General features: G+C 64.7%; 44 protein-coding genes, 1 tRNA gene and 1 pseudogene (2 of these 46 running past the window's edge). 21 read left to right on the top strand and 25 right to left on the bottom strand.

Annotated elements, in window-relative coordinates; translation table 11 throughout:
• Both MPSD_RS30785 and MPSD_RS12305 read left to right on the top strand, forming a co-directional pair.
• On the top strand, positions 1-380 hold the 3' portion of the coding sequence (locus MPSD_RS30785; RefSeq protein WP_420811849.1) for a transposase family protein. 127 nt of this gene lie to the left of the window's left edge; the window shows 380 of its 507 coding nt (coding positions 128-507); its start codon lies beyond the left edge, outside the window; the stop codon is at positions 378-380.
• Between the two features lie 61 nt (positions 381-441).
• On the top strand, positions 442-1,644 hold the full coding sequence (locus MPSD_RS12305) for an ISAs1-like element IS2404/ISMul1 family transposase (protein ID WP_420811905.1): 1,203 nt from the start codon (positions 442-444) through the stop codon (positions 1,642-1,644).
• 266 nt (positions 1,645-1,910) lie between these two features.
• Here MPSD_RS12305 and MPSD_RS12300 read toward each other — a convergent pair whose 3' ends face one another.
• The 7 genes from MPSD_RS12300 to MPSD_RS12270 all read right to left on the bottom strand — a co-directional run bounded on the left by MPSD_RS12300 (position 1,911) and on the right by MPSD_RS12270 (position 12,569).
• Positions 1,911-3,581: a PE family protein gene (locus tag MPSD_RS12300; RefSeq protein ID WP_086085867.1), complete on the bottom strand. Its 1,671-nt coding sequence runs from the start codon at positions 3,579-3,581 to the stop codon at positions 1,911-1,913.
• Between the two features lie 293 nt (positions 3,582-3,874).
• The gene (locus MPSD_RS12295; RefSeq protein WP_020787658.1) at positions 3,875-5,788 is read right to left on the bottom strand and encodes a PE family protein; all 1,914 of its coding nucleotides are present in this window, start codon (positions 5,786-5,788) and stop codon (positions 3,875-3,877) included.
• Between the two features lie 235 nt (positions 5,789-6,023).
• On the bottom strand, positions 6,024-8,513 hold the full coding sequence (pheT, locus tag MPSD_RS12290; protein ID WP_086085868.1) for a phenylalanine--tRNA ligase subunit beta: 2,490 nt from the start codon (positions 8,511-8,513) through the stop codon (positions 6,024-6,026).
• Complete coding sequence (gene pheS, locus MPSD_RS12285; RefSeq protein WP_086085869.1) at positions 8,513-9,556, bottom strand: phenylalanine--tRNA ligase subunit alpha; 1,044 nt, start codon at positions 9,554-9,556, stop codon at positions 8,513-8,515. Before pheS ends, pheT begins: the two co-directional genes overlap by 1 nt.
• Positions 9,557-9,813: 257 nt before the next feature.
• Positions 9,814-10,596: a rhomboid-like protein gene (locus MPSD_RS12280; RefSeq protein WP_015355968.1), complete on the bottom strand. Its 783-nt coding sequence runs from the start codon at positions 10,594-10,596 to the stop codon at positions 9,814-9,816.
• Between the two features lie 9 nt (positions 10,597-10,605).
• Positions 10,606-11,517, bottom strand: coding sequence for an adenylate/guanylate cyclase domain-containing protein (locus MPSD_RS12275; RefSeq protein ID WP_197716255.1), 912 nt, complete (start codon positions 11,515-11,517; stop codon positions 10,606-10,608).
• Positions 11,518-11,627: 110 nt separating this feature from the next.
• Entirely contained in the window at positions 11,628-12,569 is a 942-nt protein-coding gene (locus MPSD_RS12270; RefSeq protein WP_086085311.1) for a PE family protein, read from the bottom strand.
• 353 nt (positions 12,570-12,922) lie between these two features.
• On the opposite strand from MPSD_RS12270, the gene MPSD_RS12265 reads away from it, so the two are divergent.
• Positions 12,923-13,963 carry an oxygenase MpaB family protein gene (locus MPSD_RS12265; RefSeq protein ID WP_086085313.1) on the top strand — a complete coding sequence of 347 codons (1,041 nt, stop codon included), beginning with the start codon at positions 12,923-12,925 and terminating at the stop codon, positions 13,961-13,963.
• Between the two features lie 3 nt (positions 13,964-13,966).
• On the opposite strand, the gene MPSD_RS12260 is transcribed toward MPSD_RS12265, so the two are convergent.
• The 4 genes from MPSD_RS12260 to infC all read right to left on the bottom strand — a co-directional run bounded on the left by MPSD_RS12260 (position 13,967) and on the right by infC (position 16,144).
• Positions 13,967-14,752 carry a TrmH family RNA methyltransferase gene (locus tag MPSD_RS12260; protein ID WP_036427376.1) on the bottom strand — a complete coding sequence of 262 codons (786 nt, stop codon included), beginning with the start codon at positions 14,750-14,752 and terminating at the stop codon, positions 13,967-13,969.
• Positions 14,753-14,871: 119 nt separating this feature from the next.
• Positions 14,872-15,261, bottom strand: coding sequence for a 50S ribosomal protein L20 (gene rplT / locus MPSD_RS12255; RefSeq protein WP_012394192.1), 390 nt, complete (start codon positions 15,259-15,261; stop codon positions 14,872-14,874).
• A gap of 70 nt (positions 15,262-15,331) precedes the next feature.
• Positions 15,332-15,526 (bottom strand): 50S ribosomal protein L35, encoded by a 195-nt coding sequence (rpmI, locus tag MPSD_RS12250; RefSeq protein ID WP_011739748.1) that lies wholly within the window; start codon positions 15,524-15,526, stop codon positions 15,332-15,334.
• Between the two features lie 30 nt (positions 15,527-15,556).
• Entirely contained in the window at positions 15,557-16,144 is a 588-nt protein-coding gene (infC, locus tag MPSD_RS12245) for a translation initiation factor IF-3 (protein WP_084472603.1), read from the bottom strand.
• Between the two features lie 428 nt (positions 16,145-16,572).
• Here infC and lysX point away from each other — a divergent pair, with 428 nt between their 5' ends.
• The 4 genes and pseudogenes from lysX to MPSD_RS12225 all read left to right on the top strand — a co-directional run bounded on the left by lysX (position 16,573) and on the right by MPSD_RS12225 (position 23,445).
• A complete protein-coding gene (lysX, locus tag MPSD_RS12240) occupies positions 16,573-19,890 on the top strand; it encodes a bifunctional lysylphosphatidylglycerol synthetase/lysine--tRNA ligase LysX (protein WP_086085310.1) in 3,318 nt (1,105 codons plus the stop codon).
• Between the two features lie 43 nt (positions 19,891-19,933).
• Complete coding sequence (locus MPSD_RS12235; RefSeq protein WP_020787666.1) at positions 19,934-21,379, top strand: alpha/beta hydrolase; 1,446 nt, start codon at positions 19,934-19,936, stop codon at positions 21,377-21,379.
• 136 nt (positions 21,380-21,515) lie between these two features.
• On the top strand, positions 21,516-21,770 hold the full coding sequence (locus MPSD_RS12230; protein ID WP_012394188.1) for a hypothetical protein: 255 nt from the start codon (positions 21,516-21,518) through the stop codon (positions 21,768-21,770).
• A pseudogene (locus tag MPSD_RS12225) lies at positions 21,763-23,445 on the top strand (serine/threonine-protein kinase PknH/PknJ). The gene MPSD_RS12230 and the pseudogene MPSD_RS12225 overlap by 8 nt, the downstream one beginning before the upstream one ends.
• A gap of 48 nt (positions 23,446-23,493) precedes the next feature.
• Here the strand turns inward: MPSD_RS12225 and uvrA are convergent.
• Entirely contained in the window at positions 23,494-26,409 is a 2,916-nt protein-coding gene (gene uvrA, locus MPSD_RS12220) for an excinuclease ABC subunit UvrA (RefSeq protein WP_086085309.1), read from the bottom strand.
• A 195-nt stretch (positions 26,410-26,604) separates the two neighbouring features.
• On the opposite strand from uvrA, the gene MPSD_RS12215 reads away from it, so the two are divergent.
• Positions 26,605-27,282, top strand: a complete 678-nt coding sequence (locus tag MPSD_RS12215; RefSeq protein ID WP_020787670.1) for an MBL fold metallo-hydrolase — start codon at positions 26,605-26,607, stop codon at positions 27,280-27,282.
• A 119-nt stretch (positions 27,283-27,401) separates the two neighbouring features.
• Here MPSD_RS12215 and MPSD_RS12210 read toward each other — a convergent pair whose 3' ends face one another.
• Together MPSD_RS12210 and MPSD_RS12205 are read right to left on the bottom strand one after the other, a co-directional pair.
• Complete coding sequence (locus MPSD_RS12210) at positions 27,402-27,794, bottom strand: nuclear transport factor 2 family protein (protein ID WP_012394184.1); 393 nt, start codon at positions 27,792-27,794, stop codon at positions 27,402-27,404.
• Positions 27,795-28,162: 368 nt separating this feature from the next.
• Positions 28,163-28,603, bottom strand: coding sequence for a universal stress protein (locus MPSD_RS12205; protein WP_012394183.1), 441 nt, complete (start codon positions 28,601-28,603; stop codon positions 28,163-28,165).
• A 273-nt stretch (positions 28,604-28,876) separates the two neighbouring features.
• On the opposite strand from MPSD_RS12205, the gene MPSD_RS12200 reads away from it, so the two are divergent.
• Positions 28,877-30,493 (top strand): mannosyltransferase, encoded by a 1,617-nt coding sequence (locus MPSD_RS12200; RefSeq protein ID WP_086085308.1) that lies wholly within the window; start codon positions 28,877-28,879, stop codon positions 30,491-30,493.
• Here the strand turns inward: MPSD_RS12200 and MPSD_RS12195 are convergent.
• Positions 30,482-31,894: an MFS transporter gene (locus MPSD_RS12195; protein WP_020787672.1), complete on the bottom strand. Its 1,413-nt coding sequence runs from the start codon at positions 31,892-31,894 to the stop codon at positions 30,482-30,484. The genes MPSD_RS12200 and MPSD_RS12195 overlap by 12 nt on opposite strands.
• A 36-nt stretch (positions 31,895-31,930) precedes the next feature.
• On the bottom strand, positions 31,931-34,111 hold the full coding sequence (uvrB, locus tag MPSD_RS12190) for an excinuclease ABC subunit UvrB (protein WP_012394180.1): 2,181 nt from the start codon (positions 34,109-34,111) through the stop codon (positions 31,931-31,933).
• A gap of 185 nt (positions 34,112-34,296) precedes the next feature.
• Here uvrB and MPSD_RS12185 point away from each other — a divergent pair, with 185 nt between their 5' ends.
• A complete protein-coding gene (locus MPSD_RS12185) occupies positions 34,297-34,737 on the top strand; it encodes a ribonuclease FAU-1 family protein (protein WP_161628264.1) in 441 nt (146 codons plus the stop codon).
• 62 nt (positions 34,738-34,799) lie between these two features.
• Entirely contained in the window at positions 34,800-35,336 is a 537-nt protein-coding gene (locus tag MPSD_RS12180) for a DNA polymerase ligase N-terminal domain-containing protein (RefSeq protein WP_020787675.1), read from the top strand.
• Positions 35,337-35,453: 117 nt separating this feature from the next.
• On the opposite strand, the gene coaE is transcribed toward MPSD_RS12180, so the two are convergent.
• The 3 genes from coaE to polA all read right to left on the bottom strand — a co-directional run bounded on the left by coaE (position 35,454) and on the right by polA (position 41,182).
• On the bottom strand, positions 35,454-36,680 hold the full coding sequence (gene coaE, locus MPSD_RS12175) for a dephospho-CoA kinase (RefSeq protein ID WP_020787676.1): 1,227 nt from the start codon (positions 36,678-36,680) through the stop codon (positions 35,454-35,456).
• Positions 36,681-36,692: 12 nt separating this feature from the next.
• Positions 36,693-38,138, bottom strand: coding sequence for a 30S ribosomal protein S1 (gene rpsA, locus MPSD_RS12170; protein ID WP_011739733.1), 1,446 nt, complete (start codon positions 38,136-38,138; stop codon positions 36,693-36,695).
• A gap of 380 nt (positions 38,139-38,518) precedes the next feature.
• Entirely contained in the window at positions 38,519-41,182 is a 2,664-nt protein-coding gene (polA, locus tag MPSD_RS12165; RefSeq protein ID WP_086085312.1) for a DNA polymerase I, read from the bottom strand.
• Positions 41,183-41,324: 142 nt separating this feature from the next.
• On the opposite strand from polA, the gene MPSD_RS12160 reads away from it, so the two are divergent.
• Positions 41,325-41,765 (top strand): Zn-ribbon domain-containing OB-fold protein, encoded by a 441-nt coding sequence (locus MPSD_RS12160; protein ID WP_011739731.1) that lies wholly within the window; start codon positions 41,325-41,327, stop codon positions 41,763-41,765.
• Positions 41,765-42,967 carry a lipid-transfer protein gene (locus MPSD_RS12155; RefSeq protein WP_020787678.1) on the top strand — a complete coding sequence of 401 codons (1,203 nt, stop codon included), beginning with the start codon at positions 41,765-41,767 and terminating at the stop codon, positions 42,965-42,967. Before MPSD_RS12160 ends, MPSD_RS12155 begins: the two co-directional genes overlap by 1 nt.
• 44 nt (positions 42,968-43,011) lie before the next feature.
• On the opposite strand, the gene MPSD_RS12150 is transcribed toward MPSD_RS12155, so the two are convergent.
• Complete coding sequence (locus tag MPSD_RS12150) at positions 43,012-43,629, bottom strand: ANTAR domain-containing response regulator (RefSeq protein WP_012394174.1); 618 nt, start codon at positions 43,627-43,629, stop codon at positions 43,012-43,014.
• 126 nt (positions 43,630-43,755) lie between these two features.
• Here MPSD_RS12150 and MPSD_RS12145 point away from each other — a divergent pair.
• The 7 genes from MPSD_RS12145 to cydC all read left to right on the top strand — a co-directional run bounded on the left by MPSD_RS12145 (position 43,756) and on the right by cydC (position 51,927).
• Positions 43,756-43,832 (top strand) — tRNA-Leu (locus tag MPSD_RS12145).
• Positions 43,833-43,930: 98 nt separating this feature from the next.
• Positions 43,931-45,271: an adenylate/guanylate cyclase domain-containing protein gene (locus MPSD_RS12140; protein ID WP_020787679.1), complete on the top strand. Its 1,341-nt coding sequence runs from the start codon at positions 43,931-43,933 to the stop codon at positions 45,269-45,271.
• 62 nt (positions 45,272-45,333) lie between these two features.
• Positions 45,334-45,912, top strand: a complete 579-nt coding sequence (locus tag MPSD_RS12135) for an HdeD family acid-resistance protein (RefSeq protein ID WP_011739729.1) — start codon at positions 45,334-45,336, stop codon at positions 45,910-45,912.
• 103 nt (positions 45,913-46,015) lie between these two features.
• Positions 46,016-47,473: a cytochrome ubiquinol oxidase subunit I gene (locus MPSD_RS12130; protein WP_086085307.1), complete on the top strand. Its 1,458-nt coding sequence runs from the start codon at positions 46,016-46,018 to the stop codon at positions 47,471-47,473.
• A gap of 47 nt (positions 47,474-47,520) precedes the next feature.
• A complete protein-coding gene (cydB, locus tag MPSD_RS12125) occupies positions 47,521-48,561 on the top strand; it encodes a cytochrome d ubiquinol oxidase subunit II (protein WP_020787680.1) in 1,041 nt (346 codons plus the stop codon).
• An 86-nt stretch (positions 48,562-48,647) separates the two neighbouring features.
• Entirely contained in the window at positions 48,648-50,246 is a 1,599-nt protein-coding gene (gene cydD, locus MPSD_RS12120; protein ID WP_051153797.1) for a thiol reductant ABC exporter subunit CydD, read from the top strand.
• Positions 50,233-51,927: a thiol reductant ABC exporter subunit CydC gene (cydC, locus tag MPSD_RS12115; protein WP_086085306.1), complete on the top strand. Its 1,695-nt coding sequence runs from the start codon at positions 50,233-50,235 to the stop codon at positions 51,925-51,927. The genes cydD and cydC overlap by 14 nt, the downstream gene beginning before the upstream one ends.
• Here cydC and MPSD_RS12110 read toward each other — a convergent pair.
• From MPSD_RS12110 to pyk, 3 genes are all read right to left on the bottom strand, one after another.
• Complete coding sequence (locus MPSD_RS12110; protein WP_015355986.1) at positions 51,889-53,289, bottom strand: bifunctional lysylphosphatidylglycerol flippase/synthetase MprF; 1,401 nt, start codon at positions 53,287-53,289, stop codon at positions 51,889-51,891. The two genes, cydC and MPSD_RS12110, sit on opposite strands and share 39 nt — an antisense overlap.
• A 131-nt stretch (positions 53,290-53,420) precedes the next feature.
• Positions 53,421-54,326, bottom strand: coding sequence for an acyl-CoA thioesterase II (locus MPSD_RS12105; protein ID WP_020787683.1), 906 nt, complete (start codon positions 54,324-54,326; stop codon positions 53,421-53,423).
• A 99-nt stretch (positions 54,327-54,425) separates the two neighbouring features.
• Positions 54,426-55,844 (bottom strand): pyruvate kinase, encoded by a 1,419-nt coding sequence (gene pyk / locus MPSD_RS12100; RefSeq protein WP_011739723.1) that lies wholly within the window; start codon positions 55,842-55,844, stop codon positions 54,426-54,428.
• 406 nt (positions 55,845-56,250) lie between these two features.
• Here pyk and MPSD_RS12095 point away from each other — a divergent pair, with 406 nt between their 5' ends.
• Positions 56,251-57,006, top strand: coding sequence for a cutinase family protein (locus tag MPSD_RS12095; RefSeq protein WP_086085305.1), 756 nt, complete (start codon positions 56,251-56,253; stop codon positions 57,004-57,006).
• Positions 57,007-57,027: 21 nt separating this feature from the next.
• Here MPSD_RS12095 and MPSD_RS12090 read toward each other — a convergent pair whose 3' ends face one another.
• Both MPSD_RS12090 and MPSD_RS12085 read right to left on the bottom strand, forming a co-directional pair.
• Positions 57,028-57,468 carry a DUF2752 domain-containing protein gene (locus MPSD_RS12090; protein ID WP_015355989.1) on the bottom strand — a complete coding sequence of 147 codons (441 nt, stop codon included), beginning with the start codon at positions 57,466-57,468 and terminating at the stop codon, positions 57,028-57,030.
• Positions 57,458-57,671, bottom strand: the 3' portion of a protein-coding gene (locus MPSD_RS12085) for an NINE protein (RefSeq protein WP_012394163.1). It continues 182 nt past the right edge of the window; the window shows 214 of its 396 coding nt (coding positions 183-396); the start codon falls outside the window, past its right edge; its stop codon occupies positions 57,458-57,460. The genes MPSD_RS12090 and MPSD_RS12085 overlap by 11 nt, the downstream gene beginning before the upstream one ends.

The raw sequence follows: 57,671 nt of genomic DNA, 5'->3' as shown, positions 1-57,671 counted from the left end.
CGTCGGTTCCAGAGGTGTTCGACCGCTGGAGTCCTGGTGAGCGCAGCGAGCTCATCGGATCGGAGTTTCTCGATGTGTTGGCCTCGGTGCCAGACCCGAGGGACCCACGCGGTCGGAGGTATTCGCTGATGGCTTTGTTGGCGATCGCGGTTCTGGCCACTGCCGCGGGGATGCGCGGCTATGCTGGTTTTGCCACATGGGCGGCCACCGCTCCCGATGATGTGTTGGCCCAATTAGGGGTCCGGTTCCGGAGGCCCAGTGAGAAGACCTTCCGCGCTGTTTTGTCTCGGCTAGACCCCAGGGCTCCGGCGTTGTTGATTAGCAGGCTTGTGAGCTGGGTTGATGATCTTTGGTGCCGCGCTATTGGGGCCGGAGTGTAGGCACGGGCTATCTGGAGAACGATCGAGTTGGTTACTGTTCGTCGTTGGTCTGGAGTTGCCCGTGCCTACCGTTTCAGTATTGCCTGTGTCGTCGGTTCCAGAGGTGTTCGACCGCTGGAGTCCTGGTGAGCGCAGCGAGCTCATCGGATCGGAGTTTCTCGATGTGTTGGCCTCGATGCCAGACCCGAGGGACCCACGCGGTCGGAGGTATTCGCTGATGGCTTTGTTGGCGATCGCGGTTCTGGCCACTGCCGCGGGGATGCGCGGCTATGCTGGTTTTGCCACATGGGCGGCCACCGCTCCCGATGATGTGTTGGCCCAATTAGGGGTCCGGTTCCGGCGGCCCAGTGAGAAGACCTTCCGCGCTGTTTTGTCTCGGCTAGACCCCGCCGACCTCAACGCCAGGATAGGCAGTTACTTCACTGCACACGTGGCCAGCAGCGACCCCAGTGGATTGGTGCCGATCGCGTTGGACGGCAAGATGCTGCGTGGTGCTTTACGCGCCAAAGCGACAGCCACGCATCTCGTGTCGGTGTTCGCCCACCGTGCCCGATTGGTGCTCGGTCAACTCGCTGTCGCCGAGAAAAGCAATGAAATTCCCTGCGTACGTGCCCTGCTCACGCTGCTGCCGGGTAGCTTGCGGTGGCTGGTCACCGTGGATGCGATGCATACCCAGGTCGTCACCGCGAAGTTGATCTGCGCCACCTTGAAGTCGCACTACCTGATGATCGTCAAGTCCAACCAAGCCAAAATATTTGCGCGTATCACCGCGCTGCCCTGGGCCGAGGTGCCCGCAGCCGCTACCGACGACTCCCGCGGCCACGGCCGTGTCGAGACCCGCACCCCGCAAATCATCACCGCTGCACGAGGAATCGGCTTCCCCTACGCAAAACAAATCATCCGGATCACTCGTGAACGCTTGATCACCGCCACCGACCAGCGCAGCGTGGAGGTGGTCTATGCCATCTGCAGCCTGCCGTTCGAGCACGCCCGCCCTACCGCGATCATGACCTGGATGCGTCAACACTGGGGAATCGAGAACAGCCTGCACTGGATACGCGACGTCACCTTCGACGAAGACCGTCAAAGGGCACATACCGGAAACGGCGCACAGGTCCTAGCAACGCTACGCAACACCGCGATCAATCTGCACCGCCTCAACGGCGCCGACAACATCGCCGAAGCCTGCCGGATCACCGCTTTGACCGCCAACCGCCGCCTAGACCTCCTCAATCCACAATCCCCCAGCTCACAAGCCCGCTAATCAACAACGCCGGAGCCCTGCCTCGTTGCCCAACGCGTGACGCACGGCGCAGGGCGCGGGTACCCAGAGGGTGTCAGCCCCAAACCTGTTAGGCGAAGAATTGGCCGCAGGAGATTGGAGCCACGAATCTGTTCGAGGCATGCCAAGACAACCGGATGGCCGTGGTTGCGGCTCTCAGTCAACGCGACACCGTCACCGCCGGAGCCGACCACCACGTCGCGCCTGACCGTGCATCGAGGCCCACACGGACAGGTTCGCGTCATCTACTAGCTGAGCTTGATCGCACCCGCTAGCTGCGCGGACGCGCTCTGCAGGCCAGGGATGAGGCCTCCAAACTCCGTACCACCGAGGGTTATATGTTGAGTGACCGGCGGCGTATGCGGGAGCACCCGGAACACTATGGTCGACTCCACAGGCTGCAGCGGAGTCAAAATCCCACCAATCGGGATCGCTGACGTCAACGACTCTGTTCCAGAAATGGGCGACAGGTAGGTCGGCAGATCCAGCGTTATCGTCCCTTCGCCATTGAGGAACCCGTTGACGATGACGGCAGGCGCATCAACAATGGCACCGAATGCCCCCGCGACATCGCCAGCCTGGACCGCATCAATAAAGGTCGTCGCACTTTGCAAAGCTGCCTGACCGGTGACGATCGGCGCCCCCAGCGCATCAAGAGCAAGCGTCAGAGGAAAACCAGTGGTGAACGATGGGTTCAACAAGGAGATGTTGGCCATGATCGATGTGTCGGTAACCGTCTGCAGCACGTTGGTCATGTTCTGCGAAATCTGACCGGGGATGGTGGTCATGGGCAGGAGATCACCCAAGGCGCCCTGCACGGTAACAACTGGCACATTGGTGTAATCGAAGCCGTTAAAGACCAAACCGAGGTAGCCCTTCCCCAGGATCTCGACCGCTCCACTGACATTGCCGGTCATGAGTGCTTGGAAGGCCCCCTGGTAGGCCGCCGGCAACGCCACCAATCCCGCCCCGAAGTCTTGGACCGAGTTCGACAAGGACGTAAACACCGTATTGGCGTAGGTCTGTTGGTTGGCGATGAATTGACTCAGGAAGGGCGCCGGATCGGCATTCCAGGTGGCGCCGATGGCTTGCAGGTTGGTCCACGTGTTGTCGAATAGGGTCTGGTAGGCACCGCCGACTGCAGCGGGGCTGCTCGCCGCCGCCGACAGAACCATCGGGGCCGCTAGCGCGGTAGGCACCTCACCGCCCCAGGCGCCCGCAACTCCCGGCAGCCCACCGAATATTCCCGGCAAGCCGCCCGCGCCGCCAGTACCGGCTTCAGCAAGCAAATAGCCCCAGGCATCATACACCGGAGCACCGCCATCGCCGCCCTTGCCACCGTCGCCCCACAGCAACCCGCCGCGGCCCCCGAGCCCGCCGGGCATAGACGGCGCTCCCTTGCCTCCGGCACCGCCGGTACCGATCAAGCCAGCGGCCCCGCCGTTACCGCCGGGCTGACCGGGGCCGCCGGGCGCCCCGTCGCCGCCCTTGCCCATCAAGATTCCACCGGGCCTGCCATCGCCGCCGGCCACCGTCGCGTTGGCCCCGTCGGCGATCAGCGACCGTCCCAGCACCATTTGCGTCGGCGCATTGACCACCTTGAGCAATTCCTGCATCGGCGGCCCGAAGACCGAAGAGTTCAACGCCTCGGCGCTGACATATGCCGCAGCGCCGCCACTCAGCAAACCCTCGAACTCGGCTTGAAACGCCGCCGCTTGGGCATTGAGCGCTTGAAATTCCTGCCCATAGGCACCGAACACTTGAGAGATCGCCGCCGACACCTCGTCACCGGCGGCGGCCACCACCGCGGTCGTGGGACCCGCGACTGCCGCACTGACTTCGCCTAACGCGGAGCGGATTGCCGTAAGGCTTTCCGTGGCCGCGCTGACCATCTCCGGCTGCACAAGTAGAAACGACATCCTTGGCTCCTCTCGCCCCGCCGTGGCGACCTCCCGATAATCACCAAGGCAGGTCGAGACTAATAGGGCACTGTATTAACCCGCTGGAAAACTGATGAATTTGTTCTCGCGCCCTAAGATATGACCCCTCCGCTCCGGGCCAGATCCTGTGGGAGTCCGATACCCACGAAATGGGGCGAGGTGAACCCACTCACGTCAAAGCAAACGGCGAACACCTCAACGGCTGGTCGGCGCGCCCGCGAGGACGAAGGACAGATTGGCGGCACCGCCGATGATCGGGCGTCGCGGCAAGCTCAGTCAGTGACTGGGCTTGCGCCGATCGCCTCGGCAAGCTGTTCGGGCAGCAAGGTCAGGAGCCCCGGTGCAACGCCGCCAAGCGGTGTGCCATTGACGGTGGCCGTGACGCCAAGATCCGGAATGGTCGCGGTGTAGGGGCCGGCCGGCACAAGAATTCCGTCCATCGGCAGATTCAGCGTCGTTGGGATGCCCAATGCGTCGATCGTCAACGGGAATGTGGACTGACCGTTGAGCAAGCCATTCGCAACGACAGCAGGAGCATCCAGCACTGCGGCGGTCGCCGCCAAGACGTTTCCGCTTTGCGCCGCAGTGACGAACGCTGTCGCGCTGGTACCAAACGCATCAATCGCATCGACAGGTCCGCCGAGGGCTTCAACTCCTAACGCCAACGGCAAACCCATAGTGGCGTCGATGGCCACCCCGATACCGGTGGGGCTGCTCGGATCTACGACGAGGGTCAGCGTTGAGGTAACGGCCGTGTTTGTGGCGGCGTTGACGATGTTGGTGAAGTTCTGCGATACCAGTTCCGGTACCGATCCGGCTGGCAGCAGGTTGGTGAAGTTCTGCGCCATCTGCCCAGGAATGCCCAAGATCGGCAAGAGGTCTCCAACTGTCCCCGTCGGAGTGATGCTCAGGACGGCATCCGAACCGGCAGTCACGTCAAGACCCGTGATGAACAGGTTTGCCAAACCCGATTCGAGATGGTCGGCCGCGCCACTGACGTTGCCGGCCATGAAGTCTTGGAAGGCCGCCTGATAAGCCGCCGGCAATGCCGCCGCTCCGGTACCAAAGTCATGGGCAGCGCTTTGCAGTGCCGTGCTGATCGTCTGGGCGTAGCCGAGCTGATTGGTGACCAGCGAGTGTAGGAACGCGCCCGGGTCAGCGGCCATTAGGGAGTGGGTACCGAGCTGGATATCGGCCGGCAAGTGCGCCAACGCCGCGGGCAAATTGCTGACTGAGCTTTGCAGCGCAGTCGCGGCAGTCTGCGCGTAGCCCATCTGGTTGGCGATCAGCTGATGTAGGAACGGCGCCGGATTGGCCGCCCAGGCGCCGTCGAGACTTTGCAGGTTGGTGACCGTATTGGAGATCAGCGTCTGATACGGCGCGGCGACGACGTCGCCGAATGTGTTTGGGGTGACAGGAGCCGGCGCGGATGTCCCTGGCGTGTCTGTGCCGCCCACCGCAACGCCGCTGCCGGAACCAGACCCACTCACCGCGACACCGCCATCCGAGCCGGGGTCACTCACCGCGACACCACCATCGGAGCCGGGGTCAGTTGCAGCGACGCCACCCGCGGACACAGTCGTCCCGTCGGACGACGAGGCGGTAGTGCCGGAGGTAACCGCACCATCCGTCGCACCGGCCGAGACAGTGCCAGCGGTCGCACCGGAGGCAACCGAACCGGTCGTCGCACCGGCCGAGACAGTGCCAGCGGTCGCACCGGACGAAACAGAACCGGCCGCCGAGCCGGACGCGACCGAACCGCTCGTCACGCCCGAGGTCGATGTTCCCGTGGTCGCGGACTGACTGCCGGATCCGCCGGTGCCGATTATCGGGTGCCCCAACAGCGCCTGGGCAGGCGCGTTGACCGCGTTCACCAGCCCCTGCTCGGCCATGGACAAGTCTTGTTGCGCGGTGGCCTCGACGCTGGCATAGGCAGCCGCACCAGCCCGCATCAACCTCACCAGCTGGTCGTGAAATCCCCTCAGTTGGGCGCTCACGACCTGGAATTCCTGGCCGTGGGCGCCAAATAGCTGCGAGATCGCCGTCGATACCTCGTCGCCGCCGGCAGCCAGCACGTCAGTCGTCGGCCCCGCCGCCGCAGTGGCCTCACTGAGCGCCGAGCGAATGCTCGCCAAATCGCCCGCCGCGGCCGCCACTGTGTTTGGCACCACATTCACAAACGACATATCGCTTGCCTCTCGCTCCGCTGCGACGATGACCGCTGGTCACCAAGCAGGAACAAAACTAGTGCGGCAACGGCGACGTGCGCGAAAGTCGAAGCGAACTGACAGCATTCACTACGGAACCGGACAGGAGCGTGCGGAATCAGAAGGCACCGGTGCGGGGGCCGTGGCGAATCGGCACGAAAGTGCCCCCGGCTCGGGTGGATGTGGCCGGGTCACCCGACGCCTGGTCAATCGTTCAGCTGCGCAACACGGCGCCGACTCGCTGGGCAGCGCATTGCACCGCGGCGTCGCGTGCCGCGCTCGCGTCGTCTTCGGTCAGCGTGCGATCCGGTGCGCGGAACCGCAGCGCGAAGGTCAACGATTTTCGGTCGTCCCCGATTTGCGGGCCGGTAAAGACGTCGAACAGCTGCAGATCCTCCAGCAGATCTCCGGCACCGTCTCGGACGGCATCGGCGACCATCTGTGCCGAGACGTCGGCGGCCACCACCAGGCTGAGATCCTGGAACACCGCGGGAAAGGGTGAAACCCGCGGTGCTGGCAGCGTTTCGACAATGGGTATCGCGTCGAGATTTAGCTCGAGCGCGCAGGTGCCCTTCGGCAGGCCGGCCCGTTCGATCACCGCGGGATGCAGCTGGCCGGCGTGACCGACGACGGCTTCACCGACGAGCACCTCCGCGCATCGCCCCGGATGCCACGGCAGGTGTTGAGTGGCCCGCAGCATCACGTCGACGGCGCTGGCGCGCGCGATGATACGCACCGCTTCGAAGGCGTCGGCGGCCTCGACGGCGCGACCCGGGCCCCACGGTCCCCGCGGTTCACGTAGGCCAGTCAGCACCGCAGCGACGTGCTGTGGTTGGCGGGGCAGGGACGCATCCAGCGCGGCAATCTCCCCGTCGGTGGGCCGGCGGTGCACGGGAATTAGCTCGATGCCGCGAGTCTGATCAGTTGGCTGGACCACCTGCGCCACGGCGTAGAGCGCGACATCTGCCAGACCCCGGGAGACGTTGCGCCCCAGTGCCTCAAGCAGCGCGGGAAGCAATGTCGTGGCCAGCTGGGGACGGTCGGCTTCCAATGGATTGACAACATTTGTCGTCGCCCGTCGCGGATCGTCGGCGGCCAGCCCCCACAGGTCAAATACGCCGGCGGGCAGAAAAGGCGTCGGCAGGATCTCGGTGAATCCGGACAGTGCCAGCGACTTTCCGATCGCGCGGCGGCGCCGCTGGCCAGCGGTCAGCCCGCGACCCGCTGGCGCGGAGGGCAGCACCGAGGGAATAGCCTCGAGCCCCTCCAACCGCATCACTTCCTCAACGAGGTCAGCGGGCTGCTGAAGGTCCGGTCGCCAACTTGGCGGTGTCACGGTCAACGCCGCCTGGTCATCGACAAGCACCTCAGCACCGATCTGGGCCAGCCGCCGGGCTGTTGTGCCCGGGCCGTAGACCACTCCCGCAAACCGATCCGGCAGGTCAGCGTCGATCCGGATCGGTGGTGGCGACCAGTCACCGCGCGGCGGGTCACCCCGCCAGTCAGTCAGCGTCGGCGACACCGCTCCCCCGGCGATGTCGGCGAGCAGCGCCGCACAGCGATCCAGAGCGGCCACCGAAACTGCGGGGTCAACCGACCGTTCGTACCGGCGCGCCGCCTCACTGGGCAAGTGCAGTCGCCGCTGCGTGCGTGATACCGCGGCGGCGTCCCATATCGCCGCCTCGAGCAGCACATCGGTGGAATCGCCGCGCACCTCGGTGCTGGCCGCGCCCATGACGCCCCCGATCGCGGTGGTCGCGACCTCGTCGACGATCAGCACGTCGGTGGGATCGAGCCGGCGTTCCACATCGTCGAGAGTGACCACGGTTTCCCCGGGCCAGGCAAAGCGCACACTGAACGCCCCGCTGATCCGGTTGCGGTCGTGCGCATGCATCGGGTGACCCAGTTCCAGCATCACGTAGTTGGTCACATCCACTGCCGGCGAGGTCACGCGCATACCGCACATCAACAGCCGGCGTTGCAGCCACCATGGCGACACAGCACCCGGGTCGATGCCGGTGACGGGACGCAGCGCAAACCGGCGCACGCCGGTCTCGGGGTGCACGTTCAACGGCCATGCTTCGCCCTCGGCCGGTAACGGTGCGACATCGGCGGGATCGACAAAGTCCAGGTCGAATGCGCACGCGATCTCACGGGCCAAACCGCGGATCGACATGCAATAACCACGGTCGGGGGTGATGGCCAGATGGAAGACCACGTCATCAAAACCCAGGATGTCGGCGGCCGCTGCCCCAGGCTGGGCGGTTCCGGGCGGCAACACCAGGATCCCGGAATGCTCAGCCCCCAGACCGAGTTCGGCCGCCGAGCACATCATCCCCTTTGATTTGCGGCCATAGGTCTTGCGGACGACGATCTCGAATCCACTGGGCAAGATGGTGCCGGGCAGGGCCCCTACGACCAGGTCACCAACCGCAAAGTTGGTTGCGCCACAAACAATCTCGCGGCCCTCGCCCTCACCGAAGTCGACACTACAGGCACGGATCGGCTTCTTGAACCCGGAGAGCTCTTCAATCTCGATCACGCGGCCAACGGTCAACGGCCCGGTCACAGGTCCCACCGGAGTCACCGCTTCGACTTCGTGGCCGATGCGCACCAGCGCCTGCTCGAGCTCCTCCGGCGAGACATCCCACCCCGGCGCACCGGCCGCAACAACCTCACGCAGCCAGCTATAAGGGACACGCATCAGGCACCAACCCCGAACGGCAACGAGAACCGGACGTCGCCTTCAACCATGTCCCTCATGTCTGGAATTCCATTGCGGAACTGCAGCGTTCGCTCAAGACCCATACCGAATGCAAATCCTGAATACACTTCTGGATCAATTCCCGCGGCCCGCAACACGTTTGGATGCACCATTCCGCAGCCGCCCCATTCCACCCAGTCAGCTCCGCCCTTCTTGTTGGCAAACCATACATCGACCTCGGCGGAGGGTTCGGTGAATGGGAAAAAGTGCGGCCGAATTCGGGTGCGCGCCAGTGGCCCGAATTCCGAGCGGGCAAAGGCATCCAGCGTTCCGCGTAGGTGCGCCATGGTCAGCCCACGGTCCACGGCAAGACCCTCTACCTGATGGAACACCGGCGTGTGGGTGGCATCGAGCTCGTCGGTTCGGAATGTCCGGCCGATTGAAATGATGTAGACCGGCAACTCGCGCTCCAGCAAGGTCCGTACCTGCACCGGCGAGGTATGGGTCCGCAGCAACTGCCGAGAATCCTCCGGCGCGATGTAGAAGGTGTCTTGTTCGCTGCGCGCGGGGTGATCAGGCGGAAAGTTCAGAGCATCGAAGTTGAACTGCTCGGTCTCGACCTCCGGCCCTTCCGCCAGCTCCCATCCCATCGCGATGAAGGTGTCGGCGATGTGCTCGGCCAATATCGTGATCGGGTGCCGCGCGCCGGTCGGCTGCCGGGTCGACGGCAATGTGACGTCAATGCGCTCGGCCACCAACACGGCCGCGTCACGTTCGGCCCGCAGGACCGCCAACCGTTCGTCATAGCTGCACTGCGCGTCACCGCGAGCGAGGTTCACCGCCTTACCGGCGTCCGCGCGCTGTTCTTTGGGAAGCGTGCCCAAGGATTGGCGGGCCAGCGCCAGCGGCGAGCGGTCGCCGAGGTGCTCGGTCTTGGCGCGTGCCAATGCCTCCAGGTTGTCGGCCGAAGCAAAGGCCTGATGGGCAAGTTTGACTACGTTCGTCAATCCTTGCGGCGAAAGGTCGACGGGTTGATCACCCACGCGGCGACACTCTCCTTGCTGACGAGGTTGGGTATAGCTGCCTGGCTTCCCCCCGCACGGGAGTGGTGCTTGTACCCCGCAGGGGGCCACCCACCTCAGTCCGTCCCCCGTCCAACAAGTGGGTCCTCAAAGGACCCACGTCATCGCGGGGTGGGGTCACGGCACGGGTACGACGCAGATGCCGATCATAAGTCATGATCGGTTCGCTTCAGCGAACCCCACTGTACCCAGACATTCACTACCGGTCGGCGCTGCGCCTAAGCCGACGCGACCCGCATCGTTGTCCAGCGCGCCAAGCCGTATGCGACCAACGCACCCACCGCCCCCAGCGCCACCCCACTCGCCGATGTCCAGCGGGTATGTGCCAATAGCAGGAAACCGAACCCCGACGAGACCATCAGTAACGCGTAGCGCGCGGGAGTCCAGCGAATCGGGTGCCTGAAGCGCGCGGTCACCAGCATGCCCAGCAACAACGAAACGGCATGACCCGAGTCGGTGAAATCGCCGCCGGCGACCGCAGCCGCCAAGCCCAGGGCAACCCACCAGCCAATCCACGCCGGCCGCCACCGTCGCGAAATTGCCGCGGTAAGCGCCCCCAACACCGCCAGCGCGCCGTAGCTCATACCGACGTCGCTGACGTGGGCGATCGAAACGGGCAACCAACCGAACTCGACCGCACCGGCAAGCGTCGCCGCTACTAGTAGCGTCGCCCCTAGATGGCCGACGAAAAACGCGACGGTAAGCCGCGCGGTGCGCAAGTGGAGCTCGGCAAGGGCGAGCAGACAGGCCAGGCACGGGAGCCAGAAGTAGAGCGGACCCTCGTCGATGACGAAGGCGCTGTTCCACAGGGTTGCCAAGCGGCCATGCGCCAGATTGTGCAGGTTGGTGCTGGCATGGCGAATCACTCGCTCGTGAGCCTGCGGACCAAGCATCAGCATTGCGATGCTCACCGAGGCGAGCGCCGCTAGGTAGCTGACCGTGAAGCGGACCCGCGCGAGCCGGCACACGATGGCGAAAATCCACTGAATCGCGTAAGTCATTGCCTTCTACTATGCCTGCAAATCTGTGTCCGCGGTGTCACCAATAGTTGCCAGGTCTTTACGAGTGGTGAGGCGATAAATCGCCAAGTCCGGCGGAATCCCGGTTAGCTTGCCGGCAAACATCGGCCTGCGTGCCCGCTTGGCGACGACGCGCATGGCATCCAACTCGCTTTGTGGGATCAAGTCCAGGGTGGGGCTCGAGATCATGACGCCGCCCTTGGTAGCGCGTTCCATCACCCGAGCTGCGATGTTGACGTCGACTCCGAGCCAGTCAGCCGCCAGCCGCTGCGGTCGGCCGGTGTGGATACCGACTCGCATTCGCGGCGTATAGCCCTCCACTTCAACAGCTTTCACGGCATCTTGAGCAATCAGGACGGCACGCACCGCGACGGTGGGGTTGCGGAACACCGCCATGATCCCGTCACCCAAGCGCTTGACGATATGTCCACCGGCATCCAATAACGGCGGCTCGACGGCCCGCGCCACCTGCCGCAGCAATTTCAGGGCCGCGTCGTCGCCGGCTTGCAGCGACCACGTCGAGAAACCCACCAAATCGGTGAAGACCAGCGTCACCTCCGCATTCGCCGGCCGGCGCGAAACCGCCTCGGTGAACGCCTGCCACACCTGAAGCACACTCAGGCTGACCTCCCGCGATGCGGCATCGCGATCCCCCAGCAGCCGGTCGGCGGCCCGCGCCGCGGCACGGGGACCGCCGTCACCGGCGGTGGATAGCGGATCACCGAACTCAGGATCGCCGGGCAATAATCGCCGCGCTCGTCGGACGAAAGCCACCACACCAGGACTGTGGTTCGTGGATCTCAGCCACTCGACCGGAGAGCGTCGACGCGGGGCAGTCGCAGCCAGCGTGATCGCCGTCTCATCGGGCACGCCGGGATCCCCGTTGTCAGCGCCGACTTCCACCTCGCAAGGGTAGGTGGTGGTGGCTGACCCAGGCAACGACGGCCAAGCGGGTGTGTCACACCCTCCGAACAAACGCCCAGATCACCGTGGATCTGAGGCGTTGGACACGTCTAGAAACCGGGCACGAAGTCATCCAAGAGGCCCGTGATCAGGCCACCAAACTTGCTTCCGTCCAAGAGAATGGCGGTCGGCGCACCACTAGTCGGTGTCAACGTGAGCGTAGCGACGCTGGTGGGAGCCAGCAGACCCCCAACCGGGACACTGACATCCACCGACGTGTATCCAGACCCGTCCGGCGCGGGAACCATCTGCGATATTGCGGTTTGGCCGAACAGGAAGCCGTTCACCGCGCTGCCGGGAGCTGTCAGCAGGGCACCGGCCGCCCCTAGCAGGTCCCCACTTTGCACCGCGCCCGAAAATGCCGTGCCGCTGGCCTGCAGCGCAGCCGCCGTGGTGATCGCCGGGCCGAGCGCGTTCACCCCGAGCCGGAGCGGGAGGGGGACGTTGAGCGATCCCGAGTCGATGACGACTTCTCCCAGTGGCGAGGCTGTCCCGTCCAGCGTCCGGGCCACCGGACCGAATGGAGTATCGAAGCTGTAGGGAGCGCTGAACGGCACGCCCAACAGTGAGTCACCGAGCAACGCGCCGACAACGCCACCGCTGGTCCCGTCGGCCGCGGCGGCGGTGTAGCCGCCTGCGGTCGGCCCAACCAATGAGTGCCCCAGTAGCGCCTGGGCTGGCCCATTGACCACACCGAGTAACGCCTGCTTGGCAGTGACTTCGGCGCCGGCATACGCGGCTGCGGCGGTGTTCAACAGGGCGACGATCTGCTCATGAAACGCGGCTGCCTGGGCGCCCAGCTCCTGGAACTCCTCGGCGGCCGACCCAAATGCAGCGGTGACGGCTATCGAAACTCCATCGGCCGCGGGTGCGACAAGCTCGATCGTCGGTGCCGCGGCAGCAGCCTGGGCCGCAGTTAGGGCCGAGCCAATGCTTTCCACATTGTCGGCCGCTGCGGCCACCATTTCGGGCGCCACGTTCAGAAACGACATAGCTCTGTCTCCCTTGATTGACCAAAAGATTCACCAGCTAAACACCGCGAAAGTTAGTGTACAGCCGAGCAAACGTCCTGTTTATAACAATTTCTTGGGAGCTCTCCCCGAGGCCGGATTTCCGCTACCCGCGATGTCGGCCAGCCACGGTTCAGGTGCCGCCCCAGCCGCCAGTCAGCGGCCCTCACGGGAGCGGCCGGGACCGAATTTCTGGACAACAAACAGGCTGATCACGCCGTTGCTACACCACTGTGGACACTCGGTAACACCATCGCCGGATATCCGCCGAAACCGTAGACAACGTGCGTTGTCACCGCCTATCGTGAGCGCAAATTGAACGCATGGAGGCCGTGATGACAGCCACCTCTCCGCCAGCGGCCAACCCGCTCGGGCCAGACTCGCTGACCTGGAAGTACTTCGGCGACCTGCGCACCGGGATGATGGGCGTGTGGATCGGCGCGATCCAAAACATGTATCCCGAGCTGGGCGCTGGCGTCACGGAACACTCGATCCTGCTCCGCGAGCCACTGCAGCGGGTGGCCCGGTCGGTCTACCCCATCATGGGTGTGGTCTACGACGGCGACCGCGCCGCTCAGACCGGACAGCAGATCAAGGGTTATCACCGAACCATCAAGGGCGTGGACGCCGATGGACGTCGCTACCACGCACTCAATCCGGAAACCTTCTACTGGGCACATGCCACGTTCTTCATGCTGGTGGTCAAGGTGGCCGAATACTTCTGCGGTGGCTTGACCGAGGCCGAGAAGCGCAAGTTGTTCGACGAGCACGTGCAGTGGTACCGGATGTATGGGATGAGCATGCGCCCGGTACCCGAGACGTGGGAAGACTTTCAGGATTTCTGGGAGCGGGTGGGCCGCGACGAACTCGAGATCAATCAGGCCACCCTCGACATTTTCAATATGCGCATCCCCAAGCCGAAGTTCGTACTCATGCCCACAGGCATCTGGGACCAGCTGTTCCGACCGCTGGTGGCCGGTCAGCGCTGGATTGCCGCCGGCCTATTCGAGCCGGCCGTCCGTGAGAAGGCGGGCATGCACTGGACCCAGGGCGACGAGGTGTTGTTGCGATTGTTCGGCAAGGCCGTCGAGCTGGCGTTTCTGGCGGTGCCCGATGAGATCCGGCTACACCCCCGGGCGCTGGCCGCCTACCGACGGGCTGAGGGACGAGTCAAACGTGACGCTCCACTGGTCGAGGCGCCCAGTTTCATGGCGCCTCCATCGGATCGCCGTGGCCTGCCCATGCATTACTTCCCGCCACGCGCCCACCCGGCCAAGGTATTGCTCGAACGGGCGGGATCGCTGGTCCACAGCACCCTCTCGATCGCCGGGCTGCGGCCCGCTCGCGGTCGGAGTCGCACCACGACCGCGGCCTAGGAATCAGCGATCGCTGCTCAATGCCCGGGCGCTCTGATACAGACAAATGGCCGCGGCCGCGGCCACGTTGAGGCTCTCCGCTCCCCCAGACATCGGAATGCGGACGCGGTGATGCGCCGCAGCAGCGACCTCGGCCGACAATCCGTGTGCTTCCGGGCCGAACAGCCACGCGGTGGGAGCTTCGAGCAGTTGGTCGATGTCGTCGAGGGACTTCTCACCGTCTAGCACGCTGGCCAGCACCTGTAGACCGGCCCCACGTAACGCACCAAGCGCTGCGCTGGTGTCAGGCGCGACGATGACGGGAATCGCAAAGATGCTGCCGGCCGATGCGCGCAAACACTTCCCGTTATAGGGATCGACACTGTTGCCGGCCAGAACCACCGCGTTGGCCCCCATGGCATCGGCAATGCGGATGAGTGTGCCCGCGTTGCCCGGCTCGCCGATCTCGACGGCCACCGCAACCAGCCGCGGCGCACCGCTGAGTACCTCCGCCAATCCGGTCGTCGGCATTTCGCAGACGGCAACGAGGCCGCTTGGGGTAACGGTGTCGGACAAAGCCTTTGCGGCACGCTCTGTCACCACATAGACCGGCGCATCCTGCCGGGCTAGCAGCGGCTCGTGCCGTTGCTCGGCGGCCTCGGTGACATACAGCTCGCGGATCAGCCCGCGCGCCGCCGCGGCCTCGACGAGGTTAGGCCCTTCGGCGAGAAAGCGGCTCGTGCGGCGACGCCCCACGTGGCGCTGCAATTTTGCCGCTGCCGAAACCCTGGCCGAGCGCTCGGTGAGAATCTGAGCGGGGCCGGTGGGCCGGCTCCGCTCAGATTCGTGCACGGCATACGCGGTCGCCGGATAGCGACGAAAGTGCCCGGCTCCTCGTCGGGCCGGGCACAGCCCGCATCGTCGCCAGGTTAAGCAGCCTCTCCGGAGGGGGCGTTGACATCCTCCGGCAACGCAGCGCGGGCAACATCGACCAGCGCGGTGAACGCCGCCGGATCGGTGATCGCGATGTCAGCCAGGTTCTTGCGGTCCACCTCGACGCCAGCGGCCTTGAGCCCCTGAATCAGCCGGTTGTAGGTGATGTCGTTGGCACGCGCGGCCGCATTGATGCGCGAGATCCACAATTTCCGGAACTCGCCCTTGCGCGCGCGACGGTCACGGTAGGCGTAGTTCAGTGAATGCAGCTGCTGCTCTTTGGCTTTGCGGTAGAGCCGCGACCGCTGGCCGCGATAGCCTTTCGAGGCTTTTAGGACTGAGCGCCGCTTCTTGTGGGCATTAACTGCCCGCTTAACGCGTGCCATGGGTTGTTCCTACTCTCATTCGGACGTGGTTGGTCAGGTGCTGGCGCCGGCCGGTCTTTGAGACGGCGGGTTAGCCATTCAGCAGCGATTTGACTCGCTTGGTGTCGTTGGCGGCCACCGTGGTGCGGCCATCCAGGCGCCGGGTTCGCTTGCTCGACTTGTGCTCGAGCAGGTGCCGACGGTTGGCCTTCTGCCGGACAATCTTTCCGGTACCGGTACGCCGGAAGCGCTTCGAGGCCCCGCTGTGGGTCTTAGCCTTGGGCATTTTTCCTCAGTTCTGGTATTCGCTAACGAGTTAGTTCGGTTGGTTGTCACCGTCGGCCGAATGGGCCACGGGGTCGTCAGGATGCCGGGCCCTGGCACGTGTCTTTGCGCCGCGGTGCGGTGCCAGCACCATCGTCATGTTGCGCCCGTCCTGCTTGGCGGAGGTTTCGACGAACCCGTACTCGGCGACATCGGCGCCCAGCCGCTGCAGCAGTCGGTAGCCCAACTCCGGCCTGGACTGCTCGCGCCCGCGGAACATGATGGTGACCTTGACCTTCGATCCCGCCTCCAGGAAGCGGATCACGTGGCCCTTTTTGGTCTCGTAATCATGGTCGTCGATCTTCGGCCGCAGCTTCTGTTCTTTGACAACGGTCTGCTGCTGGTTGCGGCGGGATTCACGCGCCTTTTGCGCCGCCTCGTACTTGTACTTGCCGTAGTCCATGATCTTGCAGACCGGTGGTCTGGCGTTCGGGGCAACTTCGACAAGGTCGAGGTCGGCATCCGCGGCGACGCGGAGTGCGTCTTCGATACGCACTATGCCTACCTGCTCCCCTCCTGGGCCGATCAATCGGACTTCAGGTACGCGAATGCGCTCGTTGACGCGGGTCTCAGTGCTGATGGGGCCTCCCTGGTTGGTCTTATTCCACGGCGGTCAGAGCCCGGACGGGCGGGAATCAACGCGGTGGAATGCCAAGCCATCAGCAAAAAGCCCTGCGCTAGCAGGGCCCAATGCCGACCGATCGCGGGCCCAGTAGTGACTACTGCAGCCGCCTGCGTCACACGCAGAACAGGCAATTTCGTGATGCCTGTGACCGGACCACACAACCTTGAAAACCGAGAAAGTTCTCGTGGCTAGCGGTGGGAGTGGGACTCCACTTAACTGTCCCTGGCCTTCGCCGGGATGGTCGCGACCGTCAGTCTAGCAGCCACGACGCTCTACCCGGACAATGTGCTCACCCAGCCGCCGACCCGCGCGCACCAGGGCGGTAGGACTCGGCTGCCACTTCGCCGGGATTTTCCGGTTCATAAGGAATATCCTCGCGGTCTGTGACCGTCACAAAGCCTCGCTCGGTGCAGGGTAGGCACATCTCTCGGTATGACTGGGTTCCGGCCGCCGCTGGCTGGGCCGTCGGGGTCATCGCGACCCTGTCACTGCTGGCCAGCATTTCGCCGCTGGTTCGGTGGATCATCAAGGTTCCCCGAGAATTCATCAACAGTTATCTGTTCAATTTTCCCGACACCAGCTTCGCCTGGTCTTTTGTGCTGGCACTGCTGGCGGCGGCCCTGGCCGCGCGTAAACGGATCGCCTGGCTACTGCTGCTGACCAACGTCGTCTTGGCGGCTTTCCTCAACGCCGCCGACATCGCCGCGGGCGGCAACACCGCGGCCCAGAACTTCGGCGAAAACCTCGGGTTCGCAGTACACGTGGTGGCGATCGTCGTGCTGGTGCTGGGATATCGGCAGTTCTGGGCCAAGGTCCGCAGGGGTGCACTGTTCAAGGCGGCCGCGGTGCTGGTGGCCGGTGGTGCGATCGGAATCCTGGTGTCCTGGGGCCTGGTCGAGCTGTTTCCGGGATCCCTCGCGCCGCACGACCGTTTGCCCTACGTGGCCAACCGGGTGATCGGCTTCGCCCTGGCCGATCCCGACCTGTTCACCGGCCGGCCGCACGTCTTCCTCAACGCCATGTTCGGCTTGTTCGGCGCTCTCGCCCTAATTGCGGCCACCATCGTGCTGTTTCAGTCCCAGCGTGCCGACAACGCGTTGACCGGCGAGGACGAGTCGGCCATCCGGGGGTTGCTCGAGCTGTACGGCAACAGCGACTCGCTGGGCTACTTCGCGACCCGTCGCGACAAGTCGGTGATATTCGCCTCCAGCGGCCGTGCCGCCATCACCTATCGGGTCGAAATCGGTGTCTGCCTGGCCAGTGGCGATCCGGTAGGCGACCCGCGGTCGTGGCCGCAAGCGATCGACGCATGGCTACGGCTGTGCCAGACCTATGGTTGGTCGCCCGGTGTGATGGGGGCCAGTTCACAAGGGGCCAAGGCATATCGCGAGGCGGGTTTGAACGCGCTTGAACTCGGCGACGAGGCGATCTTGGTGCCCGCCGATTTCACGCTGTCCGGCCCCGACATGCGCGGCGTGCGCCAAGCCGTGACCAGGGCACGTCGCGCCGGTCTGACGGTGCGCATCCGGCGTCACCGGGATATCTCCGACGCCGAAATGGAACAGACGATCGATCGCGCCGACGGCTGGCGCGACACCGAATCCGAGCGCGGCTTCTCGATGGCGCTCGGCCGCCTCGGCGACCCGGCCGACACCGACTGCTTGTTGGTCGAGGCGCTTGACCCCGACGACCTGGTAGTGGCGATGTTGTCGCTGGTGCCTTGGGGTACCAGCGGGGTCTCCCTGGACCTGATGAGACGTTCTCCGCAATCGCCCAACGGCACCATCGAGCTGATGGTCAGCGAACTGGCGCTGCGCGCCGAAGGCCTCGGCATTAGCCGCATCTCGCTGAACTTCGCGATGTTCCGGTCGGCTTTCGAGCAAGGCGCCCAATTGGGCGCCGGGCCGGTGGCCCGCTTGTGGCGTTGGCTGCTGGTCTTCTTTTCCCGGTGGTGGCAAATCGAGACGCTGTACCGATCCAACCAGAAGTATCAGCCGCAATGGGTGCCCCGCTACGCCTGCTATGAGGACGCGCGGGTGATCCCCAAGGTGGGTGTCGCCTCCGTGATCGCCGAGGGGTTCCTGGTATTGCCATTCAGCCGGCGCAACAAGGTGCACACCGGTCACCATCCCGCGGTCCCCGAACGGCTGGCGGCCACCGGTTTGTTGCACCATGACGGATCGGCGCCCGACGTCAGCGGGCTGCGGCAATCGGCAATTGCCGACGGCTACGACCCCCAACGTCGGCTGCCCGAGCAAGTCCGGGTGCGGCTGAACAAGTTGAAGAAATTGCGCAGCAGCGGCATTGACGCCTATCCGGTGGGCGAACCGCCCACTCATACAGTCGCGCAAGCGATGGACGCCGACGACCAGGCGAGCGTGTCGGTATCCGGGCGGATCTTGCGGGTACGCAACTACGGTGGAGTGCTGTTCGCGCACTTGCGCGACTGGAGCGGCGAGATTCAGGTGCTGCTGGACAACTCGCGACTCGAGCAGGGCCGCGCCGCGGATTTCAACGCGGCCATAGACCTTGGTGACCTGGTCGAGATGACCGGGCAGATGGGTTCGAGCAAGACCGGAACGCGATCACTGATCGTGCACCGCTGGCGTCTGATCGGTAAGTGCCTGCGCCCCTTGCCCAACAAGTGGAAGGGGTTGACCGATCCCGAAGCCCGAGTGCGGACCCGCTACGTAGACCTCGCTGTCAACGCCGAGTCGCGCGCCCTCATCACGGCCCGCAGCGCGGTGCTGCGCTCCGTCCGAGAAACCCTGTCCGCCAAGAGGTTCATCGAGGTCGAGACACCCATCCTGCAACAGGTACACGGCGGCGCAACGGCCCGCCCGTTCATCACCCACATCAACACCTACTCCATGGACCTGTTCTTGCGCATCGCGCCGGAGCTGTATCTCAAGCGGCTGTGCGTCGGCGGGGTGGAACGGGTCTTCGAACTCGGCCGGGCCTTTCGGAATGAGGGCGTCGACTTCAGCCACAACCCGGAGTTCACCCTGTTGGAGGCCTATCAAGCGCACGCCGACTACCGGGTATGGATCGACAGCTGCCGCGAGCTGATCCAAAACGCCGCCCAGGCCGCCAACGGTGCACCCGTCGCGATGCGCCCGGCCGGCGGCGGCCGCCTCGAACCGGTGGACATCTCGGGGGTCTGGGCGGTCAAGACCGTGCACGACGCGGTGTCAGAGGCCCTCGGTGAGCAGATCGACGCCGATACCGACTTGGCCACCCTGCGCAGGCTGGCCGACGCCGCACGCATCCCCTATCGGGCGCAGTGGGATGCCGGCGCGGTGGTGCTGGAGCTCTACGAACACCTGGTGGAGAGCCGCACCGAGCAGCCGACGTTCTACCTCGACTTCCCGACCTCGGTGTCCCCGCTGACCCGGCCGCATCGCAGCAAGCCCGGAATCGCCGAACGTTGGGACCTGGCGGCCTGGGGCGTCGAGCTTGGTACCGCCTACAGCGAGCTCACCGACCCCGTCGAACAGCGGCTCCGCTTGGAGGAGCAGTCTTTGCTCGCCGCCGGCGGGGATCCCGAAGCGATGCAGCTCGACGAAGACTTCCTGCAGGCCATGGAATACGCGATGCCGCCCACCGGGGGCCTCGGCATGGGCGTCGACCGGGTCGTCATGCTGATCACCGGGCGCAGCATCCGTGAAACGCTCCCGTTCCCGCTGGCCAAGCCGCACTAATCCCAGCCAGCTCACAGCTATTCCCCGCGGTTGGGGGCCGGTGATGTTTGACAATGAGACCGTGACAACGTCGCCGCCTGCCCTGGCGCGCGTGTTGGCCAGTACTCACACCTCTTTGATGCATGGTTGGGTGCCGGACACCGTGCAGGTCGTGACCGCGATCGTGCTGCTGCTTGCCATCGGTTGGCGATCTCGGCGGCGACTACCCGCGGCCGTGATTTTTGGCGCCATAGCGGCCTGGGCAACCCGTTGGTACCTGGGCACACTGGCCAATGAGCCCGTCCCGGCGGCGTTGTGGGTGTGGGTCGGGTTGACCGCGGTGGCCGCGGCGATGCTGGTCGTGGGCTGGCGCGGGGCCCGCTGGCGACGCCGCACCGCCTCCCTGGTCGCAGTTCCACTCTGTGCGCTTTGCGCGGCGCTGGGGCTCAACATCTGGGTCGGCTACTTCCCGACCGTGCAGGCCGCGTGGAATCAGCTGAGCTCTGGCCCGTTGCCGGATCAGGCGGACCCGGCCGCGGTTGTCGCGATGGCCGGCAAGGGAGTGCGCCCAGCGCACGGCAGCATGGTTCCGGTGGCGATCCCGTCCAACGCGTCGCACTTCAAACACCGGGGTGAACTCGTCTATCTGCCTCCCGCCTGGTTCGCCAGCTATCCGCCGCCGCGGCTGCCGGCGGTGATGATGATCGGCGGCCAGTTCAACACGCCCGCCGACTGGGCGCGCGCCGGTAACGCCCTGCGCACGATCGACGATTTTGCGCTCGCCCACAACGGCAATGCACCGGTGCTGGTGTTCGTGGATTCCGGGGGCGCCTTCAACAACGACACCGAATGCGTCAACGGGCGGCGCGGCAACGCAGCCGACCATCTAACTAAAGATGTTGTGCCCTATATGATCTCGGCGTTTGATGTCAGCCCCGAACCATCAAACTGGGGCATTGTGGGCTGGTCGATGGGCGGGACCTGCGCGGTAGATCTGACCGTCATGCACCCTTCCCTGTTCAGCGCCTTTGTTGATGTTGCGGGCGACTTTTACCCAAACGCGGGAAACAAGGCGGAAACCATCACCAGGCTTTTCGGCGGCAATGCTGACGCCTGGGCCGCGTTCGACCCGACAACGGTGATCAACCGACATGGGCAGTACACCGGAATTTCGGGCTGGTTCAGCATTTCGGTACCGGCGGGGCCGGGAGCCGCGCGTGACGTCGCGATCACCGACCCCGCCGTGATGCGGCTGGCCGGACGCGAAGCCGCCGCCAATCCGAGCAACCAGACCGCCGCGGCCAACTCCTTGTGCGCACTGGGTCGCGCCAACGGCATCGACTGCGCGGTGGTCCCCCAGCCGGGACGGCACGACTGGCCCTTCGCCGACCAGGTGTTCGCCCGGGCGCTGCCGTGGCTGGCCGGTCAGCTGGGGACCCCGGGAGTGCCTCGTATTCCGCTGCCAGGCACGGCGTCTCCGGCGACTCAGGTGGTTCCTGCCGGCCGGTGATTTCGTTGTCCCCCTCGAACGGCTGAAGCAACCCGCGGCCCAACATCGCCACAGCTGGTGCTGATGGCGTTGGTTCCGGCGTTGGTCGTGGAGCAGACGGCACTAGTTCGATCGCCGCCCGCAGTAACGTGGCGGGATGCCCGACCAACCAGAGCCTCCCGCCGAGACGCCGTCTGCACCCCCCGACCCGGGGTACGACGACGCCGGCACGCCGACCTTCGAGTCGGTCCGCGAAAAGATCGAGTCCCGCTACGCGACGGCGCTGGGCGCGGCGGAACTCGACGCGGAGACATCCGAAGGACGCACCGTCGAGGAACAGTACGAGCAACGCCAGCGGGCCGCGGCTGAGCGGTTGGCACAGATCCGCGAGTCGATGCGCGAGCATGAGTGACACTGTCCCCACCTCGCGGGTAGGCACCCAATTCGGGCCCTACCGGCTACGGCGATTGCTCGGCCGCGGCGGGATGGGCGAAGTCTACGAAGCCCACGACACCGTCAAAGACCGCACCGTGGCGCTCAAACTCATGTCCCAACAGTTCAACTCAGACAGCACATTTCGCCGTCGCATGCAGCGGGAGGCCCATACCGCCGGCCGCCTGCAAGAACCGCACATCGTGCCCATTCACGACTTCGGTGAGATCGACGGCCAACTGTTCATCGACATGCGCTTCATCGAAGGCGCTGACCTGGGTTCGGTGCTCAAGCGCGGCGCGCTACCCGCACCACGCGCCGTGGCCATCGTCAGCCAGGTGGCTGAAGCGCTCGATGCCGCGCACCGGGGCGGAGTCGTGCACCGCGACATCAAACCCGAAAACATCCTGATCACCGGCAACGACTTCGCCTACCTGGTCGACTTCGGGATCGCGGCGGCAGCCACCGACCAACACCTCACCAAGACCGGAACCGCGGTGGGCAGCTGGAGCTACATGGCGCCAGAACGATTCGGCGACGACGAAGTCACCTACCGTTCGGACATCTACGCGCTGGCCTGTGTGCTCTACGAATGCCTCACTGGCACACCGCCTTACCAGACCCAGAACCTGAGCACGCTGATGGGCGCACACCTGATGCAGCCGATCCCCCGCCCCAGCCGGCACCGCCCCGACATCCCGACCGCCTTTGACGAGGTGATCGCCCGGGGCATGGCCAAAGACCCCGCTTTGCGCTAGCCCACCGCCGGTGAGCTGGCGCGTGCCGCCCGGCAGGCATTGAGCGCTGGGGACCAAGAACGCGCGGCGACCCTGATCGCCGGTACCCACCAGCTCGCCGCGCCACCTAGGGGTCCGATGCCGTGGGCCCCGCCACCGTGGACCTCACCGGCGCGGCGCACCCGCACACCGTGGCTCCTGGCGGTCGCAGTCCTGGTTGTTGTCATCGTGGTCGTCGGCACCGGCATCTTCTTGGCCCGCAAGGAGCCCGCTAGCGGTCCCACCGGTGGCGTCAGCACGACTGCTGGGGCCCCGTCGGGCACCACTGCGACAGCCGGCCCGACCGTGGCGCCCACGCAATTGGAATCGTTTCTGCTCAGTCCCGAACAGATCAACACCATTGTCGGCACAACGGGCATCGTCATTGACCACAACGCGACCGAGATGACCGATCCCGGTCCGGAAAACTCGCTGTCAACCGAGCAATGCCTTGGCGCACTCATCGGCTACCAGACCCGGACGTACAAGAGCAGCGGGTACACCGGCATGCTTGCCCAGCTGATGCAAAAGCCGTGCAGCACAACCGGATACGTTGTGGTTCAGGGCGCCGTGATCTTCGCATCCGCAGACCAGGCCGTCGGATTTGTGGCGACTCAGGCCGATCAGTGGCGCAGCTGCGCCGGGAAAGACGTGACCCAACTCAACAATGGCAAGACATCCCGATGGACCTTCCGGGACGTCAGCGGCGCCCCACCCAAGATCTCGCTGCAGCGCGATTTGGCCGACAGCGTCGTGGTCTGCCAACACGTGCTCAGCGCGGTGTCCAACATCGTCCTGGACGTCAACGTGTGCGCGCCCAATGTCACCGACCAAGCCAGCGAGATCGCCGACACCATGGCCGCCAAGGTACCGACGTGAGGACACCCGATCGGTGCGCCGCCGCCGTGCCCAACCGACGCGGCGGACTCAGGCGCTGACTTTTCGCCGCCGGTTCGTCCGGCGCGCAGTAGTCGATGGGCGCCGGGCGGCCAAGACTTCGGCCAGAAACTTCCCGGTGTAGCTTTCCGGCACCGCGGCGATATCCTCCGGCGCGCCCTGAGCGACGACGGTGCCGCCGCCGGCACCCCCCTCCGGTCCCATGTCGATGATCCAATCCGAGGTCTTGATGACGTCGAGGTTGTGTTCGATCACGACCACGGTGTTGCCTTTGTCCACCAGGCCGCTGATGACGTTCAACAGCTTTCGGATGTCATCGAAATGCAAACCGGTGGTGGGCTCGTCGAGGATGTAGATCGTGCGGCCGGTCGAGCGCTTTTGCAGCTCGGATGCCAGCTTGACCCGTTGCGCCTCACCCCCGGACAGTGTCGGCGCGGGCTGGCCGAGCCGCACGTAGCCCAGGCCGACGTCGACCAGGGTGCGCAGATAGCGGTGAATGCCGGAGATGGGCTCGAAGAAGTCCGCGGCTTCCTCGATCGACATGTCCAGCACCTCGGAGATGGTTTTGCCATTGTAGTACACTTCGAGGGTTTCCCGGTTGTAGCGCGCGCCCTGGCAGACCTCGCACGGCACGTACACGTCGGGCAGGAAGTTCATCTCGATCTTGATGGTCCCGTCGCCGGTGCAGGCCTCACACCGGCCGCCCTTGACGTTGAAGGAGAAACGTCCCGGCTGATAGCCGCGGACCTTGGCCTCGGTGGTGGCTGCGAACAAGGTGCGGATCTTGTCGAACACCCCCGTATAGGTGGCCGGGTTGGATCGCGGCGTACGGCCAATCGGCGATTGGTCCACACGCACCAGCTTGTCCAGGTGGTCAAGCCCGGTGATGCGGGTGTGCCGGCCCGGCACCTGGCGGGCGCCGTTGAGCCGATTCGCCAACACCGCGGCCAGGATGTCGTTGACCAGTGTTGACTTTCCCGAACCCGAAACTCCCGTCACCGAGGTCAGCACCCCGAGCGGAAACGCCACATCGATACCGCGCAGGTTGTGCTCGCGGGCACCAACCACGGTGAGTTGTCGGCGGGAGTCGACGGACCGACGGCTGGTCGGAATTTCTATCCCTTCCCGCCCGGACAGGAAGGCACCGGTGATGGAACTCTGGTTACGGAGCAACTCCTGATACGGCCCGCTGTGCACGATGCTGCCGCCGTGCTCGCCGGCCCCCGGCCCGATGTCGACGACCCAGTCGGCATGCTCGATGGTGTCCTCGTCGTGCTCGACCACGATCAGCGTGTTGCCCAAATCCCGCAGGCGGGTGAGAGTTTCAATCAGCCGACGGTTGTCGCGCTGGTGTAGCCCGATCGACGGCTCGTCAAGCACATACAGGACGCCGACCAGACCAGACCCAATCTGTGTGGCCAGCCGGATGCGCTGTGCCTCGCCTCCGGACAGCGTGGCCGCCGCACGCGACAAAGACAGGTACTCCAGCCCGACATCGAGCAGGAAGCCGAGTCGCGACTGGATCTCCTTGAGCACCTGACCGGCGATCGCCTGCTCGCGCGCACCCAGGGTGAGCGCGTTCAGAAAATCTGCGCAGTCTGAGATGGACAGCTCACAGACCTCGGCGATCGACTTTGCATCCTGCTCCCCCGCGGCCAACGTGACCGACAGGATTTCCGGCTTGAGCCGGGCCCCGTCACACACCGGGCAGGGCACGTCGCGCATGAAGCCCTCGTAGCGTTCCTTCATCTGCTCGGACTCGGTCTGCGCCATCTTGCGTTGCAGAAATGCCAGAACGCCTTCGAAGTCGGCGTAGTAGGACCGGGTGCGTCCGTACCGGTTGCGATAGCGCACGTGTACCTGCTCGTCGGCACCTTCCAGAATTGCCTTGCGAGCCTTGGCGGGCAGCTTGCGCCAGGGGGTGTCGACATCGAAGCCGAGTGCGTCCCCCAGCCCGGCGAGCATGCGCGTGAAGTATTCGGCGGTGTGGCCGGTAGACCACGGCGCTACCGCGCCCTCGGCCAGTGTGCGATCCGGGTCGGGCACCACCAGGTCGGGATCGACCTCCTTGCGAATCCCCAGACCGCTGCATTCGGGGCAGGCGCCGTAAGGCGAGTTGAACGAAAACGACCGTGGTTCCAGGTCGTCGACGGCCAGCGGATGCCCGTTGGGACAGGCCAGTTTCTCGGAGAATCGCTGTTCGCGAGGATGATCGTGCTCATCGTGATCGTCGGGGAATTCCAGCACGACAATGCCATCGGCCAGATTCAACGCCGTCTCCACCGAGTCGGTCAGCCGCTGCTTGGCGGCCGCTTTGACGGTGAGCCGGTCCACCACCACTTCGATGTCGTGCTTTTCCTGCTTATTCAGCTTCGGCGGATCCGTCAACGGGTGAACCACCCCGTCGACCCGTACCCGGCTATAGCCCTGGGCGTTGAGCTTGTCGAACAGGTCCGCAAACTCACCCTTGCGGGTGCGGACCACCGGGGCCAGCACCAGGAATCGCGTGCCCTCCGCCATGGCCAGCACCTGATCGACGATTTGCTGCGGGGTCTGACGCGCGATCCGTTCACCGCAGGTCGGACAGTGCGGAGTGCCCGCCCGTGCGTACAACAGGCGCAGGTAGTCGTACACCTCGGTGATGGTGCCAACGGTCGAACGCGGGTTGCGGTTGGTCGACTTTTGGTCAATGGACACCGCCGGGGAAAGTCCCTCGATGAAATCGACGTCCGGCTTGTCCATCTGTCCCAGGAACTGGCGGGCATAGGCCGACAGTGATTCCACATAGCGGCGCTGGCCTTCAGCGAAGATCGTGTCGAAGGCCAGCGAGGACTTGCCCGATCCGGATAAACCGGTGAACACGATCAGCGCATCACGGGGCAAGTCGAGGTCGACACCGCGGAGGTTATGCTCGCGCGCACCCTTGACGATCAGGCGGTCAGCCACGCTGTCCCTTTCACAGAAGTTCGTTTGCCGGAATGCCGGTCGGGCTTCCGACTTGTGACCCCATATCAGCCAATAGGAACGCGGCACGGCATGGGCCGCATTCCATGCTAGGTGGCCCCTATGACAAGGGCTGAACAAGGCGGGACGGTTGGGGTTTGGTCAGGCCAGCTCGGGCGCCGCAGTAACCTGACGCCTATGACCGTCGTCGATGACAACTACACCGGACACGTCGACCCCGGGACCGTGGCTCGGCGCACTTTGCCTGGTACCACCATCCTCAAGGCGTCGGTCGGCCCCATGGACAACAACGCCTACCTGGTGACCTGTTCGGCGACCGGGCAGACGCTGCTGATCGATGCCGCCAATGACGCCGAGGTGCTGATCGACCTGATCCGGCGGTACGCCCCCAAGATCGCGCTGATCGTCACCAGCCATCAACACTTTGACCATTGGCAGGCGCTGCAGGCGGTGGCCGAAGCCACCGGCGCCCCAACGGCCGCACACGAGATCGACGCCGAACCCCTACCAGTCAAACCGGACAGATTGTTGGCCAACGGGGACCGAGTACAAATCGGCGAGCTCAGCTTCGACGTGATCCACCTGCGCGGACACACCCCCGGATCCATCGCGCTGGCCCTGGACGGGGCTGCCACGGGCGGAATCACCCAACTGTTCACCGGTGACTGTCTATTCCCGGGCGGGGTCGGCAAGACCTGGCAGCCGGGTGACTTCACCCAGCTAGTGGAGGACGTCAGCAGCCGCGTGTTCGACGTCTACCCGGATTCCACGGTCGTGTACCCCGGCCATGGTGATGACACCGCGCTGGGCGTCGAACGTCCTCATCTCGACGAATGGCGCGAGCGGGGTTGGTAGCCCCGATCGCGGTCGGACTCCGAGCAGCAGTCGGCCCGTCCCCCGAACCGGGATGACGGGCCGAGCCTTTCTGATGATTCAACAGTAGGAACTAAGACGGACGATCGCGGTCCACGCTGCTAGCTTGCCGCGACCTGCTTGCGCCCGTAGACGCGCTCCATCAACGCGGTATCGGTGTGCACCTGCACCCGCACCACTTTGCCGTCGCGAAGCGTGTAGACGTCAGCGTCCTGACCTCTCTCCTGGCCAACACTGACATCGGTGAGCGCGACAACCATGTCACCGTCGGCAAGGAACTTGTGGGGTGTGGCCGTCGTCGACTTCTCCGCCAGCCGAGCCAGGAACTGGCCGAATTCACCTTTGCCGTGGTAGGTGCCGCTGATTTCACTCTCACCGGGCTGGACCCACTCGATGTTGTCATCGAACAGGCTCATCACCTTCTCGATGTCACCGGCAGCAAACGCCGCGTATCCCTGCCTGATCCGCTCGATGTTTTCTTCTTGTTCCGACATCGTCGATTCCCTTCGTGCGACCCGACATTTCGGCCACGACAGGCTTGGCAAGGTCACGGGAGTCGGTCTCGGTCGGCCCTCGGATCAGTCAGACCATTCGCCGCCGGCTCAAATCTACGCCCACACACAGGGAAATCGCAGATACTAAACACAGAATTTCCCAGGCTGCGACAGTCTTTCTGATATCATCCGCCGCCGCTGCGCACAATCTTCGATGGCCGCAGGCATGAAACAACGGCGCGAGCGGCCGTCATCACCTCGACAGCGGCAAGCCCAGCTACGACGAACCGCTACCAGATGGACCGGACGTCCATCACGTCAACGAATGACGTAAGCGAAGCCGGAAACCCGGCAGCAAAGTTTGACCGCTAGGTGGTGTGCACGATCAGCACGTCGACCTTGGCCCGCCGCGAGACGTTGGCCGGCACCGATCCCAGCAACCGGCCCGCGATCGTGCTGAGCCCGACATTGCCGACAACCAGCAGGTCGGCCTTCACTTCCTCGGCCAGGTTCACCAGCGCATCGACGGGAGCGCCGACCACCGGGCGCTCCTCGACGTTCTTGGCACCGGCGTTGTGCGCCCGCTCCTTGGCATCGTGCAGGATCTCGTAGATCGGGGCGGTTCCCGTGACCTTGTAGCTTTCTTCCCTGAGCACGTCAGCCGCCCGCGCGTCTTCGTGCTGAGGCAGGTACGCCGACGCGATGATCAACTTGGCATCGGCACCGGCGATCTGCGCGGCGCGGTCCACCGCACGCAACGACGAGTCCGAACCGTCGGTTCCTACCACCACGGTCCCATAGGCGCCCATTAAACCTCCCAGTGTCGGTTGCTACGCCAACCCCAGACAGTATCTCTTTGCCTGATGTAGGTGGCTCAGATTAACCACAACGGAACGGCGTGGCGCAAGCATCTATTTGCCTGACCAGCGGGGTTCATCGGACACTATTGCCAATGACAACGCCCCCAAACCTCAACGCCGGCTTTGGAATTTCAAGCAGCACAACACTTTTCGCGATTATGGGCCGCCCAGCCGGGCGGGCCCCCCAAACCTCGCGGTCAACGGCCGTCCAACCCCCGAAAGATGACGCGTGACCAGGATCATCGCTGGGCCCTTACAGTGACAAGCATCATGTCCACACCGACGCTCGAGCAGGGCGCGACGGCTACCGACAAGGCCGAGCGCGTACGCCCACGTGGCCGGCGGCTCGACCCGTGGTTGATGGCTTTGCTGGCAACGCTGATCAGCGTCGCCTGGGCCGGTAGGCCCTCTCTGTGGTTCGACGAGGGCGCAACGATTTCGGCGGCCGCGAACCGGACGTTGCCGGAGCTGTGGAAACTGCTGGGCCACATCGATGCCGTGCATGGCTTCTACTACCTGCTGATGCACGGCTGGTATGCGATCTTTCCGCCGACGGAATTCTGGTCGCGGGTGCCCAGCAGCTTGGCCATCGGCGGTGCCGCCGCGGGTGTAGTCGTGTTCACCAAGCAGTTCTCCGGACGCTCCACCGCGTTGTGCGCGGGTGCCGTCTTTGCCATCCTGCCGCGGGTGACGTGGGCGGGAATCGAGGCCCGCTCCTCGGCCTTGTCGGTGGCGGCCGCGGTCTGGCTGACCGTGCTGCTGGTCGCCGCGGTGCAGCGTAACCGGCCATGGCTATGGCTGCTCTACGCGCTGGTGTTGATGGTGTCGATCCTGATCAACATCAACCTGGGGTTGTTGGTGCCCGTCTATGGCGCGCTGCTACCGCTGCTGGCCCCCAAGAAATCTCGAAAATCTCCCGGCATCTGGTGGGCCGTCACCTCGGTGGTCGCGATTGGGGCAATGACGCCGTTCGTGCTGTTCGCGCACGGGCAGGTTTGGCAGGTCGGATGGATCTCGGGGCTGAACCGCAATCTGTTCCTGGACGTGGTGCATCGCCAATACTTCGACCACAGTGTCGCGTTCGCCATCCTGGCCGGCGTGCTTGTCGTCGCCGCCATCGCCGTGCGGCTGACCGGCATAGCGAGGCCGGGCGAGGGGACGCGCCCGCTACTGCTGGCCAGCATCGCTTGGGTTGTCATACCCACTGGCATCGTTCTGCTGTACTCGGCGATCGTTGAACCGATCTACTACCCCCGCTATCTGATCCTCACCGCCCCGGCGGCCGCCGTCATCCTGGCGGTGTGCATCGTCACGCTTGCCCGCAAACCCTGGCTCATCACCGGTGTCGTGGTGCTGCTGGCCGTCGCGGCGTTCCCGAACTATTTCTTCACCCAACGCGGCCCATACGCCAAGGAGGGTTGGGACTACAGCCAAGTGGCCGATGTCATCAGCGCCCATGCCGCACCGGGAGACTGTCTGCTGGTGGACAACACCGTGCCCTGGAAGCCGGGGCCGGTCCGCGCGCTACTGGCCATCCGGCCGGCCGCGTTCCGGTCGCTGATCGACGTGGAGCGCGGCGCCTACGGGCCCAAGGTCGGCACCTTGTGGGACGGCCATGTTGCCGTGTGGCTGACCACGGAGAAGATCAACAAGTGCTCGACGTTGTGGACGATCTCCAATCGCGACAACGCACTTCCTGACCATGAAGTCGGGCCGGCGTTGTCGCCGGGGACGGCGTTCGGCAAAACCCCGGTCTACCTATTCCCCCACTACCTGGGATTCCACATCGTCGAGCGATGGCAGTTCCACTACTCGCAGGTCATCAAGTCAACCCGGTGAGCGACGATCGTGGTGGGTCGCCTGGTAGGACGCGATGAAGCCGACCGCGGCCAGCACAGTGAAGACGGTATAGAGCCACCGGGCAGCGGCCACCTCTCCACCGGTCGCGGTATTGACCACCACCCCGGCCAGTCCGGCGCCAAACGCCGCCGAGACCAACTGCACAATGTTGATCGCCGCGGCCGCCGAGCTGCTCTCGGCCGGGCCGTCGACGCAATCCATTGCGCGCACCGTGAGATGCGGCCACGCGATACCGATACCGGCCCCGGTGATCAACAGCGCAAGCGCCCAAAGCGCCACGGTCGGCAGCGACGCATCCGCGCGCTGCGTGACGGCACCCAGCGCCAGACCCGACGCCATCACCAGCGGCGCTACCGCAATGATGTAGCCAATGAGTCTGGGGTTGGTCAGTGAAGCGCTGACGATCTCGCCGGCCGTCCAACCGAATGCCAAAGCCGCACCGAGGAATCCGGCAGCCACCGGCGTCAGGTGCCCTAACCCCTGACCAAACAGCGGCACATACGTCGTGACCATCGCGGCAACCATCTGCACCGACATGGTCAGATAGATCCATTTCAATGGTCCGCTACCAAACGCGCTGTGCGGCAGGACCGCGACATGCATGCGCCAGTCGACAATCACGAAGATGCCGACTAGCAAGGCGCCAGCGACAAGCAGCCCGGCGGTCGCCACCAGATACTGCGGGATTTCGGCGACGCTGACGGCCAGCGCGGCCGCGCCCATCAGCAACAGCGACCACACCGGCACCTTGTGCGCCGGGGCCACCGGTTTCTCGCCGCCCACTGCCACCCCGTTGGACAGCACGACCAGGACCAAGAGCGTCATCAACCCGGCCATCGTCGCCATCACGCCAAACGCCCACCGCCACAATCCGAACTGCGCGAACAATCCGCCCGTGGCGGGCCCGATCAAGGTCGCGACGCCCCGCATCGCCGAGACCAGCGGCGACCCGCGGGTCCATAGGTTGTGCGGCAAAGCCGCATTGATGAGCGCATAACCCAGCCCTGCCAGCAATCCACCGGCCACCCCCTGCAGGGTCCGCCCGGCGACCAGCATTTCCATGTTCTGCGCGGCCGCACAGACCAGGCTGGCGAAGCCGAACACGGTCAGCCCCATCAGATACGACATGCGAGCGCCGACCTTCAGCAGCATCGCGTTGACCGTGGTGGCCGAGACGACCGAGCCAACCAGATACAGGGTCGTCACCCAGGCATAAAGCCGGCTGCCCCCGATTTCGGCGATGGCGCTTGGCAGCAGGCTGACGGTGAGAAACTCGCTGGTCGCGTACATCGCGACACCGCCGGCCAGCAGGGAGGCTGTCCCCAGATGCCCGCGAAGTAGCTCTCGCCAGCTACCGGTCTCCCTCGCGGTCTCGGTCACCTCTACACCGTAGGAGGTGAGGAATCGCCGCCTGCGCTATTTCAACCCGGCGGCATCCATACCGCGCAATTCCTTCTTGAGATCGGCGATCTCGTCGCGGAACCGGGCGGCCAACTCGAATTGGAGGTCGCGCGCCGCGACCATCATCTGCGAGGTCAGGTCTTTGATCAGGTCGGCCAGCTCGGCGCGGGGCATAGCCGAGGTATCGCGACCCTCGAATACCCCGGCGCTGACGGCCCGACCGGGTTCACCCTGGGCCCGCCGGCCCCGGGATGAGTTGCGACCCGACCCACCGATCGGAACTGACTCCGCGGCTTCGGTGTCGTCCGCCTCCCGGTAGACCTGGTCGAGGATGTCGGCGATCTTCTTGCGCAGTGGCTGGGGGTCGATCCCGTTGGCCTCGTTGTAGGCGACCTGTTTTGCCCGCCGCCGCTCGGTTTCGTCGATCGCTTCCTTCATCGAGTCGGTGATCTTGTCGGCGTACATGTGCACTTCACCGGATACGTTGCGGGCGGCGCGGCCGATCGTCTGGATCAGGCTGCGCGCCGACCGCAGGAAGCCCTCCTTGTCGGCGTCCAAGATGGCCACCAGCGACACTTCCGGCAGGTCCAGGCCCTCACGAAGCAGGTTGATGCCGACCAGCACGTCATACTCACCAAGGCGCAGCTGGCGCAGCAGCTCGACCCGGCGCAACGTGTCGACCTCGGAGTGCAGGTAGCGAACCCGGATACCCATCTCGAGCAGGTAATCGGTGAGGTCTTCGGCCATCTTCTTGGTCAGCGTCGTCACCAGCACCCGCTGGTCGGCCTCGGCCCGCTGCCGGATCTCGCCGATGAGATCGTCAATCTGTCCCTTGGTCGGTTTGACCACCACCTTGGGATCCACCAAGCCGGTCGGACGAATCACCTGCTCGACAAATTCACCGCCGGACTGGCTCAGTTCGTAGGGCCCCGGCGTGGCCGACAGGTACACCGTCTGCCCAATCCGATCGGCGAACTCCTCCCACTGCAACGGACGATTGTCCACCGCCGAGGGCAACCGGAATCCGAACTCCACCAAGTTACGCTTGCGCGAAATGTCGCCCTCATACATGCCGCCGATCTGCGGAACGGTGACGTGTGACTCGTCGATGACCAGCAGGAAATCCTCCGGGAAGTAGTCCAACAGCGTTGCAGGAGCTGAGCCGGCGGGCCGTCCGTCGATGTGGCGCGAGTAGTTCTCGATGCCCGAGCAGAACCCGACCTGCCGCATCATCTCGATGTCGTAGTTGGTGCGCATCCGCAGCCGCTGCGCCTCCAGCAGCTTGCCGTGGCCCTCCAGTTCGGCGAGGCGCTCGGCAAGCTCCTCCTCTATCGTGGAGATCGCCTGTGCCATCCGCTCCGGCCCGGCCACATAGTGGGTGGCCGGGAAGATGCGTAGCGAATCGACCTGCCGGACCACGTCGCCGGTCAGCGGGTGAAGGTAATAGAGCGCCTCGATTTCGTCGCCGAAGAACTCGATGCGGACCGCCAGCTCCTCATAGGACGGGATGATTTCCACGGTGTCACCGCGCACCCGGAAGGAACCGCGAGTGAAAGACAGGTCGTTGCGGGTGTACTGCACGTCCACCAGCAGCCGCAGCAGGCCGTCGCGTGGGACGTCGGTGCCGACCTGCAGTTCGACCGAACGATCCAGGTAGGACTGTGGGGTGCCCAGACCATAGATACAGGACACCGAGGCCACCACCACCACGTCACGCCGCGACAGCAGCGCGGACGTCGCGGAGTGCCGCAGCCGCTCCACGTCATCGTTGATGGAACTGTCCTTTTCGATGTAGGTGTCGGTCTGGGCGATATACGCCTCGGGCTGGTAGTAGTCGTAGTACGACACGAAGTACTCGACAGCGTTGTGCGGCAGCATCTCTCGCAGCTCATTGGCCAGCTGCGCAGCCAGGGTCTTGTTCGGCGCCATCACCAGGGTGGGCCGCTGCAATCGTTCGATCAGCCACGCCGTGGTAGCCGACTTTCCGGTTCCGGTCGCGCCGAGCAGCACCACGTCACGCTCGCCGGCTCGGATTCTGCGTTCCAGTTCGTTGATCGCGGCCGGCTGATCGCCGGCTGGATCGTGCGGGCTGATTACCTCGAAACTGGCGCCGGTACGCACAACGTCATCGACGGCACGGTATTCCGAATGCGCGACCGGCACGTGGTCGGCAGGATGCTCAGTGGCAAAAGCCATGCCACCAAGGTAAAGGCAGACACCGACAAGAAGCCCGGCGAGCGTACCCGCAATGCCCGCCGGCACCCTGATGCCGGAGGGAGACAACCACGGGTCTGAGCGGTCGGTAGGGTGTCATCATTCATCCGCCCAAGCACGAATCCTTCGACGTGGCCTCCCGCACCAATACCGATCCCAAAGGCATCGTGCGGGCGGTCGATGAGTATGCGGTGCACCCGTGGGGGCTCTACCTGGCCCGGCCCACTCCGGGCCGCGCCCAGTTCCACTACCTCGAGTCGTGGCTGTTGCCGTCGTTGGGGTTGCGCGCCACGGTCTTCCACTTCAATCCGGGGCATGAGCGCGATTTCGACTATTACCTCGACGTGGGCGAATACACCGCGGGTCCCGCGAAATGGCACTCCGAGGACCACTACATCGACATCGAAGTTCGCACTGGTCAGGGGGCGAAACTGGCTGACGTCGGCGAGTTGCTGGGCGCCTTCCACCACGGCCTGCTGACCCCCGAGGCGGCCGAGCAAGCGGTGCACAGGGCGGTGTCCGCTGTCGATGGGCTGGCCCACCACGATTACGACCTGGTGCGGTGGCTGGCATCCAAGGGCATGGCGCTCACATGGCGGCCCACGTGAGCGCATCACCCGACGCCCTTTCTGGGTCGTTTCCAGAATTGGCTAGTGGGTAATCCTGTCGTATGCCCCTCCGCGACAACCGCCACAACTGGCAATCCGACCAAGGCGTCCGACATCGGGGACGGCGCCGCTGGAAGAAGCGCAAACCCGACGAAGGGCCGCGTTTTGTCGTCCAGCATCACGCGGCAGGCAGCGATCACTATGACTTCCGCCTCGAGATCGGCGGTGTCCTCGTATCCTGGGCGATCCCCAGCGGTCCGTCGACCAACCCCGAGTACAAGCGGATGGCCCGTCGCACCGAGAATCACCCCGTCAAATGGGCCTCATCCAAGGGAGTGATTCCCGACGCCGCATGCGGTGCCGGCGCTGTCGTCGTCTGGGACCAGGGCACCTACGCCAACAGAACCCAACATGAAATGACCAAAGGGCTCGATCGAGGTCATCTGTCGTTTCACTTGCACGGCCAGAAGTTGAGGGGCGGCTACGCCCTCACCCGGATTCGGGAGGGCAGCGAAGAGGCCTGGCTACTGGTCAAACGCAGCGACGATCATGCCGTTGCACCCAGCCAAGCGATGGGAAACGAACCCGAATCGCCGTGACGTTACTCGCGCCCACCGACCGATCGGCACCACATGGGGCTGGGCCGCCAACCGGTGGCATGGAATCGCAACAGCGCATCCCAAACTGCGAAACCGCGCGGCGCACCACCGGACCGGCTACGGCCGCCATCCGGTCGAGTCGGCCCACTCCCATGCCCGCCGGTAGGCGTCGAGAAACCAGGGCTCCTTTGTGGTGACGTAATGCTCCACGCCGCCGCCGCCAGCGAGCGCCGCCTGCTTTTCTGCGTCGCGCTTGATGGCCAGATAATCGGCGCGGGCCCCGGGATTGGCCCGCAGCCAGTCCACGAACAACAGGGCGAACTGCTGATTGGGCCAGCCATCCACCCGAATGTGCACATTCGTCGGTCGGCCTGGGTCCGCGGAGGCATGAAAACGCTTATGCCACAACGCAGGGTCACGACCGTGGTCGTAGTGGTCGATGAGGCTGCGCGGGTCTTCTTTGGGGTTGTCCTGGGTGATGTGCTCAAGGCGCGGATAACCGGCCGAGCGCAGCCCCTCGGCCAGTTCGTCTGCTACCGCAAGTGATTCGACGGTGACCTGGATGTCGATGACGTCCTTGGCATCGAATCCCGCGACAGCGGTCGAGCCGATGTGGTCGACCCGCGACGCCTTGTGACCGCATGTGGTCTTGAGGCGCGCAACGATGCGCTGCGCCTGCTCTGGCCAACTTGGGTCTGCCGGCACCACACGGGCAGGAAACCGCGCAATCTGACCCACGCTCAGGTTGTGGGCGAAAGGCAGGATCCTGTTGTTCCACACGTCCCGCGCACGCTCGACCAACGCATCGAGGCTGCCGGAATTGTCTAGCCAGACATCGGCGACGGCACGACGCTGCTCATCGCTAGCCTGTGCGGCAATCCTGGCGCGGGCATCGTCTTCGGACATGCCGCGCTGGTGGACCAGTCGTCGAAGCCGTACCTCCATGTCGGCATGCACGACAACCACGAGCGGGAACAGCGGAGCCATCCCCGATTCCACCAGCAGCGGAATGTCCTCTACGACAACCGCGTCATCGGATACTGCCGCGATGATCTCGGCGCGACGGCGGGCCACCAGCGGGTGCACGATGCCGTTGAGCTTCGAGCGTGACGCCTCATCCCGAAACGCCTTGGCAGCCAGCCCCGGCCGATCCAGTGCCCCATCGGGCAGCAGGATGTCATGGCCGAAGGCATCGACCAGCGCGGCCAGTCCTTCGGTACCCGGCTCAACTACTTCGCGAGCCAGCACATCGCCGTCGACGATGATGCCGCCACATTGTGCGAATGTCGCAGACAGCGCCGACTTTCCGGCACCGATGCCACCGGTAAGCCCGATGCGCAGCATCCGTGAACGCGACTACCCGTTACCTGCGAGCTTTTCGCGCAGCGCGGCCAGTTGGGCATCACTAGCCAGCGATCCACCCGCGGACTTCTCCGAGGAGCTGCTGCTCGACGAGCCACCACCGTTGTCGCCATGTCCGGCCGCCTCCGCAGCAGCGAACTTCTCCATCTGCGTGGTGTGCATCTTGTGCCGGCGCTCGGCCTCGGCGTAGCGGGCTTCCCATTCGGCACGCTGGGTGTCGAATCCTTCCATCCATTCGTTGGTTTCGGGATCGAAGCCCTCGGGGAAGATGTAGTTGCCCTGGTCGTCGTAGCTGTCGGCCATGCCGTACTTGGCCGGGTCGAACTCGTCGGTGTAGTCCTCGTTGGCCTGCTTGAGCGACAACGAGATCCGGCGACGCTCCAGGTCGATGTCGATGACCTTGACCATCGCGTCGTCGCCGACGGCGACCACCTGGTCGGGCACCTCGACGTGGCGCTCAGCCAGCTCGGAGATGTGCACCAGACCCTCGATGCCCTCCTCGACGCGGACGAACGCACCGAAGGGCACCAGCTTGGTGACCTTGCCCGGCACGATCTGGCCGATGGCGTGGGTGCGGGCGAAGTGGCGCCACGGGTCTTCCTGAGTCGCCTTCAGCGACAACGAAACCCGCTCGCGGTCCATGTCGACGTCGAGCACCTCGACGGTGACCTCGTCGCCCACCTGAACCACCTCGGACGGGTGGTCGATGTGCTTCCAGGACAGCTCGGAGACGTGCACCAGACCGTCAACACCGCCGAGATCGACGAACGCGCCGAAGTTGACGATGGAGGAAACCACACCCTTGCGGATGGTGCCCTTCTGCAGCTGGTTGAGGAATTCGCTGCGCACCTCGGACTGGGTCTGCTCCAGCCAGGCCCGCCGCGACAAGACAACGTTGTTGCGGTTCTTGTCCAGCTCGATGATCTTGGCTTCGATCTCCTTGCCGATGTACGGCTGCAGATCACGAACCCGGCGCATCTCGACCAGCGAGGCAGGCAGGAAGCCACGAAGCCCGATGTCGAGGATCAGACCACCCTTGACCACCTCGATGACGGTGCCCTTGACGGCCTCGTCCTTCTCCTTGAGCGCCTCGATGGTGCCCCAAGCGCGCTCGTACTGTGCGCGCTTCTTGGAGAGGATGAGCCGGCCCTCTTTGTCCTCTTTGGTGAGAACCAGGGCCTCGACCTCGTCGCCCACGGTAACGACCTCATTGGGGTCGACGTCGTGTTTGATCGAGAGCTCGCGGGCGGGGATTACCCCTTCGGTCTTGTAGCCGATGTCGAGGAGCACCTCGTCCCGGTCCACTTTGACGATGGTGCCTTCGACGATGTCACCATCGTTGAAGTACTTGATCGTTTGGTCTATTGCGGCGAGAAAGTCCTCGGCGGAGCCAATGTCGTTGACGGCTACTTGCGGCGAGGTGACGGTGGGACTCGGCATATTGTTGGGTTGCTCCGGACAGGGTCGATCGTAGGGACTTAGGACAATTGTTTTTGGTGTAACCCGCCATCGAGCACCAGCGGGTATGCGTCGAGGCTACTCGACGGCGTGCATGCTGGACAAACTCGGCCTGCCCAGCCGGTGAATCGGGATCAGCCTACCCTGCGGCGCCCCGCCGGCCCAGGGCGGGTGTCCGCCAAAGCAGCGCGACCGTTTCAGCAGCATCAGCGGCACCTGTACCAGCGGCGCAACCGGGTAGCCAGGCCCCGAGCGTCGGTTGAAATGAACACATCATTGGCGATGACGATGCTCGACAGCGGGGCCGAACGGGCGACAAGCAGTGCGGCGTTGCAGAGCCAGCTCGGGCCGCGCGGCACCGATCAGTGCGCGGCCGAGTCCCAGCTGCGGCCGAAGCCGACCGACACCTCCAGGGGCACATCGAGCGGATAAGCGCTGCCCATCTTGTCGCGTACCAGCGCCTCGATCTGTTCGCGCTCACCGGCCGCTACTTCGAATAGCAATTCGTCGTGTACCTGCAACAACATGCGCGACTTGAGGGGGTGTTCTTTCAACGCCTTGTCGACCTCGATCATCGCCACCTTGATGATGTCGGCGGCGCTGCCCTGGATCGGTGCGTTGAGCGCGGCGCGCTCCGCTGCCTCCCGTACCTGTCGATTACTGCTGTCCAGCTCGGGAAGGTAGCGCCGACGCCCCAACACCGTGGAGGTGTAGCCGTCTTTGCGAGCCTGCTCGACGACGGCCATCAGGTAGTCACGCACCCCACCGAATCGAGAGAAGTACTGATCCATCTGGACCTTGGCGTCCTCGGTGGAGATCTTGAGCTGGCTGGACAGCCCGTAGGCGCTCAGCCCGTATGCCAACCCGTAGGACATCGCCTTCACCCGGCGGCGCAACTCACCGGTTACTTCGTCGATGGGCACACCGAAGGCCCTCGAGGCCACAAACGAGTGCAGATCCTCGCCGGTGTTGAAGGCTTCGATAAGACCCTCATCGCGCGACAGGTGAGCCATGATCCGCATCTCGATCTGGCTGTAGTCGGCGGTCATCAGCTCGCTGTATCCGTCGCCGACCACGAAAGCGTCGCGGATCTGGCGGCCGGCGTCGGTACGGATCGGGATGTTCTGCAGGTTGGGCTCCGTCGACGACAACCGGCCCGTTGCGGCGATGGTCTGATTGAAGGTGGTGTGAATCCGGCCGTCGTCGGCGACCGAGTTCAACAACCCGTCCACGGTCACCTTCAGGCGGGTGACATCGCGGTGCGCCAACAAATGCTGCAGAAAAGGATGTCCGGTCTTGTCGAACAACGACTGCAGCGCGTCCGCGTCGGTGGTGTAACCCGTCTTGGTCCGCTTGGTCTTCGGCATTCCCAGCTCGTCGAACAGCACAACCTGCAGTTGCTTGGGTGAGCCCAGGTTGATCTGCTTGCCGATCACGGCGTAGGCGGCTTCAGCGGCATCGCGGATCTGGTCGGCGAAGTGGCTTTGCAGCCCGCCGAGCATCGTCAGATCGACCGCGATGCCGGCCGTTTCCATTTCCGCGAGCACGTGTTGCACCGGCAACTCCATGTCGGCCAGCAACCCGGTGGAGTCGATCCTGTCCAGCTCGGCGTCCAGCGCATCGGCGAGGTCTATGACGGCGCGCGCCCGCAGGATTGCGGTCTGGGCGGCCGCGACGTCGGTGTCGTCATCATCGAGCAGCGAAAGTTGCTGCTGCTCAGGTGTTTCTGCCCGCAATTCGCGGCGCAGGTAGCGCAGTGAGAGATCGTCGAGAGTGAAGCTGCGCTGGCCCGGACGAACCAGATAGGCGGCCAGCGCGGTGTCGGAAGTGACACCGTTGAGCGTCCAGCCTCGGCCCCGCAGATCGTGGATAGCCAGCTTCGCCTCATGCAGTGCCTTGGGTTTGGCGGGGTCGGCCAGCCACTCACCCAGCGCCGCGTCGTCATCGGGGGTCAGCGTCGCGGTGTCGATGTAGCCGCCCTCGCCGTCGGCGGCGGCGGCGATGGCCAGTGCGGTGGCGTCGCCACCATGGGGCAGATGGGTACCCACGACCGTCAGGCCGCAGCGACGCCCGTCCACGACATGCTCGGCCAGCCACTGCGCCACTGCGCCGGGCGACACCGCACCTCCGCGAACATCAAACCCCTGGTCGACCTCGGGTTCGACGGCGGCCAGCGTATCGAAGAGCCGGTCGCGCAACACCCGGAACTCGAGGTCGTCGAACAGCCGGTGAATCTGGTCGCGGTCCCAGGGCTGCAGCCGCAAGGCCTCTGGGGTCTGCGCCAACGGCACGTCGCGCACCAGATCGGTGAGTTCCCGGTTGCGCACCACGCTGGCCAGATTCGCCCGCAGCGAGTCGCCAACCTTGCCGCGCACCGAGTCAACCTGGTCGACCAGCCCCTGCAACGAACCGTATTCGACAATCCACTTGGACGCGGTCTTCTCCCCCACTCCGGGAATGCCGGGCAGGTTGTCGCTGGGATCACCGCGCAAGGCGGCGAAGTCGGGATACTGCACTGGGGTGAGCCCGTACTTCTCCACGACGGCCTCCGGGGTGAAGCGGGTGAGTTCGCTGACGCCCTTGCGCGGGTAGAGCACGGTCACGTCATCGCTGACCAGTTGCAGGGAGTCTCGGTCGCCGGTGACGACCAGCACCCGGTACCCCTCCCCTTCAGCCTGGGTGGCCAACGTCGCGATGATGTCGTCGGCCTCAAATCCCGGTGCGGCCAGCACCGTGATCCCCAGCGCGTTGAGAACTTCCTTGGTGATGTCGATCTGACCGTGGAACTCGTCGGGGGTCGAGCTTCGATTGGCCTTGTACTCCGGATAGCGCTCGGAGCGGAAAGTCTGCCGTGACACGTCAAATGCCGCCGCGATATGCGTGGGCGCTTCGTCGCGCAGGAGATTGATCAACATGGCGGTGAAGCCGTAGACGGCATTGGTGGTTAGCCCGCCGCGGGTCTTGAAGTTCTCCGCGGGCAGCGCATAGAACGCGCGAAAGGCTAGCGAATTGCCGTCTAGCAACATCAGCGTCGGCTTTGTGGATTGCTCGGTCGCGACACTCACGGCTCACACTCTAGGCATCCGGTGCGACGCGCCGACCGGGCCCAACCGCCGGCAGAACTGCAACACGTTTCAGTTTTGTGCTCGTGCTGGGTAGGCTGGCCCGGTGCCAGAGGTCACCAGTCAACAACCGGCGGTCGCGGGTTGGTTCACCACCGATGAAGCCGGAAGCCCCCATCTGATCGGCAGTAAGTGCCCCCCGTGCGGTACTTATGTTTTCCCCCCTCGCGAGAACAACTGCCCCAATCCGGCTTGCGCCAACGACAAACTAGAGTCCGTTGCTTTATCCCGTCGGGGAAAGCTGTGGAGCTACACCGAGAACCGTTACGCTCCGCCCCCGCCCTACCCGTCCCCCGACCCCTTTGAGCCGTTCGCCGTCGCCGCGGTGGAGCTCGCCGACGAGGGGCTGATCGTGCTAGGCAAAGTTGTCGAAGGCACGCTGGCCGCCGACTTGAAGATCGGCATGGAGATGGAGCTGACGACCATGCCGCTGTTCACCGACGAGGACGGCGTCGAACGCATCGTGTACGCCTGGAGGATCGCCTGATGAGTGCCCCCGAACCCCTTTACATCCTTGGCGCCGGAATGCACCCGTGGGGCAAGTGGGGCAACGACTTCACCGAATACGGGGTCGCTGCCGCCCGCGCCGCCCTGCGCGAAGCCGGTTTGGAATGGCGCCAGATCCAGCTGGTGGCCGGCGCGGACACCATCCGCAACGGATACCCGGGCTTTGTGGCCGGCGCCACCTTCGCGCAGAAGCTCGGCTGGAACGGCGTGCCGGTCAGTTCGAGCTACGCCGCGTGCGCCAGCGGCTCCCAGGCGCTGCAAAGCGCGCGGGCCCAGATTCTGGCCGGATTCTGCGATGTTGCGTTGGTGGTCGGCGCCGACACCACCCCGAAAGGGTTTTTCGCCCCGGTCGGCGGTGAGCGCAAAAACGATCCCGATTGGCAGCGATTCCACCTGATCGGGGCTACCAACCCGGTCTACTTCGCCTTGCTCGCGCGGCGCCGGATGGACCTGTACGGGGCCACCCTCGAGGATTTCGCCCAGGTGAAAGTCAAGAACTCCCGGCACGGCCTGCAAAACCCCAACGCCCGCTACCGCAAGGAAGTCTCGGTCGAGGACGTGCTGGCCAGCCAGGTAGTGGCTGAACCGTTGCGGTTGCTGGATATCTGCGCCACCTCCGACGGCGCGGCGGCCTTGATCGTGGCCAGCGCAAAGTTCGCTCGCGAACACCTGGGCTCGCTCGACGGGGTGCCATCGGTGCGCGCGGTCAGCACCGTGACCCCGCGCTACCCACAACATCTGCCCGAATTGCCGGACATCGCAACGGATTCCACGGCGGTAGTCCCCGCACCGGAGCGAGTGTTCAAGGATCAGATCCTCGATGCGGCCTATACCGAAGCCGGCATAGGCCCCGAGGACCTGAGCCTGGCTGAGGTGTACGACCTGTCCACCGCGCTAGAACTTGACTGGTACGAGCACCTGGGTCTGTGCCCGAAAGGTGAAGCCGAGGCGCTGCTGCGCAGCGGAGCGACGACCATCGGCGGCAGGCTGCCGGTCAACCCGTCCGGTGGGCTGGCCTGCTTCGGCGAGGCAATCCCCGCTCAGGCCATTGCCCAAGTCTGCGAGTTGAACTGGCAGCTGCGCGGTCAGGCCACCGGCCGGCAAGTGGAGAACGCCAGGGTGGGCGTGACGGCGAACCAGGGCCTGTTCGGGCACGGTTCCTCGGTGATCGTAGCGCGCTAGCGGCGACGCGCTGTGTCTGGCGTGACGGGTCGGCGCGCCCGGGACTAGGCCTCGTCGGGGGTATCCAGGGTTTCCAGGACCACCTCAGCCACCCGCTTCATGGTGGTCCGCCGGTCCATGGCGGCCCGCTGGATCCACTTGAAGGCCTCTGGCTCGGTCATCCCTTGTTTGGCCTGCAGCAAGCCTTTGGCACGCTCAACGAGCTTGCGCGTTTCCAGACGGTCCGACAGTGTGGCGACTTCGTTTTCCAGCGCACTGATCTCGCTGAACCGGCTCACCGCCAGTTCAATCGCCGGAACCAGGTCACTGACGGTGAAAGGCTTCACCAGGTACGCCATCGCCCCGGCATCGCGAGCGCGTTCGACCAGATCGCGCTGACTGAACGCGGTCAGCACCACGATCGGCGCAATGCGCTTAGTGGCGATCTCCGACGCGGCGTCGATGCCGTCGCGGCGCGGCATCTTCACATCCATGATCACCAGATCGGGCTTGTGCAGCTCGGCAAGCTCGACGGCCTCCTGGCCGTCGCCGGCCTCGCCGACGATGTCGTACCCCTCCTCTCGCAGCATTTCGGCCAAGTCCATGCGGATGAGCGCTTCATCTTCCGCGATCAGGACTCGGCGTGTCTTCGCGGCATCGGCATCGGTGGTGGGGCCGGTCATGACGGACATTGTGACGTGAGCGGCTGGAATCAGGAACCTTGGGGGGCGGTGAGTCGGGACGAGGAGTCAAATCCACTATGGTTTGAGGCTCATCTAAGGTAGTAAGCCGCAACGGACAAGCGACAGGCCCTCGTATCCCAACTGGCAGAGGAAACGGATTCAAAACCCGTCCAGTGTGAGTTCGAATCTCACCGAGGGCACCAGCTCAGCAGCGAACTACCGGCGCAGCAAGCATCCAAAACGCGCCGGGACGTGGTCGTTCGACTGGGTAGACAACGGGCGCACCGGTAGGCTTTGAGCCGTGCCGGCCAAGAAATCGGCTAAGAAGTGTCGTACCGCACGGCGATCGTCTGACGGCTTGCCCCGCCCGGACTCGGTCGCGGCCGTCCGCGAGCAAACCCGTGACCTCAATCAGCACTACGCCCACAGTGCGGCGCGCCGTGCCCGGGTCCTGAGCATCGCCGCCTTGTTGGCGGTGCTGATCAGCAGCAGCTTTATCCTGGTGCAATTCCTCACACAGGCGTGGATCTGGCAGATCACCCTGATCAACATCGCCGCAACGTTGGTCTTTGCGACCGTCCCGATGCTGCACCGCTTCGGGGAGCTGGTGGCGCCGCTGACGTTTGTCGGCGCAGCCTATGTCTCGGTTTTCGCCAGCTGCTGGAATGTGGGCACCGGGTCGGGAGCTCAGATGTTCTTCCTGGTGGGCGCCTGCCTGGTCGTGCTGGTGCTGGGCATTGAACACGTGGTGCTTGCGAGCGGCCTCGCGGCGCTCGCCGCCGCCCTGATCATCACCGTGGAATTCGTAGTTCCGCGTAACACCGGCGCCCAGTCGGCATGGCTCCAATCCCTCGGCTGCATCATCACCACCGTCTCCGCGTGCCTCCTGGTGTTCGTCACGGTGTGGTTTGCCCTTCGAGACACCGCGCGCGCCGAGGCCGTCATGGAGGCGCAGTACGACCGTTCAGAGGCGCTGCTGGCCAACATGCTGCCGGTGAGTGTGGCGGACCGGCTCAAGGAGCCCGAGCGAAACATCATCGCCGACAAATACGAAGAGGCCTCCGTGCTGTTCGCCGACATCGTCGGCTTCACCGAGCGCGCGAGCTCGACCGCGCCGGCCGATCTGGTTCGATTCCTAGACCGTCTCTACAGCGCTTTCGACGCCCTGGTGGACAAATACGGGCTGGAAAAGATCAAGGTCAGCGGCGACTCCTACATGGTGGTCAGCGGAGTGCCACGGCCACGGCCCGATCATGTGCAGGCGTTGGCAGATTTTGCGCTCGACATGGTTGATGTCGCCGCCGGCATGAAGGATCCGCACAACCGCTCAGTGCCGCTACGGGTCGGCCTAGCCACCGGCCCCGTCGTCGCGGGTGTGGTGGGCTCACGCAGGTTCTTCTATGACGTTTGGGGCGACGCCGTCAACGTTGCGTCCCGGATGGAATCCACCGACTCGGTGGGCAAGATCCAGGTGCCGGATGAGGTCTACGAGCGGCTCAACAAAGACTTTGTGCTCCAGGAGCGCGGACACATCAATGTCAAAGGAAAAGGTGTGATGCGCACCTGGTATCTGATCGGCCGCAAGCCGATCGACGAACCCACCGCCGTGCCCGCCGATGAGCCGAACGCCGCGCGCGTCTAGTTTTCGGCACGTCCGGTCGGCCCACTAGACACAACCCTTTGCCCCTTTGCCAGGACCGTCACATGTGTCACACTGCGGCCATGGAAACCTCACCTGTCCCAAGCTTGTTACCGCATCTGTGGAAGTCAACGCTGACATCGGGAATCCTGTCGCTGATCCTTGGCGCGTTAATCCTGGCCTGGCCAGGAATTTCGGTCTTGGTTGCTGCCGTCGCCTTCGGCGTCTACCTCATCCTGACCGGGATCGCGCAGGTCATGTTCGCGTTCAGCCTGCATGTGTCGGCGGGCAGTCGAATCCTGCTGTTCATCAGCGGCGCGGCTTCGCTGATCCTGGCCGTGCTGGCCTTCCGCCACTTCGGCAATGCGGTCTTGCTGCTGGCCATCTGGATCGGCATCGGATTCATCTTCCGCGGCGTCGCCACCACGGTGTCGGCAATCAGCGACCCCACCCTGCCGGGTCGCGGATGGTCGATTTTCATCGGTGTCATCAGCCTGATCGCCGGCGTGGTGGTGATGGGCGCGCCGTTCGAGTCGATCATCACCCTGGCCATCGTCGTGGGCGTGTGGCTGGTGGTCATCGGCGCGTTCGAAGTCGTGTCGTCCTTCGGTATCCGCAAGGCATCTAAGTCGCTAGGGCTCTGACCCTCGGGCCGGGTGGCTCAATTGACGCTAGCGTCGGAGCCGCCCGGCCTACTACACTTCGTCGTAGCACGGTAAGACCACCCGCAGGCCCGGGAGATGGCACATGAATGTCGTCGATGTTTCGCGTTGGCAGTTCGGTATCACCACCGTCTACCACTTTATTTTCGTACCGCTCACGATCGGCCTTGCTCCCCTGCTGGCCATCATGCAGACGGCCTGGGTGATCACCGACAACCCCGCGTGGTACCGACTGACCAAGTTCTTCGGGAAGTTGTTCCTGATCAACTTCGCCATCGGCGTGGCGACGGGGATCGTCCAAGAATTCCAGTTCGGAATGAACTGGAGCGAGTACTCACGGTTCGTCGGCGACATCTTCGGCGCCCCCCTGGCCATGGAGGGCCTGATAGCCTTCTTCTTCGAATCCACCTTCATCGGATTGTGGATCTTCGGCTGGAGCAGGTTGCCCCGCCTTGTCCACCTGGCCTGCATCTGGATAGTCGCGATCAGCGTGAACGTGTCCGCGTTCTTCATCATCACGGCCAATTCGTTCATGCAACACCCGGTCGGTGCGCACTACAACCCCGAAACCCACCGTGCCGAACTGAACAGCATCGTGGCCTTGCTCACCAACAACACCGGGCGAACCGCATTTGCCCACACGGTCACGGGCGCATTCCTCACCGCCGGGACGTTCGTCGCCGCCGTGAGCGCCTGGTGGCTGGTGCGTTCCAAGAATTCCCCCGTACCGCCGGGTACCCGGGCCATGTACCGTCCGGCGACCATCCTGGGGTGTTGGGTGGCGTTGATCGCCACGGTCGGCCTGTTCTTCAGCGGCGACTACCAAGGCAAGCTGATGTTTCAGCAGCAGCCGATGAAGATGGCTTCGGCAGAGTCATTGTGCGACACCCAAACCGATCCGAACTTTTCCATCCTCACGGTGGGCCGGCAGAACAACTGCGATGGCCTCACCCGAGTCATCGAGGTGCCCTACGTATTACCGATCCTGGCGCAGGGCAGGCCGACCAACGTCACCCTGCAAGGCGTGCGTGACCTGCAACGGGACTACCAACAGCGATTCGGTCCAAATGACTACCGCCCCAATCTCTTCGTCACCTACTGGTCGTTTCGCGCCATGATCGGATTCCTGGCAATCCCAGTCCTGTTCGCGTTGCTTGCGCTGTGGCTGACTCGCGGTGGACGCATCCCGGACAAGCGTTGGTTCGGATGGTTTGCGCTGCTGACGATTCCGACTCCGTTCCTGGCCAACATCTCCGGGTGGGTGTTCACCGAGATGGGCCGCCAGCCCTGGATCGTGGCCCCGAACCCAACCGGTGACCCCAACGTTCGGCTCACCGTCGCAACCGCGGTGTCCAACCTGACCACCGCCACGGTCGTCACCTCCCTGGTGACATTCACGCTTGTCTACGCGGTGCTCGCGGTCATCTGGTTTTGGCTGCTCAAACGCTACATAGTCGAGGGCCCGCTGGAACACGACGCCGAGCCTGCTCCACCACGCGCACCCGACGACGACGAGGTAGCACCTCTGTCGTTCGCCTATTGAGACCGGGCAAGGCCCAAGCCACCAACTCAAGAGAAGGGAGCTGACCGTTGGGACTCCAAGAGTTGTGGTTCGCTGTCATCGCGGTGCTGTTCCTTGGATTCTTCATCCTCGAGGGATTCGACTTCGGCGTAGGCATGCTGATGGCACCCTTCGCACATTTCGGCACGGGTGATCCGGAGATCCACCGGCGCACCGCTCTCAACACCATTGGACCGGTTTGGGACGGCAACGAGGTGTGGCTGATCACCAGCGGCGCGGCCATGTTCGCCGCATTTCCCGGCTGGTACGCCACGGTGTTCTCCACGCTGTACTTGCCGCTGCTGGCCATCTTGTTCGGCATGATCGTGCGCTCGGTGGCCATCGAGTGGCGCGGCAAGGTCGATGACCCAAAGTGGCGTGCGCTGGCCGACTTCGGCATTGCAGCCGGGTCCTGGTTGCCGGCCATACTCTGGGGCGTCGCATTCGCCATCCTGGTGCGAGGCCTGCCCGTCGATGCCAACGGTCGCGTGGCCCTGTCGATCGGCGATGTGCTCAACGCGTACACCCTGTTGGGCGGATTGGCCACCGCCGGCCTGTTTCTGTTCTACGGGGCGGTGTTTGTCGCCTTGAAGACGGCGGGCCCGATTCGCGACGACGCATACCGGTTTGCCGTCGTGTTGTCGCTTCCCGTCACGGTCCTGGTCGCCGGATTTGGGGTTTGGACCCAGTTGGCTTATGGCAAGCAGTGGACCTGGGCCTTGCTGGGGGTGGCCGTGGTTGCGCAGCTGGCGGCGGTGCTGCTGGTCTGGCGACGCGTATCCGATGGCTGGGCGTTCCTCTGCATCGCGGTGGTAGTGGCGGCCGTGGTGCTCCTGCTGTTCGGTGCCCTATACCCGAATCTGGTGCCGTCGACGCTCAACGAGCGATGGAACGTAACGATCTACAACGCCTCCTCGACGCCCTACACGCTCAAGATCATGACCTGGGTTACCGCGTTGTTCGCCCCGCTGACGGTGGTCTACCAGGCCTGGACGTACTGGGTCTTCCGGCAGCGGATTTCGGCCGAGCGGATACCGCCGTCGATAGGTCTGGCTAGGCGCCCCTCCTGACCGCAAGGGCCTCGACCACCCGCGCGCCGCTGGACCCGCGGCTGTGGCGGGCGTCGGCCGCGTTGCGGTGCTATCTGATCGCCTCGGTGACCTGCGGAGTGGTCATCTCGGGCTGTGCCATTGCGTCGGCGATCGTGCTGGCGAGCATGGTCGCGCGCGTCGCCAGCGACCCCTCGGCACGGTGTCTACGCTGCTGGCTGGGCTCGCTGTTGATGTTGTCGGCGCTGTGGGCGTTGCGCGCGGTGACGCACTGGCTGCAGGCGCGCCTGGGCCAGCGCGGGGCCAGCGCGGTGATCGCCGAGCTCAGTGGGCAGGTGCTGGAGTCGGTGACGGCCCACCAGCCCAACGAATTGGCGGCACAACGCGATGCCGCCGCGGTGGTGGTAACCCGCGGACTGGACGGCTTGCGACCCTATTTCACCGGTTACCTGCCCACGCTGTTTCTTGCGGCGATCCTGACCCCGGCCACCGTGGTGATGATCGCGGTCTACGACGTGAAGTCGGCGCTGATCGCGGTGATCACCCTTCCACTGATCCCGGTCTTCATGGTCTTGATCGGGTTGGCTACCGCTGAGCGGTCAGCGGCGGCTCTGGCCGCAATGGCCACCTTGCAGGCCCGATTGCTGGATCTGATCGCCGGAATCCCCACCCTGCGGGCGCTGGGCCGAGCCTCCGGCCCTGAACAACGCATCGCCGAGCTCAGCGCCGCGCATCGGCGCTCGGCCCTGGCGACACTGCGAATTGCCTTCTTGTCAGCTCTGGTGCTCGAACTGCTGGCGACTCTGGGCGTGGCTGTGATTGCCGTCAGCATCGGACTGCGCTTGGTGTTCGGTGAAATGACACTGACCGCCGGTCTCACAGTGTTACTGCTGGCCCCGGACGTGTACTGGCCGCTGCGCCGCATTGGCGTGGAGTTTCACGCCGCCCAGGACGGGAAATCCGCGGCCGACCAGGCATTCACGCTCATCGGCGAAACGGCTTGCACCCCACCGGCTCGACGAGCGGTAACCGCCCGTGAGGCGACGATCCACCTCCAAAATCTCAGCGTCACCGGACGCGACGGCCGATCACCACACAACTTGACCGCCACCATCGAACCCGGCCAGGTGACGGTGCTGACCGGACAAAACGGCGCGGGCAAGAGCACCACATTGCAGCTGATCGCGGGGCTCACCACGCCGTCAAACGGGCGGCTTACCGTCGCTGGAATCGACATCAGCGAGCTGGATCCCGTCGACTGGTGGCGCCAGTTGTCCTGGTTGCCGCAGCGTTCGGTGCTGATCCCCGGAACGGTCCGTGACAACCTGGTGCTACTTGGTGAGCCGGCCGATTTGGACAGCGCCTGCGCGGCGTCGGGCTTCGACGCGGTCCTGGCTGAGCTCCCGGACGGATTGGACACGGTGCTGGGCCGAGACGGCGTCGGTTTGTCGCTGGGGCAGCGACAACGTTTGGCCCTGGCCCGCGTCCTGGGATCGCCTTCCCCGGTGCTGCTACTCGACGAGCCCACCGCACACCTGGACTCGCGCACCGAGGAGCAAGTGCTGCAGGCCATCGCCGAACGGGCCCGCACCGGTGCGACCGTGGTGGTGGTCGGACATCGCGAACCGGTGGTTGCCATCGGCGACCAGGTAGTCGAGGTAACCCGCGACGGACTCGATACTCAGGCCGGCTATGTCCCGGTCTGATTCCCTATCGGCCGCATACGACCTGTTGCGTCCGAGGCTGCCCCGGGTGCTCGCCGCGATCGCCCTGGGGGTGTTGTCCCTGGGCAGCGCCCTGGCACTGGCCGGCGTGTCGGCCTGGCTGATAACCCGGGCATCGCAGATGCCGCCGGTGCTTGACCTATCGATCGCCGTCGTCGCGGTGCGGACGTTCGCGATCTCGCGGGGCGTTCTGCACTATTGCGAACGACTGGCCACCCACGACATCGCGCTACGCGCGGCAGGCACCGCGCGTGCCCGGATCTATCAGCGACTAGCCGAAGGACCGGTAGCAGCGGCATTCCGGTTATCCAGCGGCGACCTGGTGGCGCGCGTCGGTAGCGACGTTGACACCTTGGCTGACGTGCTGGTGCGCGCCCTGGTTCCGGTGGGCGTGGCGGCGGTGCTGGCACCGGCTGCGATCGGGGTGGTCGCGGTCATATCACTGCCGGCAGCTGCCGTGTTGACGATGTGCTTCATCGTGGCCGGGATAATTGCGCCGTCGCTTGCCCGCAGAGCGGCGCAATCACAGGAAGCGCTGGCCCGCCAGCATCATGCCGGCCGGGATGAGTCGGCGATGGTCGCCCTCGAACATGCCCCCGAGCTCCGGGTCGGCGGCGTGCTACCTGCAGTGATCGCGAAATCACAACGGCAACAACATGCCTGGGGCGAGGCCATGGATGCGGCGGCGCGTCCCGCCGCGATCGCCGAAGCCGTACCGACAGCGGCAATCGGAACAAGCGTGCTCGGAGCGGTGGTGGCCGGAATCCTCATGGCCCCCACCGTCGCGCCCACCACCCTGGCGGTCCTGATGTTGTTGCCCCTGTCTGCCTTCGAGGCCACGAACGCTCTCCCGGCCGCTGCGGTTCAGCTGACCCGGTCCCGAATCGCGTTGCACCGGTTGATCGAACTCGCTGGGCGCGACGTCAACCCGCCGACCGATACCGCGATCGCAACGCTGGAATCCCCCACGCTCGGCCAGCTGTCAGCGGATATCTATTCCGGCCATTCACGGGCCCACGCCACCCGGACCACGATCGAGCTGTCACCGGGGGCTCCGCTGGCCGTCACGGGCCCCAGCGGCTCCGGAAAGACGACCCTACTAATGACCCTGGCCGGGCTGCTATCGCCGCTACAGGGGCAGGTGCTATTGAACGGAATCAGTCTGACCCGGTTCGATGACGCCGAATTACGCAGCACCATTGGGTTTTTCGCTGAAGACGCGCACATCTTCGCGACTACCGTGCGCGACAACTTGCTGGTTGTCCGCGGAGATTGCACCGATGACGAGCTGGTGACCACCCTGGATAGGGTCGGCCTCGGCGCGTGGCTCGCCGGTCTTCCCCACGGCCTGTCGACGGTCTTGATCGGTGGCGCGCAGGCGGTCTCCGCGGGCCAGCGCCGACGGCTCCTGCTCGCCCGCGCAGCGCTTTCGCCTGCCCAGATCGTGCTCCTCGACGAACCCACCGAGCACCTCGACGCAATCGACGCCGATCGCATTCTTCGTTACCTCCTATCCTCGGAGACCGGTCTGCTACCCGTCGCCAAGACCATCGTGGTGGCCACCCACCACCTCTCCGAAAACATTCGGTGTGACCGAATGAACATCCCTTCCCGGCAAGAGGTTTCACCGAAGGTGACGCCGGCGCGGCATGAACTCCAGTGAGAGCAGTACGACCAGCAGCGGAATGACCTGAGTCACGGTGATCAACGCATACCGCCGCTGGTCGAGCGCGTGGAACTTGCACAGGTAGCGGTACAGCGACTCGAGGGAGATCAAGGGGTCAAGCAAGTGGATCAACAGGTAGAACAGGCGCTGCGGCCGGCTACGGTGACACTCGTCGAAGATTTCCGGAAACGCCGCGAATGCCAGTGACAGTCGCTGCGCCCCCGCGTCTTTGGCAGCAATGATCATGTCGACGCTGAGCCGTTCGTCGATCCCGTTCGGGGCCCCACTCCGACGCCACGGCACATCCAGGGAGTAGTCGCTACCGCGCCCGGCCGTCGTGAACCGGTCAAATCCCTGTACCCGCCCGGAAACATCGCGAGCAATGATCAGCTGCACCCCGGGGTATGTACCTTCGAGCACGCCGTCCAGACTCATGCAGAAGCCACGGTCGTTTCGGGCCCCTTTGGGTGATGCCAGCAGCATCTCGGCCAGCTCTGCCCGCCGTGTGTCGTCGAGCTCCTGCTCGGCCACGATTTCGGTGGTGATGCCCGCGTTGCGGGTGCGCTTGACGGCCTGACGCAGGTTGCGGAACTTTCGGCCCACCATGGCGAAGCTCCGCACGTCGATGACGACATCGCAACCGATGGGAACCGCGCGCAGGGATTGGCCGACCACCGCACGGTCGGCCCATAGGTCAAGCCGCCGCTCGCTGCAAGCCAAGACCGCGATCCGCCAGCCGTGGGTGTGACACATGGCGGCGAAGTCGGCGATCAGTTGCGGAAACTGCGATTCCGCACCAATGGGGTCGCCGGCGACGACCGCAAAACCCATCCGCGTCCGATATGCCAGCGCCGCGGTGCCGGCCGCGTTGAAGTGATAGCACTTGCCCGCCTGCATCGCGAACGGCGCCAACGGATCCGCACTGGTGGCGTTGATCAAGGCCCACACTCGCGGTAGTTCCTCGGGCCGCGGATGCGCCGACGTTGGCCACATCAGCACCAGTCCCGATCCGGCGATCAATAGTTCACCGGCCAGACTAAAAGACAACACATGCGCGCCCAAGCCAAGGACCAGGATCAAGGCGGCCACAATCGCATGCATCGCAGTCACCGGGCGCCCCAGGAAGATGCCTCGCGCGATCAGCGCCACCGCGGCCAGCACCGTCAACGACCAGCTCAGCCGGCCAGCGGCCTGCCAATCCTCGTGCCGGTAGTTTCGGGCCAGCAACGCAATGAGCCAGCAGGCCGCGCAGAACACCGCCAGTGCCCCAACGCAGCGGGCGGTGACAGAGTCGACGTTGACGACAACGCGTTCGCGTGCCCGAACGCGCGGCACAACCTCGACCGACGATCCGTCCACACTCACCTCCCGACAGCGCGATTCTCAGCTGGGCGGTGCGCCTACTACCAGGAACGTTACGCCTGAGCAGAGCCGGACCGGCCCAAGTTCAGGTGCTTGTCGTCGCCGCTGCGCGCATCCTCGCGCGGGGTCTATCGTCGTGCGGCGGGGAAATACTTCAGCACGCCTTCCTGCACCACCGTCGCCACCGGCTGGCCGGTGCGATTGAAGAAGTGCCCAGTGCCCAGGCCGCGTGAGTCTGCCGCCACCGGTGACGATGTGGAATACAGCACCCAATCGTTGAAGTCGACCTGCCGGTGAAACCACACCGAATGGTTGGCCGAGGCGGCGAAAATGCGGTCAAACCCCCAGGACAGGCCGTGGGTGGTGATCACCGAGTCCAGCACGGTGGTATCCGAGGAATACAGCATCGTCGCGGTGTGCAGGATCGGATCGTCGGGCAGTTTACCCAAAGCCTTTACCCAGACCCGGTTGTAGTGCAGCCGCTCCCCTTTGTCACGCATCACCCAGGACGGATCGTTGGTGTAGCGCCATTCGATCGGCTGCAGCGCGTTGACGAAGTGCGGAACGGTCTCCTCGTAGCCGCGCAGCAGCTCGCCAATGGGCGGGCGAGTTTCTGGATCGGCCACCGGCGGCGGCTCGACACCATGCTCGAGCCCACGCCCGCCCGACATGTAGGAGATCATCGCCGAGGACAGCAGCGTCCCATTCTGCACCGCGTCGATCCGTCGATTGGCGAAACGACGCTCGTCGCGCAGCCGCACCACCTGGAATTCGATGTCTTTCGTCGTGTCGCCACCGTTGATGAAGTGCACCGAGAGCGCGCTGGGCGCTAGATCGTCTCGAAGCAACGTGCGGCTGCTGGCAACAAATGACTGAGCCATCAGCAGCCCACCGAATGTTCGCATCGGGTTCTTGCTGGGATGGGCCCCGATGAACCGATCATCCGCGACGCGTTTGAGGTCTAGGACCGCGAGCAGTTCCTCGAAGTCCGACTTGGCTTCGTCTCGCACGTTGGGCTCATCGCCGGCCGGCATGGGCTCGCTCTCCTCCAGATTCGGTGGCCGAGCTCAGGCGGCGCTTCGCGGTCGCACGGATTCCTGGGTGGGACTCAATTCCCCGGCTCCTGGGCCAGGTTAGACGTCGTCCTCACCGATCCGGTGCACGTGAATCAGATTGGTCGAACCCACGGTCCCCGGCGGTGCACCCGCGACGATGACCACCAGATCACCACGCTTGTAGCGGCCGAGTTCTAGCAGCGATTTGTCGACCTGCCGAATCATGCCGTCAGTCGAGTCCATCTCCGGGACGATGAAAGTCTCGGTGCCCCAGGTCATCGCGAGCTGACTGCGCACCTCGGGCCAAGCGGTGAAGGCCAGCAGCGGCAATGGGGTATGCAGCCGAGCAAGCCGTCGCACGGTATCGCCGGACTGAGTGAAGGCGACCAACGCCTTGGCGTCGAGTCGTTCACCGATGTCGCGGGCCGCATAGGAGATCACTCCCCGCTTGGTGCGCGGCACATGGGTCAACGGCGGGGCCGCCGTCGAGTTCTCTTCAACCGCGCAGACGATGCGCGACATCGTCCGGACCGCAGCAAGTGGGTACTTGCCCACCGAGGTCTCACCGGACAGCATCAGGGCATCGGCGCCGTCAAGCACGGCGTTGGCGACGTCAGAGGCCTCGGCACGGGTGGGCCGCGAGTTCTCGATCATCGAGTCGAGCATCTGGGTCGCCACGATCACCGGTTTGGCGTTCTCCCGGGCGATCTGGATGGCCCGCTTCTGTACCAGCGGGACCTCTTCCAGCGGCAGCTCTACCCCCAGGTCGCCGCGGGCCACCATGACGGCGTCGAATGCCAACACGATGGCTTCGAGATTGTCGATCGCTTCGGGCTTTTCCAGCTTCGCGATCACCGGAACTCGCCGGCCGATCCGGTCCATCACCTCATGCACGAGTTCCACGTCCGAAGGCGACCGCACGAAGGACAGCGCGACCATGTCGACACCCAGGTTGAGCGCGAACGTGAGGTCGTCGATGTCCTTCTCCGATAGCGCCGGCGCAGATACATTCATCCCCGGCAGGGAGATTCCCTTGTTGTTGCTGACCGGGCCGCCTTCTACGACTGTGCAGACCACGTCGTTGCCGTCGATGTGATCGACGATCAATCCGACCTTGCCGTCATCAACGAGCACTCGGTCACCGGCTACCGCATCCTGGGCCAGCCTCTTGTAGGTGGTGGATACCCGGTCACGGCACCCTTCACACTCCTCGACCGTGATCCGGACCGTGTCCCCGTCAGCCCAATAGGTCGGCCCATCAGCGAAGCGGCCCAACCTGATCTTCGGGCCTTGCAGATCGGCGAGCACGCCGACCGCACGCCCCGTGGCGTCAGAGGCAGCACGCACGCGTTCATATGCGGCTTCGTGATCCGCGTAGTCGCCATGGCTGAAGTTCATTCGGGCGACGTCCATTCCGGCTTCGACCAGCTCTTTGACCAAGTCGTCCTGTTGCGTAGCCGGCCCGAGGGTGCAGACGATCTTTCCGCGTCTAGTCACGCCGTCAAAGCATAGTCGTGGTTGTGAGTCGCCGGTGTTTCGCACTGATATCGGCCCGGATTGGATCCGCGGATCATCAACCGCGGCTTCGCTCACCGTTAGTGCAACGGAGTCCTCTGGCGGGGCACCAAAACCCGCGGTGACCAAGGCACATCGTCACCCGCGTCCACCGCCGCCAACCTCGGATGCGGGGCTGGATCCGGCGCTGGAAGTCTGCGCTGCCCGGGCAACTTTGGGATCCGGGCCAGCGCGGCGCGGGTCGACGCACGCGCGGGCCCGCCGCCAGCCGAACGCGAGTTTCAGCTCAACAGCCCCGCGGGCAAGGGCGTGCGCGGGTCCGGCGGAGATGTCGGACACGCCTCTTGCAAAAGGTGCCGAACAATTCCCAGTTTGAGAAACTGGTCACATGGGCAACTACAGCGGCATGAATGCATCTCACGTCGTCCGTTTCCTAGGGCCGGCGGTGATAACGGCTTGCGACCTCAGCGCTTCCGTGTTTTCTGCCGTCGCCATTCCGTCTGCATCCGCCGAGCCATGCCCCGATGTCGAGGTGGTGTTTGCCCGCGGCACCGGCGAACCGCCCGGCCTTGGCCCCACCGGCCAGGCATTCGTCAACTCTCTGCGTTCGCACATCGGCGGGCGATCACTCGACGTGTACCCGGTCAACTATCCGGCCAGCGACAACTGGGACACCGGCCTGGACGGCATCAGAGATGCGGGCACTCATGTCGTTTCGATGGCGGGACAATGCCCCCAGACCAAGATGGTGCTGGGCGGCTACTCACAGGGCGCAGCGGTGGTGGGCTTTGTCACCTCTGCTGCGGTGCCAGCCGGAGTCGATCCCGCGACCGTCCCCAAGCCGCTGCAACCGGATGTGGCTGAGCACGTCGCTGCGGTGGTCCTGTTCGGCATGCCGAATGTGCGGGCCATGGACTTTCTGGGTGAACCCGCCGTTGAAATCGGCCCTGCCTACCAGGCGAAGACCATCAAGGTCTGCGTCCCCGAGGATCCGGTTTGTTCCGACGGCCTCAATTTCGCCGCGCATAATGCCTACGCCGACGACGGGGCCGTGGTCGATCAGGGGGTGGCGTTTGCCGCCAGCCGACTCGGTGGAGACCCAGGCGGGCCGGTGCCGGCTCCGTCGTCCGGTTTCGGCAACTGAGGACGGTGCCCTCGACCGCGGTCAAGGACCATAGACGGCGGGCACCAGCGGAAATCCGGGCAGGTTGCGCAGCACCGTCCATACGATCATCGCTACCCCGACCACGATCATCGCCGCTAGCGGCAGCGATGTGCGGCCCCGGCGTCGGCGCAGCAGGGCCCACGCTCCCAGCACAGGGATCCCGACAAGCAGGAAGATGTTGTCGTTGATGCTGGCCACCAGGTCACCGTGCAACAGGTCATGCACCATCCGTAGGCCGCCGCAGGCGGGACAATCCCAACCGGTGAGCCACTTGAACGGACACGCTGGGTAGGCCGAATTCGCGCCGTGCGGGTCGACCAAACCGATGTAGCCAAGGGCCGCGGCCAACAATCCGGCCGACGCTACGGCGCCATAGCGGCCGGGGCGCTGGCTATGTACATCGCGCCGCCCCGGCTCGGCGCAGCCCTGACTAGGTTCCATCACGCAACGGGCGACCCCACGGGTCGCTGACTTTGTCGGTCAAGATCAGCACCGCGTCAATGACACCCCAGACCAAGGCGCCTAGGCCACACGTCAACCAGCCCACAAGTAATTGCGCGATACCCATCCCGGTGTGACCCATGTAGATCCGGCCGATGCCCGCGATTCCGAACAGCCCCAGTAGCTGCAGCAACCCCGCAACC

Origin of the sequence: Mycobacterium pseudoshottsii JCM 15466 (assembly GCF_003584745.1) — a bacterium.
GTDB lineage: Bacteria > Actinomycetota > Actinomycetes > Mycobacteriales > Mycobacteriaceae > Mycobacterium > Mycobacterium marinum.
Note: the sequence above shows the minus strand (reverse complement) of the source record. Positions and strands in the feature narration are given on the sequence as shown.

Coding starts and splice junctions, on each gene's coding strand:
- MPSD_RS12300 (WP_086085867.1), bottom strand. CDS start 3,581: ATGTCGTTTCTACTTGTGCAGCCGGAGATGGTCAGCGCGGCCACGGAA.
- MPSD_RS12295 (WP_020787658.1), bottom strand. CDS start 5,788: ATGTCGTTTGTGAATGTGGTGCCAAACACAGTGGCGGCCGCGGCGGGC.
- pheT (WP_086085868.1), bottom strand. CDS start 8,513: ATGCGTGTCCCTTATAGCTGGCTGCGTGAGGTTGTTGCGGCCGGTGCG.
- MPSD_RS12280 (WP_015355968.1), bottom strand. CDS start 10,596: ATGACTTACGCGATTCAGTGGATTTTCGCCATCGTGTGCCGGCTCGCG.
- MPSD_RS12270 (WP_086085311.1), bottom strand. CDS start 12,569: ATGTCGTTTCTGAACGTGGCGCCCGAAATGGTGGCCGCAGCGGCCGAC.
- MPSD_RS12265 (WP_086085313.1), top strand. CDS start 12,923: ATGACAGCCACCTCTCCGCCAGCGGCCAACCCGCTCGGGCCAGACTCG.
- rplT (WP_012394192.1), bottom strand. CDS start 15,261: ATGGCACGCGTTAAGCGGGCAGTTAATGCCCACAAGAAGCGGCGCTCA.
- rpmI (WP_011739748.1), bottom strand. CDS start 15,526: ATGCCCAAGGCTAAGACCCACAGCGGGGCCTCGAAGCGCTTCCGGCGT.
- MPSD_RS12235 (WP_020787666.1), top strand. CDS start 19,934: ATGTTTGACAATGAGACCGTGACAACGTCGCCGCCTGCCCTGGCGCGC.
- MPSD_RS12230 (WP_012394188.1), top strand. CDS start 21,516: ATGCCCGACCAACCAGAGCCTCCCGCCGAGACGCCGTCTGCACCCCCC.
- MPSD_RS12215 (WP_020787670.1), top strand. CDS start 26,605: ATGACCGTCGTCGATGACAACTACACCGGACACGTCGACCCCGGGACC.
- MPSD_RS12210 (WP_012394184.1), bottom strand. CDS start 27,794: ATGTCGGAACAAGAAGAAAACATCGAGCGGATCAGGCAGGGATACGCG.
- MPSD_RS12205 (WP_012394183.1), bottom strand. CDS start 28,603: ATGGGCGCCTATGGGACCGTGGTGGTAGGAACCGACGGTTCGGACTCG.
- MPSD_RS12200 (WP_086085308.1), top strand. CDS start 28,877: ATGACGCGTGACCAGGATCATCGCTGGGCCCTTACAGTGACAAGCATC.
- uvrB (WP_012394180.1), bottom strand. CDS start 34,111: ATGGCTTTTGCCACTGAGCATCCTGCCGACCACGTGCCGGTCGCGCAT.
- MPSD_RS12180 (WP_020787675.1), top strand. CDS start 34,800: ATGCCCCTCCGCGACAACCGCCACAACTGGCAATCCGACCAAGGCGTC.
- coaE (WP_020787676.1), bottom strand. CDS start 36,680: ATGCTGCGCATCGGGCTTACCGGTGGCATCGGTGCCGGAAAGTCGGCG.
- rpsA (WP_011739733.1), bottom strand. CDS start 38,138: ATGCCGAGTCCCACCGTCACCTCGCCGCAAGTAGCCGTCAACGACATT.
- polA (WP_086085312.1), bottom strand. CDS start 41,182: ATGTTGCTAGACGGCAATTCGCTAGCCTTTCGCGCGTTCTATGCGCTG.
- MPSD_RS12155 (WP_020787678.1), top strand. CDS start 41,765: ATGAGTGCCCCCGAACCCCTTTACATCCTTGGCGCCGGAATGCACCCG.
- MPSD_RS12150 (WP_012394174.1), bottom strand. CDS start 43,629: ATGACCGGCCCCACCACCGATGCCGATGCCGCGAAGACACGCCGAGTC.
- MPSD_RS12135 (WP_011739729.1), top strand. CDS start 45,334: ATGTGTCACACTGCGGCCATGGAAACCTCACCTGTCCCAAGCTTGTTA.
- MPSD_RS12130 (WP_086085307.1), top strand. CDS start 46,016: ATGAATGTCGTCGATGTTTCGCGTTGGCAGTTCGGTATCACCACCGTC.
- cydC (WP_086085306.1), top strand. CDS start 50,233: ATGTCCCGGTCTGATTCCCTATCGGCCGCATACGACCTGTTGCGTCCG.
- MPSD_RS12105 (WP_020787683.1), bottom strand. CDS start 54,326: ATGCCGGCCGGCGATGAGCCCAACGTGCGAGACGAAGCCAAGTCGGAC.
- MPSD_RS12095 (WP_086085305.1), top strand. CDS start 56,251: ATGGGCAACTACAGCGGCATGAATGCATCTCACGTCGTCCGTTTCCTA.
- MPSD_RS12090 (WP_015355989.1), bottom strand. CDS start 57,468: ATGGAACCTAGTCAGGGCTGCGCCGAGCCGGGGCGGCGCGATGTACAT.